Origin of the sequence: Halodesulfovibrio sp. (assembly GCF_015482765.1) — a bacterium.
Lineage (GTDB): Bacteria > Desulfobacterota > Desulfovibrionia > Desulfovibrionales > Desulfovibrionaceae > Halodesulfovibrio.
Genome location: NZ_JADMLB010000043.1, coordinates 57672 through 115342, shown reverse-complemented (window position 1 = coordinate 115342; position 57671 = coordinate 57672). Strand labels below are relative to the sequence as shown.

The 57671-nt window shown below is 45.9% G+C and carries 50 protein-coding genes and 1 tRNA gene (2 of these 51 cut by a window edge); 38 read left to right on the top strand and 13 right to left on the bottom strand.

The features are described from left to right. Together QZY95_RS06990 and QZY95_RS06985 are read left to right on the top strand one after the other, a co-directional pair. Positions 1 to 334, top strand: partial view of a pyridoxal phosphate-dependent aminotransferase gene (locus QZY95_RS06990; protein WP_290921170.1) — the end only. It extends 857 nt beyond the left edge of the window; 334 of the gene's 1191 nt are visible here — the last part of the coding sequence; its start codon lies beyond the left edge, outside the window; the stop codon is at positions 332 to 334. Between the two features lie 171 nt (positions 335 to 505). Next, positions 506 to 1576 carry a DUF6765 family protein gene (locus QZY95_RS06985; protein WP_290921167.1) on the top strand — a complete coding sequence of 357 codons (1071 nt, stop codon included), beginning with the start codon at positions 506 to 508 and terminating at the stop codon, positions 1574 to 1576. On the opposite strand, the gene QZY95_RS06980 is transcribed toward QZY95_RS06985, so the two are convergent. Beyond that, positions 1577 to 2848, bottom strand: coding sequence for a hypothetical protein (locus QZY95_RS06980; protein WP_290921165.1), 1272 nt, complete (start codon positions 2846 to 2848; stop codon positions 1577 to 1579). A 348-nt stretch (positions 2849 to 3196) separates the two neighbouring features. Here QZY95_RS06980 and ffh point away from each other — a divergent pair, with 348 nt between their 5' ends. From ffh to QZY95_RS06885, 19 genes are all read left to right on the top strand, one after another. Then, positions 3197 to 4759 (top strand): signal recognition particle protein, encoded by a 1563-nt coding sequence (gene ffh, locus QZY95_RS06975; RefSeq protein ID WP_290921162.1) that lies wholly within the window; start codon positions 3197 to 3199, stop codon positions 4757 to 4759. A 100-nt stretch (positions 4760 to 4859) separates the two neighbouring features. Continuing rightward, complete coding sequence (rpsP, locus tag QZY95_RS06970; protein ID WP_066852338.1) at positions 4860 to 5096, top strand: 30S ribosomal protein S16; 237 nt, start codon at positions 4860 to 4862, stop codon at positions 5094 to 5096. Positions 5097 to 5178: 82 nt separating this feature from the next. Continuing rightward, entirely contained in the window at positions 5179 to 5412 is a 234-nt protein-coding gene (locus QZY95_RS06965) for a KH domain-containing protein (protein ID WP_066852339.1), read from the top strand. Positions 5413 to 5428: 16 nt separating this feature from the next. Beyond that, on the top strand, positions 5429 to 5959 hold the full coding sequence (rimM, locus tag QZY95_RS06960; protein ID WP_290921153.1) for a ribosome maturation factor RimM: 531 nt from the start codon (positions 5429 to 5431) through the stop codon (positions 5957 to 5959). A 7-nt stretch (positions 5960 to 5966) separates the two neighbouring features. After that, a complete protein-coding gene (trmD, locus tag QZY95_RS06955; protein WP_290921150.1) occupies positions 5967 to 7244 on the top strand; it encodes a tRNA (guanosine(37)-N1)-methyltransferase TrmD in 1278 nt (425 codons plus the stop codon). Between the two features lie 58 nt (positions 7245 to 7302). Further along, positions 7303 to 7650 (top strand): 50S ribosomal protein L19, encoded by a 348-nt coding sequence (rplS, locus tag QZY95_RS06950; RefSeq protein WP_290921147.1) that lies wholly within the window; start codon positions 7303 to 7305, stop codon positions 7648 to 7650. Between the two features lie 128 nt (positions 7651 to 7778). Then, the gene (locus QZY95_RS06945; protein ID WP_290921144.1) at positions 7779 to 8432 is read left to right on the top strand and encodes a ribonuclease HII; all 654 of its coding nucleotides are present in this window, start codon (positions 7779 to 7781) and stop codon (positions 8430 to 8432) included. After that, positions 8426 to 8830: a YraN family protein gene (locus QZY95_RS06940; protein ID WP_290921141.1), complete on the top strand. Its 405-nt coding sequence runs from the start codon at positions 8426 to 8428 to the stop codon at positions 8828 to 8830. The genes QZY95_RS06945 and QZY95_RS06940 overlap by 7 nt, the downstream gene beginning before the upstream one ends. Next, a complete protein-coding gene (gene rsmI / locus QZY95_RS06935; RefSeq protein ID WP_290921136.1) occupies positions 8772 to 9602 on the top strand; it encodes a 16S rRNA (cytidine(1402)-2'-O)-methyltransferase in 831 nt (276 codons plus the stop codon). The genes QZY95_RS06940 and rsmI overlap by 59 nt, the downstream gene beginning before the upstream one ends. A gap of 30 nt (positions 9603 to 9632) precedes the next feature. Continuing rightward, positions 9633 to 10391, top strand: coding sequence for a PTS system mannose/fructose/sorbose family transporter subunit IID (locus tag QZY95_RS06930; protein WP_290921134.1), 759 nt, complete (start codon positions 9633 to 9635; stop codon positions 10389 to 10391). Positions 10392 to 10406: 15 nt separating this feature from the next. Further along, positions 10407 to 10700 carry an HPr family phosphocarrier protein gene (locus QZY95_RS06925; protein ID WP_290921131.1) on the top strand — a complete coding sequence of 98 codons (294 nt, stop codon included), beginning with the start codon at positions 10407 to 10409 and terminating at the stop codon, positions 10698 to 10700. Then, positions 10700 to 12487 (top strand): phosphoenolpyruvate--protein phosphotransferase, encoded by a 1788-nt coding sequence (gene ptsP, locus QZY95_RS06920; RefSeq protein ID WP_290921128.1) that lies wholly within the window; start codon positions 10700 to 10702, stop codon positions 12485 to 12487. The genes QZY95_RS06925 and ptsP overlap by 1 nt, the downstream gene beginning before the upstream one ends. Then, a complete protein-coding gene (gene smpB / locus QZY95_RS06915; RefSeq protein WP_290921125.1) occupies positions 12487 to 12960 on the top strand; it encodes an SsrA-binding protein SmpB in 474 nt (157 codons plus the stop codon). Before ptsP ends, smpB begins: the two co-directional genes overlap by 1 nt. Positions 12961 to 13219: 259 nt before the next feature. Then, complete coding sequence (locus QZY95_RS06910) at positions 13220 to 14599, top strand: FAD-linked oxidase C-terminal domain-containing protein (protein WP_290921122.1); 1380 nt, start codon at positions 13220 to 13222, stop codon at positions 14597 to 14599. A gap of 12 nt (positions 14600 to 14611) precedes the next feature. Continuing rightward, on the top strand, positions 14612 to 15946 hold the full coding sequence (locus QZY95_RS06905) for a (Fe-S)-binding protein (RefSeq protein ID WP_290921118.1): 1335 nt from the start codon (positions 14612 to 14614) through the stop codon (positions 15944 to 15946). 190 nt (positions 15947 to 16136) lie between these two features. Then, entirely contained in the window at positions 16137 to 18650 is a 2514-nt protein-coding gene (gene secA, locus QZY95_RS06900) for a preprotein translocase subunit SecA (RefSeq protein WP_290921115.1), read from the top strand. A gap of 236 nt (positions 18651 to 18886) precedes the next feature. Next, positions 18887 to 20065: a bifunctional glutamate N-acetyltransferase/amino-acid acetyltransferase ArgJ gene (gene argJ, locus QZY95_RS06895; protein ID WP_290921113.1), complete on the top strand. Its 1179-nt coding sequence runs from the start codon at positions 18887 to 18889 to the stop codon at positions 20063 to 20065. 141 nt (positions 20066 to 20206) lie between these two features. Further along, positions 20207 to 20300, top strand: a tRNA-Ser gene (locus QZY95_RS06890). A 246-nt stretch (positions 20301 to 20546) separates the two neighbouring features. After that, a complete protein-coding gene (locus tag QZY95_RS06885; RefSeq protein WP_290921110.1) occupies positions 20547 to 21935 on the top strand; it encodes an aspartate ammonia-lyase in 1389 nt (462 codons plus the stop codon). Positions 21936 to 22027: 92 nt separating this feature from the next. Here the strand turns inward: QZY95_RS06885 and QZY95_RS06880 are convergent, their stop codons facing one another. The 3 genes from QZY95_RS06880 to QZY95_RS06870 are packed head-to-tail and all read right to left on the bottom strand — an operon-like array spanning position 22028 to position 27016. After that, positions 22028 to 25228, bottom strand: a complete 3201-nt coding sequence (locus tag QZY95_RS06880; protein ID WP_290921106.1) for an efflux RND transporter permease subunit — start codon at positions 25226 to 25228, stop codon at positions 22028 to 22030. Further along, positions 25225 to 26283, bottom strand: coding sequence for an efflux RND transporter periplasmic adaptor subunit (locus tag QZY95_RS06875; protein WP_290921103.1), 1059 nt, complete (start codon positions 26281 to 26283; stop codon positions 25225 to 25227). The genes QZY95_RS06880 and QZY95_RS06875 overlap by 4 nt, the downstream gene beginning before the upstream one ends. Next, positions 26210 to 27016, bottom strand: coding sequence for a TetR/AcrR family transcriptional regulator (locus QZY95_RS06870; protein ID WP_290921100.1), 807 nt, complete (start codon positions 27014 to 27016; stop codon positions 26210 to 26212). Before QZY95_RS06870 ends, QZY95_RS06875 begins: the two co-directional genes overlap by 74 nt. Positions 27017 to 27501: 485 nt before the next feature. Here QZY95_RS06870 and QZY95_RS06865 point away from each other — a divergent pair, with 485 nt between their 5' ends. The 4 genes from QZY95_RS06865 to ade all read left to right on the top strand — a co-directional run bounded on the left by QZY95_RS06865 (position 27502) and on the right by ade (position 34482). Beyond that, positions 27502 to 29925: a Cache 3/Cache 2 fusion domain-containing protein gene (locus tag QZY95_RS06865; RefSeq protein WP_290921097.1), complete on the top strand. Its 2424-nt coding sequence runs from the start codon at positions 27502 to 27504 to the stop codon at positions 29923 to 29925. Between the two features lie 293 nt (positions 29926 to 30218). Further along, on the top strand, positions 30219 to 31070 hold the full coding sequence (locus QZY95_RS06860; protein ID WP_290921093.1) for a glycerophosphodiester phosphodiesterase family protein: 852 nt from the start codon (positions 30219 to 30221) through the stop codon (positions 31068 to 31070). A gap of 25 nt (positions 31071 to 31095) precedes the next feature. Further along, positions 31096 to 32433 carry a D-serine ammonia-lyase gene (locus QZY95_RS06855; RefSeq protein ID WP_290921090.1) on the top strand — a complete coding sequence of 446 codons (1338 nt, stop codon included), beginning with the start codon at positions 31096 to 31098 and terminating at the stop codon, positions 32431 to 32433. A 315-nt stretch (positions 32434 to 32748) separates the two neighbouring features. Next, a complete protein-coding gene (ade, locus tag QZY95_RS06850) occupies positions 32749 to 34482 on the top strand; it encodes an adenine deaminase (protein ID WP_290921087.1) in 1734 nt (577 codons plus the stop codon). A gap of 96 nt (positions 34483 to 34578) precedes the next feature. Here ade and larC read toward each other — a convergent pair whose 3' ends face one another. Then, positions 34579 to 35745: a nickel pincer cofactor biosynthesis protein LarC gene (larC, locus tag QZY95_RS06845; protein ID WP_290921084.1), complete on the bottom strand. Its 1167-nt coding sequence runs from the start codon at positions 35743 to 35745 to the stop codon at positions 34579 to 34581. 223 nt (positions 35746 to 35968) lie between these two features. Here larC and QZY95_RS06840 point away from each other — a divergent pair, with 223 nt between their 5' ends. Beyond that, positions 35969 to 36643 carry a CBS and ACT domain-containing protein gene (locus tag QZY95_RS06840; RefSeq protein ID WP_290921081.1) on the top strand — a complete coding sequence of 225 codons (675 nt, stop codon included), beginning with the start codon at positions 35969 to 35971 and terminating at the stop codon, positions 36641 to 36643. 554 nt (positions 36644 to 37197) lie between these two features. Beyond that, on the top strand, positions 37198 to 37515 hold the full coding sequence (locus QZY95_RS06835; protein ID WP_290921078.1) for a TusE/DsrC/DsvC family sulfur relay protein: 318 nt from the start codon (positions 37198 to 37200) through the stop codon (positions 37513 to 37515). Between the two features lie 185 nt (positions 37516 to 37700). Here QZY95_RS06835 and QZY95_RS06830 read toward each other — a convergent pair whose 3' ends face one another. The 8 genes from QZY95_RS06830 to QZY95_RS06795 form a co-directional block, all read right to left on the bottom strand. Next, complete coding sequence (locus QZY95_RS06830; RefSeq protein ID WP_290921075.1) at positions 37701 to 37976, bottom strand: hypothetical protein; 276 nt, start codon at positions 37974 to 37976, stop codon at positions 37701 to 37703. Between the two features lie 364 nt (positions 37977 to 38340). After that, on the bottom strand, positions 38341 to 39408 hold the full coding sequence (locus QZY95_RS06825) for a nucleoside hydrolase (protein ID WP_290921073.1): 1068 nt from the start codon (positions 39406 to 39408) through the stop codon (positions 38341 to 38343). After that, the gene (locus QZY95_RS06820) at positions 39392 to 40621 is read right to left on the bottom strand and encodes an ABC transporter substrate-binding protein (RefSeq protein WP_290921068.1); all 1230 of its coding nucleotides are present in this window, start codon (positions 40619 to 40621) and stop codon (positions 39392 to 39394) included. The genes QZY95_RS06825 and QZY95_RS06820 overlap by 17 nt, the downstream gene beginning before the upstream one ends. 239 nt (positions 40622 to 40860) lie before the next feature. Continuing rightward, entirely contained in the window at positions 40861 to 41658 is a 798-nt protein-coding gene (locus QZY95_RS06815) for a sulfite exporter TauE/SafE family protein (RefSeq protein ID WP_290921064.1), read from the bottom strand. A 40-nt stretch (positions 41659 to 41698) separates the two neighbouring features. Beyond that, the gene (locus QZY95_RS06810; protein ID WP_290921058.1) at positions 41699 to 42424 is read right to left on the bottom strand and encodes a FadR/GntR family transcriptional regulator; all 726 of its coding nucleotides are present in this window, start codon (positions 42422 to 42424) and stop codon (positions 41699 to 41701) included. Positions 42425 to 42614: 190 nt separating this feature from the next. Further along, positions 42615 to 42974 (bottom strand): metalloregulator ArsR/SmtB family transcription factor, encoded by a 360-nt coding sequence (locus QZY95_RS06805; RefSeq protein WP_290921052.1) that lies wholly within the window; start codon positions 42972 to 42974, stop codon positions 42615 to 42617. 105 nt (positions 42975 to 43079) lie between these two features. Further along, complete coding sequence (locus QZY95_RS06800) at positions 43080 to 45092, bottom strand: PAS domain S-box protein (RefSeq protein ID WP_290921049.1); 2013 nt, start codon at positions 45090 to 45092, stop codon at positions 43080 to 43082. A gap of 299 nt (positions 45093 to 45391) precedes the next feature. Beyond that, complete coding sequence (locus QZY95_RS06795; protein ID WP_290921044.1) at positions 45392 to 45700, bottom strand: hypothetical protein; 309 nt, start codon at positions 45698 to 45700, stop codon at positions 45392 to 45394. A 170-nt stretch (positions 45701 to 45870) separates the two neighbouring features. On the opposite strand from QZY95_RS06795, the gene QZY95_RS06790 reads away from it, so the two are divergent. The 11 genes from QZY95_RS06790 to QZY95_RS06740 form a co-directional block, all read left to right on the top strand. After that, positions 45871 to 46983, top strand: a complete 1113-nt coding sequence (locus QZY95_RS06790; RefSeq protein WP_290921040.1) for a radical SAM protein — start codon at positions 45871 to 45873, stop codon at positions 46981 to 46983. Between the two features lie 135 nt (positions 46984 to 47118). After that, positions 47119 to 48330 carry a glycosyltransferase gene (locus tag QZY95_RS06785; RefSeq protein ID WP_290921035.1) on the top strand — a complete coding sequence of 404 codons (1212 nt, stop codon included), beginning with the start codon at positions 47119 to 47121 and terminating at the stop codon, positions 48328 to 48330. Next, the gene (locus tag QZY95_RS06780; protein WP_290921032.1) at positions 48323 to 49687 is read left to right on the top strand and encodes a glycosyltransferase family 4 protein; all 1365 of its coding nucleotides are present in this window, start codon (positions 48323 to 48325) and stop codon (positions 49685 to 49687) included. The genes QZY95_RS06785 and QZY95_RS06780 overlap by 8 nt, the downstream gene beginning before the upstream one ends. Next, positions 49684 to 50793 carry a glycosyltransferase family 4 protein gene (locus tag QZY95_RS06775; RefSeq protein ID WP_290921025.1) on the top strand — a complete coding sequence of 370 codons (1110 nt, stop codon included), beginning with the start codon at positions 49684 to 49686 and terminating at the stop codon, positions 50791 to 50793. Before QZY95_RS06780 ends, QZY95_RS06775 begins: the two co-directional genes overlap by 4 nt. Positions 50794 to 50822: 29 nt before the next feature. Continuing rightward, complete coding sequence (locus QZY95_RS06770; RefSeq protein ID WP_290921022.1) at positions 50823 to 51440, top strand: histidine phosphatase family protein; 618 nt, start codon at positions 50823 to 50825, stop codon at positions 51438 to 51440. Next, on the top strand, positions 51440 to 52621 hold the full coding sequence (locus tag QZY95_RS06765) for a glycosyltransferase (RefSeq protein ID WP_290921020.1): 1182 nt from the start codon (positions 51440 to 51442) through the stop codon (positions 52619 to 52621). The genes QZY95_RS06770 and QZY95_RS06765 overlap by 1 nt, the downstream gene beginning before the upstream one ends. 71 nt (positions 52622 to 52692) lie before the next feature. Beyond that, positions 52693 to 53496, top strand: coding sequence for a polysaccharide deacetylase family protein (locus QZY95_RS06760; RefSeq protein ID WP_290921018.1), 804 nt, complete (start codon positions 52693 to 52695; stop codon positions 53494 to 53496). Positions 53497 to 53744: 248 nt separating this feature from the next. Continuing rightward, positions 53745 to 54437: an FtsX-like permease family protein gene (locus QZY95_RS06755; protein WP_290921016.1), complete on the top strand. Its 693-nt coding sequence runs from the start codon at positions 53745 to 53747 to the stop codon at positions 54435 to 54437. 8 nt (positions 54438 to 54445) lie between these two features. Then, positions 54446 to 55342: a class I SAM-dependent methyltransferase gene (locus tag QZY95_RS06750; RefSeq protein WP_290921012.1), complete on the top strand. Its 897-nt coding sequence runs from the start codon at positions 54446 to 54448 to the stop codon at positions 55340 to 55342. Beyond that, positions 55324 to 56064, top strand: coding sequence for an ABC transporter ATP-binding protein (locus QZY95_RS06745; protein ID WP_290921010.1), 741 nt, complete (start codon positions 55324 to 55326; stop codon positions 56062 to 56064). The genes QZY95_RS06750 and QZY95_RS06745 overlap by 19 nt, the downstream gene beginning before the upstream one ends. After that, positions 56064 to 57671: the 5' portion of an FtsX-like permease family protein gene (locus tag QZY95_RS06740; RefSeq protein WP_290921007.1), read on the top strand. 3366 nt of this gene lie beyond the right edge of the window; only the first 1608 of its 4974 coding nucleotides appear in the window; the start codon lies at positions 56064 to 56066; its stop codon lies off the right edge, out of view. The genes QZY95_RS06745 and QZY95_RS06740 overlap by 1 nt, the downstream gene beginning before the upstream one ends.

Here is a 57671-nt window from a genome sequence, read left to right as displayed (position 1 = left end):
TCCTCCGGTTGTTGGACAGCACATGCTCAAAGCTGCGCTTACTGCTCAAGTTGATCCTGCTATTTATGAAAGCCGCCGTGACGCCATGGCAAAAGTTCTTTCTGATGCCGGATATGATTTCCATCTGCCTAAAGGCGCCTTCTACTTCTTCCCGAAAGCACCGGGTGGAAACGATGTGGAATTCTGCAACCGACTCATGGAAGAAAAAATCCTCGCAGTCCCAGGCTCCGGCTTCGGTGGCCCGGGCTACTTCCGCTTAACCTTCTGTGTTGAAGAAGAAGTAATTAATCGATCAGCTGAAGGCTTTAAACGCGCAATTGACAGCGTAGCCTAACTCAATACTACAAATAAGGGTGTGAAACAAAAAGTTCACACCCTTATTTTTTGTCTAATTTTCAACAAAGAAGTCGTATTAAATAACTGAATTTGTAACGTAATAAACATATGGTCTTTTTTAAATTTTACAATTGATACAGCGTCATTAACGAACTCAGGGAGTATGTCCATGCAGATTGATATGCATTATTACGGAACATATACTTTGGCACGCGTAGCAGGACTAACGCCGGAAACGGCCGAACTGATTGCTACCGCCTCCCAATTTGTTGATGACAACACCTCGGGTATGACTATCCGATTCTCAGACGGCGGGCAGTTCACCACATTCCCTACGGGCCACCACAGCCATCAAAACGAAAATATATCTTCTCAAGCACAACGCTCTATCTGGATTCCTTTCCATTTCCTTCCTGCTGCATTTGGTGAAACATTCACTGAACGTCTTGTCTGCAAAAAAAACAGCACCGTCGCTGCTGAAATGACAGACCACCACCTTACCCTATCTCATAAAAACTTCGCACCGTTGCTGCTAGGTATTACCGCTCATGTGATTGCAGACACGTTTTCCCACTACAATTTTTCGGGTGTCAGCTCACGTAAAAACAGTGTAAAACCAGATTCTATTACAATTATGGAACCGCAAAACGAAGACTCCGCCCTTGCCGAAGAGCGAATGCGTTTTCTTGAGCGGTTTGAATATGTCCGCCCCAACATAAAAATGCAGGAAGATAATACAGCAGGAGTAGTAGGACACGGAGCCACGGCTGTTTACCCTGATCTCCCCTATCTTGCATGGTCTTACGCAACAGAAGAAGAGCCAAAGCAAGTCATTAGACGATATAATCCAGATGATTTTATGGAAGCAGCAGAAAGCCTTTACAGCCTTTTTGTTCAATTTGCAGAGCAACGCCCTGACCTTACAGAACGTTCCCCCATTCCTTTTGAGAACATTCAAGACTCTCTGGCTATAATTTTTGCGAGCCCAGGGAATAAACACCAGCGTTCCGGCTTCTGGCAATTCGCAATGGCGCAAGGAGGATTTTTAGAAGGAAGGCAGGAAGAAATACCACCGTATAAAGGACAGATGTGGAAAAACAGCTGCGAAGAACTTGCCAGCTGTCCTGAGTGTGGTTTGATTACAGAGATGGATATTTTTAAATTCCATCAAGCAGCTTCGGTGCATAGAACATATGTTTTACAAGAACTATTGCCAGCATATGATATCAGTGTGCTTTAATCACACATCACCCTTCACCTGCATTTGTTGTGTAATAAAATCCATATACTCGTTGTAAGTAAGCCCAACAAAGGCAACAGCACACTCTTCGCCTTTGCCGACCTCCACAGCAAACGTCAGAATTGATTCCCCATTCTCCCCTGCATACTCTTCCGGCGTATTATCACGCAGGCTGATCATTGTCTCATCTGTAAAAATTGATTCTATCCGTAGCGAATCCTCTCCCAAATCAAATCGTTCAATCAAAACAACGTCACCATCCTCAAGACGTGTTCCATCAATAGTTACAGTTCCCCTGTAGCTATCTACATTTACCTTTAAGGCATGGTCTGTTCCAAACTCATCTTCAAAAGTAGGCAGATGCTTGCCGCCGGGGTTTGTTAACCCTTGACCAGGCCCGCTATCTCCACCCGAAGAACCACTATCACCACTAGAAGGCGGAACAGGCTCATCTGAGCCATCGTCTCCCAAACTGTTCTGCCCACCACCTACATCGGAAAAATGCTCTTTAACTTTTCCTGTCAAAGGATCAACGACTACCGGTTCACCTAGCCGTATAGGCTCTCCATCATAAAAATGTATATAGTCCCCACCGTCATGCCCTAGGCGTTCCCCACCCAAAACGTCTCCCATAAAATCGCTACGTTCGCTATTTTCAGGGAGATGCATTTCATTGAGGTAACTGTCATACCTATTCTCAGCAACAAGACTTGACGAGTCAGAAAAGACATCTTCCGTCCTACTCACCTCATTAAAATTACTGTCTGATGACAGAACATAATGATTTTGTTGACCATAAAAAGGCTGCTCATCTGGCAAATGAACAGCCGCACGTTCTTCCAACAATGATAATACATCCAGACTAGCAACGCTGACTATACCTTCTTCCAGCCCGTCCAGTCGATCCAGACCATCAGCCAGATAGTGCATTGCCTCACTAAATGGCTGTTGTAAAAATTCTGAAAGCTCCCCGTCCTTCCACATGATCACTTGCCCAGCAAAGGCGATTCCGTCGGCTATTTCCGAAGGCAACAACAGCTCTGTCCCGCTCCAGTCAAACAACATTCCAAGTGTGGAATCATTTTCAGGGTGCTCGAAATAAGTATCCGACCTCCCCGTAAGGCTGTTTGTCTCAACGTTCTCTTCAGAATCCTGTGTTAACGACAGAAGAGCTTCCTCTCCACCGGAATTTTCTTCTGCCTGTTCCTCTCTACTTCCTATCCTGCTCAACAACACCTTACGAATGAATGAGGCAATTCGAAGTGTGTACATAAAAAAACATCAGTCCTTTCCTTCAAGAAAACAAATAACCATGCCTTTTAGCTATGTATTCTTGATCACTTTATTACGATATTATAAGATGTTGAATAGCTATACCCTCTCGCCGAATAAAATAAAAACAGCAAAAGAAGTTTTTCAATCCTGCGGATAACGTTAAAAAAAAGTCCTTCTGCGGACAAAAAGCCGGATTTGCCGTTAAATGCATACTTTCCTTTCATTATGAAATACAGTACACCTCGCTAGCCGGTTGGGGCTCTTGGGCATCTGCCATTCTAAACTTGACTTATTTCGTAATCTCACTTAACGAACCATCTCTTATGTCTATCTTGCGGAGTGCTGATGTTTGAGACCTTATCTGACAGATTAAACGGTGTATTTGAAAAGTTCAGTGGTCAAAAGACCTTGAACGAAGAAAACGTACAAGCTGGCCTGAGAGAAGTGCGCCTTGCACTGCTCGAAGCAGACGTTAACTTTAAAGTTGTTAAAGAATTTGTTGCTCGTGTGGGTGATAAATGTCTTGGTCAGGATGTACTGAAAGGTGTCGACCCTGCTCAGCAGGTAATCAAGATAGTACACGACGAGCTTGTTGAGCTTCTTGGTGGCGACACTACAGAGCTGAACATTTCTGGCTCTAAACCGGCAGTCATTATGATGGTCGGTTTGCAGGGTTCCGGTAAAACTACTTCTTCTGCAAAGCTTGCCAACTTATTACGCAAGCAGAATAAAAAGCCGTTCTTAGTACCGGCTGACGTTTACCGTCCTGCTGCTATTGACCAGTTACACACACTGGCTAAACAGCTCGGTATTCCTGCGTATCAGTCTACTCCGGACATGAATCCGGTTGATATCGCATCTGCTGCTCTTGCTGAGGCAAAAGAGCAGGAATACGATGTTGTTCTTATCGATACCGCTGGTCGTCTACACATTGACGAACAGTTAATGGAAGAACTTGCTACAATTAAGAGCAATGTTTCTCCACAGGAAATCTTGTTTGTTGCGGATGCAATGACCGGTCAGGATGCCGTGACCGTTGCTGAATCCTTCAACGATCAACTTGAAATTTCTGGTGTAGTACTCACCAAAATGGACGGTGACGCACGCGGTGGTGCAGCGCTTTCCATTAAATCCGTAACTGGCAAATCCGTTAAATTTGTCGGTATGGGTGAAAAACTTTCTGAGATGGAAATATTCCATCCAGACCGTATTGCAGGTCGTATCCTTGGAATGGGCGACGTGCTTACGCTCGTTGAAAAAGCTCAGGCTGAAGTAAGCGAAAAAGAAGCCGAAGAAATGGCTCTCAAGATGCAGAAGGCGGAATTCGATTTTGAAGACTTCCGTACTCAGATGCGCCGCATGAAAAAAATCGGTTCACTGGACAGCATCTTGAAAATGATTCCGGGCATGGGTGCGCTGAAGAACAAACTCGGTGACCTCAATGTGCCGGATAGCGAACTGAATCGTGTTGAGGCTATTATCAACTCAATGACGAATCAGGAGCGCCGCAATCCGCAGCTCATCAATCAGAGCCGTAAAGAGCGTATTGCTAAAGGTTGTGGTCTTAAACTCAAAGACGTTAACGACCTTATCAAAAGCTTTACGCAGATGCGTCAAATGATGAAACAAATGATGGGTGGCGGTAAGGGCAAAAAAGGCAAATTCCCTAAACTTCCCGGCATGGGCGGCTTAGGTGGCGGCGAAATGCCTGATATGAATGCCCTTGGCGGTATGGGCGGAATGCCTGGCGGTCTCCCTGGTATGGGTGGACTTCCCGGTATGGGCGGTTTCCCTGGAATGGGCATGGATGATTCCTCCGGCCCGTCTAAAAAGGAACTCCAGAAAAAGCGCGACGCCCGCAAAAAAGAAAAGAAAAAGAAAAAACAGGGTCGTAAGAAAAAGAAATAATTTCGCCCCTGAATAAAGAAATACGCTGACTCAACAATGTCAGTATTGCTTTCTTGAAAAAAAACCATATGATTACAAAATATAATGGGAGAACAACAATATGGCCGTTAAGTTGAGACTGACCCGTATGGGCAACAAGAAGCGTGCATTTTACCGCGTGGTGGCTGCTAACAACCTGAGCCGTCGCGACGGACGTCCTCTTGAATACCTCGGTTACTACAACCCTATGGTAGAACCAGCTGAAATCAAGCTCGACATGGAAAAGATCGAGAAATGGCTTGCAGAAGGCGCTGAGCCTACTCCAACCGTTCGTGGTCTTATCAAGAAAGCTAAGTAGCTTTTTCTGTTGACAGCTTTCTCTCAGCAGGTCATCGATAGTTGATATTGATATCATGCTGAACAACGAGTGGAGGTGAGTCGTGTTGAAAGATCTAGTTGAGTACATCGCTAAGTCACTGGTGGACAACCCTGACGAAGTTATCGTTACCGAAGTTGAAGGTGAACAGACATCTGTTCTGGAACTCAAGGTTGCAAAAGAAGACCTTGGCAAGGTAATCGGCAAACAGGGCCGCACTGCTCGCGCAATGCGAACCATCCTCGGCGCCGCCTCCACAAAAGCCAAGAAACGTTCTGTTCTGGAAATTCTTGAATAGAACGTCCTAAGGGCACATGACTGAAACTCATTTCATTGAAATTGGATTGATAGTCAAGCCACACGGATTGCGGGGGGAAGTCTGCGTAAATTACTTCGCAGACTCCCCTTTTCTCTTGAAAGGCTCAGTCTGGCTTCAAAAAGGCAAAAGTAAACCTGTTGAACACAAGGTTGTATCTTCCCGCCCTCACAAGGGGCAGGAATTACTTACGCTTGAAAGTTGCCGTGACCGAAACTGTGCAGAAGAATTACGCAATGTGAAGGTTTTGGTTCCCGATGCTGATTTGCCGGAACTCACTGAAGAAGAAGTGTACCTCCATCAGCTCGAAGGAATGAATGTTATGCTTGAAAACGGCACACTTGTGGGTCGTATTACAGCATTCCAGTTCAACCTCGGAGCAGAAGTCTGGGTTATTACAACCGAAGACAAAAAAGAAGTGCTCTTTCCTGCTACAGAAGAATTTGTCAGCGACATCGACATCGAAAATGCAACTGTTACCATAGCGCCGCCTCCCGGCTTACTGGAACTCTACCTAAGCGAGAAGTAGCGCAATTATGCAGTTTAACATTGTCAGTCTTTTCCCGGAGTTTTTTGACTCTGCACTAACCTGCGGGCTTATGAAAAAGGCATCAGACTCCGGTCTGGTCTCCTTCGATTTTCATAACCCGCGTACGTTTGCAACAGACAGACATCAGACTGTCGATGATCGTCCATACGGTGGCGGTCCCGGCATGGTCATGATGCTTGATCCTCTGGTGCAGACTCTGCGCAGTATCAAAAAACCGGGGCGCATCCTCATGATGGCGCCAAAAGGAAAACCTTTTACCCAGTCCATGGCTAAAGAGCTTTCCTCGGAAGAAAATCTTACAATAATTTGCGGTCGGTATGAGGGGTTTGATGCCCGTTTAGAGGAGCTTTTCGACATTGAGCCGGTTTCCATCGGAGACTATGTTCTTAATGGTGGCGAAACAGCTGCTCTATCTATTATTGAATCCACAGCCCGACTGGTTCCCGGTTACATGGGACACGAAGACTCCGGCGACGAGGAAAGCTTTTCCTCCGGCCTGCTCGAGTACCCCCACTACACTCGCCCTGTTGAGTATGAGGGATTAACCGTTCCCGAAGTCTTACGATCCGGTGACCACAAGCGCATTGCAGAGTGGCGCAAGGAGCAATCCTTAAAATTAACTTTGCATGAAAGACCCGACATTCTTCATAGTGCCCCACTCGACGCTAATGATATGGAAACATTGAAGAATGAAGACAGAGAACGCATCGGAAGAAATCTTTATTGCGCACTGGTGCACTATCCGGTTGTCAATAAAGAGAATAAATCTGTTGCTGTTTCTTTGACAAATCTCGACATTCACGATATAGCCCGCTGTTCATGCACCTATGGACTCGGTGGGTACTATATTTCAACGCCTATCGAGGACCAACAGCAAATGCTTGCAGATATTCTCAAGCATTGGGTTACAGGCGCGGGAACAACAGCTAACCCTGACAGAGGGGAAGCCCTGCAAATTATCAAGGGCGTCCGCTATGTCGAGGAAGCGATTGAGGATATTATAGAGCGTACCGGCCAACGCCCTCTACTGGTTGCGACGAGTGCCAGAGGGGCTGGTGACATACATTACGAACAAGTACGTGACGTAATGGTGGACCGACCGATACTGCTCCTGTTTGGTACAGCTCACGGTCTTGCGCCGCAGATTCTGGATATGTGTGACAGAACTCTGCGTCCAGTACGGTACTTGGATGGATATAATCACCTATCTGTAAGAACCGCAGCTGCTATCATCATTGACCGGATATTGGGTGATGCCTTATAGGGCTGACCCGTAACGTAATTTTTTAACGCAGACTCGTGCTGCGAAGAAAGGCTTTAACATGAATATTATTGAAAAAATCGAACGCGAACAGCTTCGCATGGATATCCCTGCTTTCAAAGCTGGTGACACAGTAAAAGTTCACATGCGTATTATCGAAGGCGAAAAAGAACGTATCCAGGTTTTCCAGGGTGCTGTAATTCGCGTAAGCAAAGGTACCACCAACGCAACTTTCACCGTTCGTAAAATTTCTGACGGTGTTGGCGTTGAACGTGTATTCCCTATGCATTCCCCTTCCATCGAGCGCGTTGAAGTAGTTCAGGAAGGCCGCGTACGTCGTAGCCGTCTTTACTACCTCCGTAACCTCAAAGGTAAAGCTGCTCGTATCAAGCCGAAAAACCGCTGGTAGTCTCAGGACTTCATCGATTTGGTTTTCAAAGGGAGTTGGCGATGCCAGCTCCCTTTTTTACGGTCAACTACCACTGTATTCTCTGTCCAACACATGCTACTCTGCTCCTGCAATAACAGGTCACCACTATGAAACAAAACACACTCACACTTTTTTCAGCCTCTCTTGATGAAGCAGACTGGCCTACCCCGTTTGCCGGAATCGATGAAGCCGGACGCGGCTGCCTTGCCGGTCCCGTTGTTGCCGGTGCCTGTATTCTTGATCCGTCAAATCCTATTGAAGGTCTTACCGACTCAAAAAAGTTGACTGAAAAACGCAGACAAGCTTTGTACCCGCAGATCAAAGAAAAAGCTCTTGCGTGGGGAATCGGAGTTGCATGGCCGAACGAGATTGACCGGATCAATATTTTGCAATCAACTTTTCATGCGATGCACAGGGCGGTAAAATGCCTTCAGGTTTCTCCTGTTCTTTTAGCTATTGACGGCAACGCCACTATCCCGAAAGAAATCGTTGGAACTATCGACCAACAATGTATCGTAAAAGGTGATTTGAAAATTCAGGCTATTTCCGCGGCATCTATTCTTGCAAAAACATTCAGGGACAACCTGATGGTCAAGCTGGACAAACGATACAGCGGATACGGCTTTGCAGGACACAAAGGGTACGGCACAAAAGAGCACATTGCTGCAATTGCTGCCAACGGCCCTTGCAAAATGCATCGCCTCACCTTTGCAAAGGTAAAGCCTGAACCAGCGAAGCAGGAACAAAATTCTTTATGGTAGCACCACACCTGACTACAGGCTCTGCCGGCGAAGATGCCGCCACAGCGCACCTTACCGCCCACGGGTATGAAGTACTGGTTCGCAATTGGCGTGCAAAACAGCTGGAACTCGATATTGTCTGTAAACAAGGTGACTGCATTGTCTTTGCAGAAGTGAAAACCCGTTCCTCTTCCGGCATGGGATCTGCTGTAACAGCGCTGACCGTGCCTAAAATGAAAAAGCTATGCAAAGCTGCACAGCTCTATATTTCTCAAAACAATCTTTGGGATACCCCCTGTCGGTTCGACCTGCTTGCAGTAACAAAAACCGGCACTGAGTATCAGGTGGAGCACATTCAAGATGCCTTCGAACTCTCCCAGCCTGTGGGTGGTGGCAACACCGCTTGGCAACCATGGTGATCTTTCTCCAAGAGCACGTGAAGTACTCGAAACAGTAGATACAGTACTTGCAGAAGATACCCGCCGTACTGGTTTGCTGTTGAAATCCACAGGTGTCACCGCTAAAAAACTGGTTAGCTTTCACGATCATAATGAAGAAGCGAAAGCGCCGGGCATTATTGCAGCAATGGAAGAAGGGCAAATTTTTGCCGTTGTTTCAGATGCCGGTATGCCGTTATTTTCTGATCCGGGCTATCGTCTGGTAAAACTGGCTCGTGAACACGGAATCAAAGTTTCCGTTGTGCCGGGACCAAGTGCACCACTCACCGCATTAGCAGCCAGCGGTATTGCTCCGCAGCCGTTTACGTTTGTAGGCTTCCCGCCGCGTAAAACAAGTGATCAGAAAAAACTTTTTGAAGAATTTTCAGCGCTGCGCTCAACGCTTGTCTTTTTCGAACGAAAAAACCGTTTAGCCGCAACGCTTAAAACAGCTTTTGAAGTTCTTGGTCCACGAGAACTCTGTGTTGCTCGAGAATTGACCAAGCTCCACGAGGAGTTTATCTTAGGTCGACTGGAAAAACACGATGAAATACCAGAAGATTTATTAGGCGAGATTACCGTTGTTATCGGCCCGCCGGAATCCAATGGTAAGACAAGCGAAGCAGAACTGCGTACGCTTATTGCTGAAGAGACAGAGCTTGGCGGCAAGCCGAAAGAGATTGCCCGCCGCGTAAAGGAAGAAGCTACTGGCTGGACAGTAAAAGCCATCTACCAGTTCATGCAGGATACTTAATCCAACCACGTTGTACGCTCAGGATTACTTATGCTTACTGCCCGCACACTCATTACCTGCTTTCTCCGAACCTATCTGGTAGGTACGGGTTTTAACACTCGCGGTCTGCAAAACACAGGCTTAGTGTTCATTATGGAACCGGGTCTGCGGGAGCTGTACAAAGATCCTGAAGCACTACGTGAAGCCAGAAGCCGTTATTTAGAGTTATACAACACCCATCCTTTCTGGACGCCTCTTTTAGTAGGCGTGTTCCTTTCCATTGAGTCTCATATTGCCCGTGGGAATCTGCCGGCAAAAATGCTCAGCTCAGTAAAAGAGACAACGACCTACACACTTTCTGCAATTGGTGACTCCTTTTTCGGGGGCAGCTTACTTTCCATGTGGGCACTTTCCACAGTCTGTATGCTGGTTGCAGGATTCGACAATGTAGCTCTTGCATGGACGCTGTTACTTTTCACAGCCTTGCAGATCTTCAAATTCTTCACCTTTGTATCCGGCGTCCGTAACGGACTAAAAATGATTGCAAGCCTTAAAAACTGGGATCTCATAAACTGGGGAGAGCGAATAAAAATCGCAAACTCCTTTATCCTCGTTTTAATGCTTTACCTTTTTTGGCCGGGGACTCACAGCATTCCAGAGTGGGGGCTTATTGCAGGCACCCTCCTAAGCGCAAGTTTTGTTGTGGGAAGACTTCATTTATCACGCGTACTACTGGTATATCTTTTACTCTTTCTCATGTTTTTTATATTACCGTGGATTAGCAAAGTTATTCCACTTTCCCCCATTTAGAGGAACTTACGACCAATGGAACCTACAGGTGAAAATAACAGCTTAGAAGTAGTTGTTTGCGTAGAAAATGAGTTAGGACTGCACGCTCGTCCGGCAGGTAAAGTAGCTCAACTTGCGCAATCATTTCAGGCTGACATAGCTCTTTGCTTGGCAGATCAAAGAGCAGACGCAAAATCCATTCTGGACATCCTTTCTCTTGCGGCACCGCAAGGCACTGAAATTTGTATTAAAGCTTCCGGCTCTGATGCCTGTGAAGCCCTTGAACAAATCAGTCAACTTTTTCATGACAAGTTCGAAGGGGATACATAGTGGCTCGTAAAATTCTACGCGGCATTCCTGTTTCGGCAGGAATCTCTATCGGCAAGGCTTACTTCGTTAACCGCCAGAAAGAACGCCGCATTCCGCGCGAAACCATCCCGCACCATCTGGTGGCAATTGAAACCCAGCGCCTTCGCAACGCAGTTGAAGAGGTTCGGCAGGGATTCATGGATGCTCGCGCACGTGTTCCAGAAGAACTTAAGGAACACGGAGCCATTATCGACTCTCACTTGATGATTTGTCAGGACCCGAAACTTATCGAGTCCGCAGCAAAAAACATTGCTGAACGTGCGATTACAGCAGAATGGGCTCTTGAACGCTCCATTAATGCTATTGCGAAAGCCTTCAGTGCCATTGATGATCCTTATATCCGTGAACGCATGCAGGACGTACGCGTTGTGGGTGACAAGATCATGCAGGCACTTATAGGCACACCAAAACCGGCAGAACTTCCTGCTGGTCGCCGTGTCCTCATGGCACATGACCTGACTCCGGCAGACGCGATTGAACTTGAGCTTAGCAGAATTATGTCCTTTGCTACGGCTGAGGGTGGCAAAACGTCTCATACAGGCATTTTAGCCCGCTCCTTACAGATTCCAGCCATCGTTGGCGTTGAAGATCTGGAAGACTCCATCCGCGATGGTGACCTTGTCATTATTGATGCGCTCAAAGGACTCATTTTCATCGATCCTAGCGAAGATGAACTTGTTCACTACGGCGACAGAAAATACCAGTTTGAAGACTACCAGAAAGCCATTGTTAAACAATGCCACCTTCCTGCTGAAACCGTTGACGGATACAGACTCGAAGTGTGTGCAAACATTGAATTGGCAGAAGAGCTGGTTCAGGTAAAAGATAATGGCGGCGAAGGCGTGGGTCTGTACCGTACTGAATACGCCTTCTTCAATAAAAAGAAGATGCCGGATGAGGAAAAGCTTTACGAAGAGTACTCCACTCTTGCTGAACAGCTTTCTCCTGGAAAGGTTATCCTCCGCACCCTTGATGTAGGGGCTGATAAGCTTCTTGATGAGCAGGCAATGCTGGAAGAAGCCAACCCTGCTCTCGGCCTGCGGGGAATTCGCTTCTGCTTACGATACCAAAATGTATTCCGTATGCAGCTACGCGCCATGCTCCGTGCTTCTGTGCATGGCAACGTATCCATCATGTTCCCGATGATATGCGGCTTAAAAGAGTTGCGTCAGGCACGTTTTGTACTTAACTCTGTAAAAAGCGAACTTGATGCTGAAGGTGTCGCCTACGATCCGGATATTCCGGTAGGTATTATGATTGAACTGCCAAGTGCTGTCATGATTGCAGACACCCTTGCCAGAGAAGTGGATTTCTTCTCCATCGGCACAAACGATCTTATACAATATTCACTGGGTATCGACAGGACAAACAAACACGTATCCTATCTGTACCAGCCACTGCACCCTGCAATTGTACGGTCAATCAAGTATGTTATCGATGCCGCGCACAAAGAAGGCATTGAAGCATCCGTATGCGGCGAAGTGGCATCAGACCCGTATTGCGTTCCTATTTTAATGGGCATGAGGGTTGACGGAATTTCTATTGCGCCGCAAGCTATTCCGGGAATTAAACGCATAATCCGCCAGATTGATATGGAGGAGTGTATTAACCTGCTCGGTGACGTTCTTACACACGCCACTGTATCCAGAATTAATACGAAAGTTCGCAAGCGTATCTTTAAACGCTTCCCTGAAGAACTGTCCTTCTTCGCATCACTCATTGAGCAGGATGATATAACGGAACCGTAATGAGCAAAAAGAAAAAAAAGAAAAGTGGCGGCAGCTCCATTGCCGTCAATAAAAAAGCACGCCGTTACTACGAAGTGCTTGATACACAAGAAGCGGGCATAGCCCTGCGCGGCACAGAGGTAAAATCTATGCGCGCGGGACAGGTAGCCTTCAAAGACAGCTACATCAGCTACAAAGATGGTGAGGCATGGCTTGTCGGCTTACACATCGCTCCGTATGAAAACGCAGGGTATTCTCAGCATGATCCGGACGGTGACCGCAGACTGTTGCTGCACCGCCGTGAAATCGAAATGTGGATGACCAAAGTAGAGCAAAAAGGGCTTACGGTTGTACCGCTGAAGCTCTACTTCAAAGGCTCCCGCATTAAACTCGAAATTGGTCTGTGCCGTGGTAAAAAACTGCATGACCAGCGTGAATCCATCAAGCAGCGCGATGCCGCTCGTGATCTTGCACGCCAAATGCTGGATCGTTAATCTTACTTTTTATTTATGCCGGAAATAACGCAACTATGCGTTCTTTCCGGCATATTCTGTTGTAAGATGCTGGAGTAATTTATTTACGGTGAATACACCTTCCCTTACCGGATACCTGTCTTATACTATCACTCCGAACACTGTTAACGCCAAAACAGCTTGTTCCAAAGGGGCTCCGGTTGCAGGGCAATTTTATGTGCGAGTAATGCGTGACTGATGAACGCCACGATTATTCATCAATCACACTCAGGATATACATATGTCACAACTTTCTCTTCCACAGCGTAGATTTTTACGCGACCTTTTCTCCGATGCAGACTGTCTGCTGACACCAGAAGAAATGGTTGTTTTTGAGGCAGATGCCAGCAGGCTGGAAGGCACACCGCTTGCTGTCGTTCGTCCAAGTACTGATGAACAAATTATCGAGCTTATGCGCTGGGCACACAAAGAGCGCATTCCCCTCTACCCGCGCGCTCGCGCAACCAATGTTGTCGGGCTTTGTGTTCCTCAAAAGCCGGGCATTGTTGTTTCCACACTGAAAATGGACTCCATTCTGGAAGTCGATTCCGACGACTTCATTGCCAGAGTTCAACCCGGAGTCATCACGGGTGACCTGCAAAAACGGGTTGAGCAAGAAAAACTTTTCTACCCGCCAGATCCTGCAAGCTTGGGAATATCCACCATAGGCGGCAATGTTGCTACCTGTGCGGGCGGTATGCGTGCGCTGAAATATGGTGTGACCAGAGAGTGGGTTCTTGGCTGCAAAGCTATTTTACCCGGCGGAAAAACCATTACCTGCGGCGGACGCAATCACAAAAACGTTGTCGGGTTAGATCTGTTGCGTCTTCTTACAGGCAGTGAAGGCACTCTTGCTTTCATGACAGAAATTACGCTCAAACTGATTCCGAAACCGGAATCAACAGCGTCTATTCTTGCAGGGTTTGCCAACCTTGAAGAAGCACTGCACGCCATCAAAATTATGTTCAAAGCAGGAATGCTTCCGGCAGCACTTGAATTCATGGGCCCTGAAGTACTCACAGCATTGAAAAATGCCGGAGCAGTTCCATGGCCGGATACTGTTACCGCCTCTTTACTCCTCAGATTTGATGGTTCTCATCAGGCTCTCAAAGCTGACCTTGAAAAGGCTGAAGCTATTTTTAAGGCGTGCAACGTACTGTGGTCGACCACAGGAATGGGCAAAGAAGAGGAAGAAGCGCTTTGGGATGTGCGCCGTTCTATCAATCCGGCTTCCTTCAAAGTTGCACCGAATAAATTCTCCGACGACGTAACAGTACCGCGCGGCAGACTGCTGGAAGCCGTGACCGGCATCCGCTCCATTGCAGAAAACCATTCCTTGCCTATTTTGACCTTCGGGCATGTAGGAGACGGCAACATTCATGTTAACATCATGCATGATGCTTCGGACGCAGATGAACTGGCACGCGCAAAGAAAGCAAAAAAAGAAATTTCTGACTTTGTTCTCTCACTTCAGGGAACCCTGTCAGGCGAACATGGTGTCGGACTGGTAAAAGCTCCGTATGTTCACTTACAGTTGAGCGAAACAGAACGATCACTTATGCGACAGATCAAACACATCTTTGATCCGCACAACATTATGAACCCGGGCAAGGCGTTTTAAGGGGACGAACTCATGACACAAGATAACGCACAAACTTCTACCCCTGAAACTGAAGCTCCTGCCAAAAAAGAACGCGAAGCAGCATGTATTCTTTGCGGAAAATGTGCTTCAGTATGTCCGGTCTTTCTGGCAACCCAGAAAGAAGAACTTACTCCGAAGGCAAAACAGCGCACTATTGCCTCACTCAAAGAGAACACACAAAAACTGAATGTTACCGACTGTAACAAGCTTGCAGAAATGTGCCTTTCTTGCGGAAAGTGCGCACAGACGTGCCCACAGGGACTGAACTTCCCCCGTCAGCTTGCTGCAATGCGCTCTGCACATTCCGGCTGGCGCCAATGGGTTTGGAATCGATGGGTAAACCAAGGTTCTGTTCTTTGGCCTATGCTTTCCACACTGAGCAAAGCAGCCCCCGACTCCAAAGGAAAAAACGAGGCTACCCGCTTTGTGCAGTCTCTTCAGGCCATGCACTCCCAAAAGGACTTTCCTACATACGTGCAGATTGCACACTATGACAAAGAAAACGCCAAGGGACAGCGTGTACTTCTCTTTTCCGGCTGTACAGCCAACCGTGTGCAAAAAAGCTGGAAGCATAAAAGCGAAACGATCCTTACCAATCTCGGATATGAGCTTCTTTCCGCAAAAGACTTTACATGCTGCGGTCTGACGCTTGATCACGCAGGTGTTCCTGATGCTGCCCACAAAAGCCGTATGCAAAACCTTCGCGCATGGCGTGCAGCAGAACGTCCCCTTCTCGTTACCTTTTGTGCAACTTGCTACCTTGGTCTGGCAGAGTACGCGCATGACGAGTCTCTCGACTGGGCTGAAGGAGAACAGGAAGCATGGACAAACGCATTGCGTCCACTTTCCACATTATGGGGCAACAGCCTTTTCACTGTAGATACTCCAGCCCACCTTTTCATCCGTTACCATCAGCCATGTCACTGGCACGGTAAGGATGCAGACTATGCATGGCTGAAAGAGGTGCTCTATGATGAAATCAGCGCACCGGATTCTGCATCTTGTTGCGGAATGGGTGGGATAGCCCAGCTTGGCAACCGTAAACTTACCCGAACTGTCGCTTCTCGCTGCTGGGAAAACTTATTGCAACAGCCGCCTAAAAAAGATGACAGCATTCCATGCTACAGCAAGCCTATGGGCAACTGTTTGTGTGATCTCTATGACGACGAAGATGAAGATTCACTGGAATTGTGTGATGAGGTAGTACCAGACTATCTCGTTATTACCGGTTGCAGCGGCTGTACACTTCAGCTTCGCGGTACAGCGCCCGTGCACAACGGCGAAAAAATAAAGGTAGGCCATTGGCTCGATATTATCGAGCCGTAATCGCTTTACCGTGCGTAAAAATGGCAAAAAACCGGCTGTGACCCTTGCCAATCCTCATTGCGTTATTAACTGATTTCCAGTACCACTTATTGGATTGTCTTGCGTCTCAGTGACAAGAATCACAGCCCGATTATTACAAATTTTCCCCTTCACGCTCATGTGAAGTTTTATACTGTTTTCAGGAGAAAGAATGATCAGCTTCGTTATCAAGAAAGTATTCGGCTCTCAGAATGACCGCTACTTAAAAAGCCTGCGCCCTCTGATCGCAAAGATCAACGAGCTTGAACCAACAATTCAGGCTTGGCAGGATGAGAACTTCCCAGCACGTATTGCCGAACTTAAAGAAGAAGTTGCCAACGGAAAAGAACTTAAAGAAATTCTTCCTGAAGTTTTTGCGCTCGTTCGTGAAGCCAGTGTGCGTGTTCTCGGCATGCGTCACTACGATGTACAGCTCATTGGTGGCTGTGCACTGCACGACGGTAAAATTGCAGAAATGAAAACCGGTGAAGGTAAAACTCTTGTAGCGACCCTTCCGGTTGTTTTGAACGCGCTTACCGGCAAGGGTGTTCACGTTATTACTGTTAACGACTACCTTGCTACACGTGACGCCGAATGGATGGGACAACTTTACGGCTTCCTCGGTCTTACCACTGGTATTATCGTCCACGGCTTAAGCGATGAAGAGCGTAAAACTGCATACGGTTCCGATATTACTTACGGTACAAACAACGAATTTGGTTTTGACTACCTGCGCGACAACATGAAGTTCTACAAAGAACAGCTTGTGCAGCGTCCACACCACTTTGCTATTGTCGATGAAGTTGACTCCATCCTCATTGACGAAGCCCGTACTCCACTTATCATCTCCGGTGCCTCTGAAGATTCCACCGCAATGTACGGTCAGATTGATACCATCATTCCGTATCTCAAAGAAGAAACACACTACACCATGGACGAAAAAGCCCGCTCTGTATCCCTTACAGACGAAGGTGTTGCACGTGTTGAAGAACTCTTAAAGGTCGACAACCTGTATGACCCTAGCAACATCACTTTGCAGCACCACGTATTGCAGGCGCTGAAAGCACACAAAATCTTCAAACGCGATGTAGACTACATTGTAAAAGAAGGTCAGGTTGTTATTGTTGACGAATTTACCGGTCGTCTCATGCCGGGCAGACGTTTCTCCGACGGCCTGCATCAGGCTTTGGAAGCGAAAGAAGGCGTAAAAGTTGAAGCAGAAAACCAGACTCTGGCTTCCATCACCTTCCAGAACTACTTCCGCATGTATGAAAAACTTGGCGGCATGACCGGTACAGCTGACACCGAAGCGGTTGAATTCCAGCAGATCTACGATCTGGCTGTTTGCAGTATCCCAACAAACCGTCCGATGCAGCGTAAAGACTTTCCGGATGCAATTTACCGCACTACCCGTGAGAAATTCAATGCAATTGCTGACTCTATTTCCGAGCTGCACAATGCAGGGCAGCCGGTTCTTGTCGGTACGATTTCCATTGAGAACTCTGAACTGATTTCTCAGCTTCTTAAAAAACGCCGCATCCCGCACAATGTTTTGAACGCGAAACACCATGAGCAGGAAGCACAAATTATTGCTGAAGCCGGTCAAAAAGGTCACGTAACCATTGCTACCAACATGGCTGGCCGTGGTACTGACATCGTGCTCGGTGAAGGTGTAAAAGAGGCTGGCGGTCTGCATATTCTGGGTACAGAACGACACGAATCCCGTCGTATCGATAACCAGCTGCGCGGTCGTTCCGGTCGTCAGGGTGACCCGGGTTCTTCCCGCTTCTACCTGTCTTTGGAAGATGACCTTATGCGTCTGTTTGCTTCTGAACGTATGTCAAACATGATGCAGAAGCTCGGCATGGAAGAAGGCGAGCCTATTGAAAACAGCATGGTTTCCAAAGCAATTGAAAATGCTCAGAAACGTGTTGAAGGCCGTAACTTTGAAATTCGTAAAACTCTCCTCGACTACGACAACGTTATGAACCAGCAGCGTGAGGTTATCTACACCCTGCGCCGCGAAATCATGATGAACGAAAGTCAGGAAGAGCTTATTCAGGAATTCCTCGACGACCTCATGGATGCTCTCTACGAACAGTGGAACGCAACCAAACCTGAAGACCGTAAGGAACTTGCCGAATCCCTGCCAGTCCAGCTTGATGAAATCTTCAACCTGTCTGCTTCCATCAGCCTTGATTCTGTTCCTTCAGAAGAGGAAGCACACAAGGCTGTTCAGGATCGTCTGGCAGTACTTAAAAGCGATGCTAACGAAGTATATGAAGATGTACTCCGCTACTTCCTTCTTGAAGAACTTGACCGTTGCTGGAAAGAGCACCTTCTCAATATGGACCACCTGCGTGAAGGTATCGGCCTGCGCGGTTACGGTCAGCGTGATCCGAAACAGGAATACAAACGTGAAGGCTTCGAACTCTTTCAGGATATGCTGTTCCGCATTCGCGAAAACGTGTTCAAAGCTCTTACCCGTCTGCGCATCCAGCGTCCGGAAGAAGAAGAGCAGGAAGTACTTCGTGATGAATTCCGTCATAAAGAAGAAACTGACGTTACCTACTCCGGCGGCGACGATTCACACACTCCGACAAAGCGTGCCGAGCCAAAAATCGGCCGTAACGCTCCTTGCCCATGCGGCAGTGGTAAAAAATACAAAAAGTGCTGTGGCGCATAGCCCTGCACACGTTGAGAATGTTTTGCTCTACGCAGCATAAACAAAAACAACGTCCTTATGCATTTCTAGCGGGTGGAGTTACAAACTCCACCCGTTTTTTATTAGCTATCCTTTTTACGCTCTCTCTCCCTGTCAGACCAATAAAAGTTGGCATTGACTTTCCGAGCAGTCTCGCAAATTATGTCGTGTTGATTAATGAATTTACCGTATAACCAGTAACAAAGACGAGAAATGCTGTGGATACTCCTAAAGGATACAAATACGCTGCCATTGAAGGGAATTTGAAGTATTCTGGCAGACTCGACCTCGCACTCATCGTAAGTGAAACACCTTGCGTAGCTGCAGGTACATTTACCACTAATAAATTTCAGGCTGCTCCTGTTGTCGTCGCAAAGGAACTTGTAGAAACATCTACAAATGTTCAGGGCGTTATGATCAATGCAGGCAGCGCCAACGCGTGCACCGGTGAAGAAGGTCTGGCTAACTGCAAACGAACACTCGAGTTGGTTTCATCCCGCCTCGGGCTTTCTGCTGACTCTATTCTTCCTGCATCTACCGGTGTTATCGGCTTACAATTTGATATGGAAAAATGGGAAGCGGCTGCGCCGATTCTTGCTGATGCTGTGGGCACCCACACAGGCGATGACTTTGCGCAAGCCATTATGACTACAGACACCTTCCCTAAAAAAGCCAGCCGCTCCATTTCTGTCGATGGAAAAACTGTTACCATTGCAGGTATGGCAAAAGGTGCAGGTATGATTTGCCCGAATATGGCAACCATGCTCGGCACTGTCATTACAGATGCGCACGTTGATGCAGCTGTATGGAAACGTATTGTTAAAATCGCCGTAGACGGGTCTTTCAACTGCGTCTCTGTAGATGGTGACACCTCTACCAACGACTGTGTTCTGGCATTAGCAAACGGTGCCAGCGGCGCAACAATCAATGAAGCAACCGAAGCCGAGTTCCAGCAAGCTGTTACAGCTATTATGCGCGAATTGTCATACCAGCTGGTTCAAGACGGCGAAGGCGCGACTAAAGTCATGCAGATCATGGTTTCCGGCGCTAAAAACGATGAACAAGCCGATCAGGTTGCACGTACAGTCGGGCATTCTCCATTAGTGAAAACTGCCATCTACGGTAAAGATGCAAACTGGGGTCGAATCGTTGCTGCCATCGGTCGAAGCGGTGCAGATTTTGAAGCAAATGATGTTCAGCTCACCATGTGCGGAATTGAATTATTCAAAAACGGTCAGCCTACAGATGCAGATTTCGACACCCTGCTCAAGCCGTATTTAGAGAAACGTGATATTCTCATCGACATTGTTTTAGGAAACGGCGAAGGTAAGGCTGAATTTTTCGCATCCGACCTGACTCATGAGTATATTAATATCAACGCGGATTATCGCAGTTAGCAATGCTTTCCGCTGAAGAGCGCAGAAAACGCCGCATAATTTGAAATTATTTTTCAAATTGCGCTTGACAGTTACCCCCCGTTTTCTGTAAACACTCTTTCGTCGCAACGGAGGAATCACTTCGTTAAGACCAGAATCGACGGTGAGGTGTCCGAGCTGGCCGAAGGAGCTCCCCTGCTAAGGGAGTATACGCCTTGAAAGCGTATCGAGAGTTCGAATCTCTCCCTCATCGCCACTGTCAATATGGGTTGTATCGTAAGATACAACCCTTTTTTTATGCCTATATGCCTGCCAGCCCAGCCTCCCCTTTGCCTTAAAACTCCTCCCAGATAACACTCGCGATTAAAAACATTTCATGTTTAACTACACCTAACGTCAGTGTTTTATATCCATTCGACAGTCACAACTTGCATTCCTCAACCAGCAATGTGGTGTTATCGAATGCGTATTTCATCAACAGCCATTACGTTGCGGAGTCCCCATGAACGAGCAATACCGCATTGAACATGACTCACTTGGCGAATTTCAAGTTCCTGTCGACGCCTACTACGGAGTTCACACAGCCCGTGCCGTCCAGAACTTCACCATCACCGGTATCCCCTTGCACCACTTCCCTGAACTGGTTGTTTCTCTGGCACGTGTGAAAAAAGCATGTGCACTTACAAACTTTGAAAGCAAGCTTCTCACGGCCATTCAGGCAAATGCCATCATAGAGGCATGTGACGACATCATAGAGGGCGACCATCATGATCAGTTCGTTGTTGATATGATGCAGGGCGGAGCAGGCACATCAACCAACATGAATGCCAACGAGGTTATTGCAAACCTTGCATTGGAAAAAATGGGGTACAGCAAAGGCGAATACCAATATTTGCACCCTAACGATCATGTTAACTGCTCCCAATCCACAAATGATGTCTACCCGACAAGCGCGCGCATAGCGGTTCTCAGCAAATGCAAAGAGCTTACCGATCAGCAACTCGAACTGAGTGCTGCATTTAAAGAACGTGCAGAAGCGTTCAACACCATTCTCAAAGTCGGCCGAACACAGTTGCAAGATGCCGTACCTATCACTCTGGGGTCTGAATTTGCTGCTTACGCTGTCACTATCGAAGAAGATGTGGAACGTGTTGACCAGCTCTCACAGCTCCTCAAAGAAATTAACCTCGGCGGCACAGCCATCGGGACATGCATCAACACGCCTCCGCACTTTTCATACAAGGCAGTCAGGCACCTTAGTGATCTTGTAGGATATGAGCTTATTCCGGCTGCAAACCTTATTGAAGCCTCCTCAGATATGGGAGCCTTTGTTACGTTTTCCGGCACACTTCGTAGAATAAGCGTTAAACTCTCGAAAATCTGTAATGACCTGCGTCTTCTCAGCAGCGGCCCTTGTGCTGGGTTCGGTGAAATTTCACTTCCTCCTGTGCAGGCCGGATCTTCCATTATGCCGGGAAAAGTAAACCCTGTTATTCCGGAAGTGGTTAACCAAGTCGCCTATCAGGTAATCGGGCACGATGTTACTGTCACCATGGCAGCAGAGGCTGGACAGCTACAGCTCAATGTTATGGAGCCGGTTATTATCTTAAATGTACTTCAATCTGTACACATGCTTGTCAACGCTATGCATGCTCTTGCAACCAAATGTGTAAACGGCATCACTGCCAATGAAGACCGTTGCCACGAACTGCTTCACCAAAGCTCTGTTATGGCTACAGCCCTTGTTCCGATCATTGGATATGAAAAAGCAGCAGACATTGCCAAACTATCCCTTAAAGAACGTATTCCTGTTGTTGATGCAGCTGTAAAACTTGGCATTATGACAGAAGAAGAAGTCCATGAGGCCTTCAACACCTGCCACCTTGCATAACGATACTGCGCAACAAACTTATTTTGAAAACAAAAAGCCCCTGACAGGATGTCTGTCAGGGGCTTCATTATATCAGGATAACGGGTAGCGGCTTATGCTGCGTCTCCAGGGGCAGAACCTGCACCTTTACGCTTTTCGCTTTCCGTAATGGATTCTTGAATTACTGCTTCAACGTCATCCTGTACATTCTTTTTGGTCATACGTTCCCAGCGTGCTTTAGCACCATCTTTCAGAGAACAAAGCACAGGAACAACAAGCAAGGTTAACATTGTTGCTACAAACAAACCGAAGATTACGGCTACAGCCATAGGGCTCCACCACTCTGTGGAGTCAGACTTCGTGATAAACGTAAACGTGAAGAAGTCAAAACTTACACCTACTGCCATAGGCAACAATCCTAAAATTGTTGTAATCGCAGTAAGCAATACCGGACGGAAACGAGTCAAACCGGCTTTGATCAATGCTTCACGTGTTTTCATTCCTCTTGCCCGCAACTGTTCGAAGTAATCAATAAGAACAATTGCGTTGTTAACAACAACACCTGCAAGTGAAATTACCCCAACCCCTGTCATAACCACGCCGAAAGGCATTCCGCATATGAGCAGGCCACCAAACACGCCGATAAGGGACAGCAACACAGATGTAAGAATAATAAACGGTGTTGCCATAGAGTTAAACTGAGCCACAAGCACGAGGAAGATAAGGAAGATTGTTGCCACAAACGCTTCTGTCAGGAAAGCTTGTGCCTTACGCTGTTCTTCCTGCTCACCGGTAAAGGTATAGGAATATCCTCGCGGCCAGCTCATTTGCTTCAGGCGAATATCCAGATCCCGAATAACATCGTTAGCAAGTCTTCCTTCTACGTTTGAAGAAACTGTAACAACACGCTTCTGGTCTTTATGGTTAATAGCACCAAGACCGGATGCAAGTTTTACAGACGCTACAGAAGTCAGCGGAATAGCTTCACCATCAGGGCCTGAGACTGTAATACGGCGCAACGACTTAATAGATTTACGCTCTCCTTCCGGAAGTTTAGTCAGAATATCGTATTCATCTTTCCCTTCACGGAACACGCCGACTTTTACGCCGTTAATTGCAGCTTTAATTGTGTAAGCAATCGTATATGTATCAAGTCCCAGCAGCGCAGCACGTTCTTTATCAACACGAATCTGTACTTCCGGCTTACCGGAAACAAAGTCGTCCTTAACATCAACAGGCCCCGGGATATCGCGCATAATTGCACGAATCTGCTCAACAATACTTCCGAGTTCGCGCATATCCTTGCCATAAATCTCAAGGTTTACCGGAGAGCCGGTCGGAGGGCCGCCCTTCTCTTCCTCAGCACGAACTTCAGCACCGGTAATCATCGCGGTCAAACGCTCACGCACTTCATTAATAATGCTTGAGGAGCTCACTTCACGCTCGGCAATCGGCTTAAAATCAAGCGTTACAGCACCAAGATGGGTACCAGTACCGCCACCGCCAAACGAACCGCCAGAGCCGGAACCGGTGTTGGCAATAACAAACCGGACATCTTTATATTCTTCGCCGACACGCTCAACAACACGCATAAAGCGGTCAGTAGCGTCAAGGTTTGTACCTACCGGCGCCTTAATATTCACATTGGCACGCTTTGGTTCTGCAGAAGGGAAAAATTCAACCCCTTTGCCGAACATTCCAAACGCTACAATCGAAGTAAAAAACAGAACAACGGACACGAGCAAAACAATGAAGCGATGATCCAGCGCCCACTCGAGCATTCCAAGATAGATACGGCGTCCGCCTGTTATCTTTTCTGTTCCGTTATCTGCAAATTTCGGAGGTGTCGCAGTTTGGTATCGTGCTGAAAAAACAGGGTTGATAACAAGCGCAACAAAGAGGGAGCCAAACAGTGCAAGGATTACTGTACGAGGCAGGTAGGACATAAATTCGCCCATAATGCCCGGCCAGAAAATCATCGGGAAAAACGCACCTACAGTGGTCAATGTAGATGTAATTACCGGCCATGCAACCTCGTTTGTTCCATCCATTGCAGCTTGAAAACGCCCTTTGCCTTCCTGCATATGTCTGTAAATATTTTCAACAATAACAATGCCGTTATCTACAAGCATACCGAGCGCAAGAATCAGAGAAAACAGCACAACCATGTTGAGTGTGATCCCCAGCATACGCAACAGCACAAAGGTAATAAGCATAGAAAGCGGAATTGCGATGGAAACAAAGAACGCAGAACGTCCACCGATAAAGAAGAATACAACCCCCAGCACCAGCACAAGGCCGGTAAGAATGTTGTTCTCCAAATCAGATACCATCATCCGAACATCTTCCGCCCTGTCGCCTACAACATCCAGCTTCAGGGTTGGTGGAAGAAATTTCTTTGCTTCCTCTAGAGCAACGGTAACACCTTTATTCACTTCAACGATGTTCTCGCCACTTCGCTTAATGATCTGAAGTGTAACAGCATTCTGTCCGTTCATGCGGCTTCGGGTAACCGGATCTTTGTAATGGTCACGAATTGCTGCAATATCACGCAGGTAAACAGGTTTACCGTCTCGAACAAAAGCTACAATATTATTAATTTCTGAAGGAGACTGGAAGTCCTCCGGAACACGAACCTGATAACGGGCATCTCCAATATTCATGGAGCCACCCGGCATGTTCACGTTCCCCTTTTCAACAGAGTTTACCAATGCGCTGAAAGGAACGTTGTACGCTCCAATACGATCAAGATCGAACTCAACATGAATTTCACGCTCAAGTCCGCCGATGAGTCGCGCGTCCAGTACTCCCGGAACAGATTCCAATTTGTCTTCTAAGTCTTCAGCAAAGACTTTAAGACGCTTAAGGCTGAAATCTCCAGACAGTACAACCTGCATTGTCGGTAAATCAGAAAAGTTTGCTTCAGAAACAAGCGGGTCATCTTCCAGATCGCCCGGTAAATCACCTTTTGCCTGATCTACCTTATCGCGTACTTTCTGAAGAGCATCATCAATGTCTACACTGGGTAAAAACTTAATTGCAATTGCAGAGGAGCCATCGTTTGATGTTGATTTCATTTCCTCAACATCAGAAAGCCCTTTCAACTTTCGCTCAAGGGGAATCGTAATCAGCTTTTCCATATCTTCCGGTGCAACACCCTCATATGTAGTGTTCACAAAAATATATGGAATAGTGATATCCGGTTCCGCCTCACGCGGCAGGGAGAAATAACTGCTCAATCCGGCAAGAATAATCAGCCAGAGCAGTACGAAAACAACGGACTGCCTTTTCAACGCTACTTGGTTCAGTATCATCGAACATCCACCTTCACGCCGTCTTCAATTTCCCGCTGACCTGCTACAATGAGGTTTTCGCCCACATTCAGACCGGCAAGAATCTGTACTCTGTCTCCGTCAATAACACCGAGAGTAACTGTTCGTGCTTCTGCAACACCATCTTTTTCAACAAAGGCTATGCGCTCGCCGCCCTTATCAATAACTGAGAACAGCGGAACAGAAACAATATCGTTAAGAGATCGACGTACAAAACTCGCACGAGCAATCATGCCCGGGCGAATACGACCGTCTGTGTTTTTCACAATGATGCGTACAGGGAAAGTACGTGTGGCAGGATCAGCCTTCCACGCAACAAAATCCACAACGCCGCTCCATTTTTCATTTGGATAAGCGTCAAATTTCACCGGTGCTGTCTGTCCCGTTGAGAGAAAACGTACATCCATTTCGGGAACGTTGAAGGTAATTTTAATTCGATCAACATTTACGACAGTAGCAATAGGGGTGCCCTTAGATACGTATTCCCCCGGATCTACGTGAACAACGTTCACCATTCCGGCAACAGGAGAAACAACAATGCCGTGCTCGTATTTAACTTCCGCTTCACGCAAGTTTGTTTCTGCAACGGTGTATTCTGTTTCCGCCTGCTCAAGCTCTTCGCGGGAAAGTACATTCCCTTCGTACAACTTTTTACGGCGGTTTAACTGATGCTTTTTCAAACGTAAGTTTGCTTCAGCACGATCTTTCGCGGCTTTTAATGCCTTCAAGTCAATTCGAACAATCTGACCATTCGCTTTTACAGAATCACCTTCTGTTACGCCGACCCACTCAATGAGTCCTTCCTGCTCTGCAGCCAATGCAACATCATACATTGCCTCGGTTTCCCCCGGCAGCATGATAGTATCTGTAATTGCAGCAGGCTCCAGTTTTTCTACTTTTACATTAACAACATATTCTTTGGTTTCAGGTAGATGTTGTGCGGTTTCACTTGCATCACCGTTGCTACACGCCGTCAGGCTTACGAGCATGCTTGCAGCAATCAGCATCGCACAAATTTGGAAAATCAATTTCTGCATCCATCAACTCCGAATAATTCTTAATGCCTCCAATCGAGAAGGCAGTAATATGTTGTGCAATACCGAAGACTTGTTCATCGGTGAAGTACTTTTGATTTCGTACCATTAACAAGTCATCAATATGCAGTGCGTAAAAGAACAGCTGCGAAAAATAGCCGCTGGCAAGTGAGTCTAGCTGTTTAGGTTCCCATGCGTTATCTGTCATGTCGTCTATAATCTGAATGGCAAATTCACGAAGCTCCTGCCAATCCTTTTCTGAGACATGTAAGAACTCTTCAAACTCATTTATGAAAGCATCAAGGAGCAATCTATTAAGGCTCCAATACTCTTCTCCATGACCAAGAAGCATCCCGCTCACGCTAGCCAAGGTAAAACCAAACAATCTTTCTTCGGGTTCGGCAGAAATATCAACTCCACCATGCAACGGGTATATGTCCCGAACCTCGTCAAGAAACTCTTCTAAAACAGCAGCTAACAGCCTGTTCTTATTTCCAAAATGATAGTTCACAGCAGAGACATTCGCATTCGCAGCGTGGCAAATTTCGCGTACGGTTGCTCCATGCCCTTTCTGAGCAAATACTGTACGGGCAGTATTAAAAATATGACTTCGGGTGTCAGACGCACATTGCGATTCTTCGCGCCCCTTATTCCATGCATCTACTGCTTTATCCCGAGATTCATAATAGCTTTTGGCAATTTCTTTAAATCTTGCTGGAAGTATCTTCTTATCCATTCACACCTCACCTCTGGCAAATTCAAACAACGTTTGAAACTTTATTTCAAACACTGTTTGAATCGTCAAGAGGTTTCTCTTCCGGAACATGGTTTCAGGCTCAACGCATTGTCATTCTTACGTATGGTTTTACATTAGATTTTCACGCCCTTCTTGTTCCAGCACTTCTTTTTCCATTTTAATTAAATATATTCAACAGTTTAAGGCTAAGAACATCTCGCATACAAAAAGCACTGCAGCTAAAGTTGCAGCGTAAAAATCCGATAATAACTATAGGTTGTTAAAAGATTTTTGCCCAACGAATCACATGCTGCTGGCAACAGTACGCGCTCAAAAATCTGTACTTTCCTCTGATCTTCATCCCTATACAAGATCACGAAAACAACTTGCCGACACATTTCTTGTATACTTCGTACGCATTACAAAATGCATTGCTAATGCGTGACAGAATAGTGTCTACAAACCACAACATCGGGGGCTAGAAAATGGAACTCAACTTTAACCGCAAATTAATAGGCTCCATGCTGCTTGTTATTATGCTTTTGTTAGGTGTACTCAGCTGGAACAACTATTCAGTGTCACACAATGCATTGGTAAAACTCGGTAACCAGTTCATCAGCACCATGGTTGTCGGGCTGAAAGACAGTGTTGAAATGCAGCATGAGATTACTCTTGAAAAACTTAAAACAGACATCAATGTATTTGATGATGAAATTGAGAAAAAGGGTGGTCTGAGCATCGACAAGTTACATACTGTAACCACAACGATTGTTAATCAAATCAGCAAAAAAGCTGAAACAGTAACTATCCCGACCTTAAAACTGGGAAGCGGATTTTCCGCGACAATACTGAACCAAAGCAATGCCCTTGTTGATGAAGTTCAAAGCCTCGTCGGCGGTACTGCAACCATTTTTCAAGTTCTTCCCGGAAAATTGCTTCGAGTCTCTACAAACGTAAAAAAGCTTGATGGAAGTCGTGCTGTCGGCACCTACATTCCATCAAGCAGTGCTGTATATAAAACTGTTATGAGTGGGGAAACGTTCAGAGGCAGAGCCTTTGTAGTTAATGCTTGGTATGTGACTACATATAAGCCGCTGAAAGACTCCAACGGCAACATTATTGCTGTTGTTTATTGTGGCAGACCGATGATGACACCTCCCCTGCTGGAAATGATTAAAAAGATTACATATGACGGACATGGTTATCCGTTTATCGTTCGCTCTGACGGCAGTTTTGTCTATCATCCCGAAGCGACCCTTATGAGCAACGGAAATCTGAATGACACTGAGTCCGGAAAAAAGATTTTACAAAATAAAAACCAGTTCTCTCATTACACTTTTGAAGGTGAAGAGCGCATCACCTTTTCACAAATGATTCCATCACGAGACTGGCTCGTCTGTTTTGCTATTCCAGTGAAATATTTAAGCCTTGGTGCAGATGAAACATTACAGAAACTGAGCATTTTCAGCATCGTAGGCGGATCAATACTATCCAGCCTCGTTTTGATATTCCTACTGCGTAAGCTCCTTCGTCCATTGGAAGATCTTGGCGAAGCAACAAAGAGAATTGCAGAAGGCGATCTGAATGCTCGTACTGATTACCATCTAAATGATGCCATCGGTAGTACTGTTTCCTCAGTTAATACAATGGTTATGGAGCTTAAGCATAAACTAGGATTCTCTGAAGGTGTTCTTAAGGGCATACCAACACCGTGTACTATCATAGGGCCGGATTTTAATGTTGTCTGGGCAAACCAACAAGTTTGCGATTTGATAGGCAAAACTGGTGCTCCTGAAAGCTATCTCGGTATTAAATCAGGCGCTTTTGTTTATAATGACGAAAACTTTGAAACTCTTTCAGATAAAGCGATTCGCACTGAACAGGCCATCACTCAGGATATTGAATACGCTCACCCATCAGGAAACACGCTTTACATCACAGTAAATACAACTCCGTTCTACGATATGGACGGTATACTACTCGGCTCTGTCTCCTTCTGGCACGACATGACTGAAATCAAAGAAAATGAGACTGTGATTATTCAGCAAAATGAACGTATTGCGGATACTGCTGCGCAAGCACACTCAATTGCTGATCAAGTATCTTCCGCTGCTGAGGAACTTTCAGCACAGGTAGAACAGTGTAGAGCCGGTGCATCTTCTCAGGCCGAACGCGTCGGAGAGTCTGCAATTGCTATTGAAGAAATGAACTCAACAACGTTGGAAGTTGCAAGAAATGCTTCTGATGCTGCTGAAAATGCTGAGACAGCCCGAACTACCGCAGAAAAGGGAGCGACAGTCGTTACAGACGTTATAACTTCAACCGAAGAAGTTCACTCCCATACCCAGCTCATGCAAACCACGTTAAAAGAGCTGGGCGCTCAAGCTGACGGAGTAGGAAACATCATCAGTGTTATTAACGACATTGCGGATCAGACAAACCTGCTGGCATTAAACGCCGCGATTGAAGCAGCCAGAGCAGGTGAAGCCGGTAGAGGATTTGCTGTAGTTGCGGATGAAGTTCGTAAGCTTGCAGAAAAAACCATGGATGCAACTAAAGAAGTTGAATCTGTTGTACAAGGCATCCAGAACAGCACCTCCAGTACTCTGACGCATATGCATGATGTCGCTCAGCTTGTTGAAGAAACAAGCTCGCAGACGCAGCATGCAGGAAACGCATTGGGACAAATTGTTGATACTGTAATGGAAACATCTGACAGAGTACGCTCTATTGCGACAGCTGCGGAACAACAATCAGCAGCGTCAGAAGAAATTGCAGGCGTTGCAGGCGAAGTAAACCGTCTCGCTGACGAATCAGCACAGGCTCTTACTGAATCGGCTCACGCTGTAGTAGAGCTTTCCAGGCTGGCTCAAAACCTAAAAACACTTATCGACGATCTTCAACGATAAAACAACAGAGCGCCTGCACATCACTGTGCGGGCGCTCTTCTTTTCACCTAACGAGGACAGTCGACGGCAAAACGCCGTACCATCTATTTTCCCATCCCAAAGCTACCTCCTCGAAAAAACGTTTTTTCTCCCCAATTTTATACAATCACACCATCCCCCTTAGTACTTCACTCTCTGTTCTTTGGGTGATATGGCGTTCCTATCGATGCTGTTCCATGCAAGTACATATTGCTGCCATACCTCCTTGCCATCGATGCTTTCCACTAATTCGGCAGCCAGTACAGGAGAACACTGTGTTTACTGATAAAGCTGATGAACGCATTACCCATGCACACCGTGGGGCACGAGCGTATGCTCCTGAGAACACCATGCCCGCTTTTCAAAAAGCTTTGGAACTCAGAGCAGAAGCAATAGAGCTTGATGTAAACCTGACAAAGGATGGCTACGCTGTCATTTTCCATGACTATGTACTCACCCGCACCACTAATATTGCAGAGCTGCCGCACCTGCAAAAACATGGCGAAAAAACAGGCATCCACCATCTCACACTGGAAGAAGTACGTATGCTTGACGCCGGCAAATGGTATGCGGAAAACGATCCCCACAGACAAATCGCTGCGGGAACAGTTTCTGCTGAAACCGCTGCTGCGTTTGAGGGCACTTTTGTTCCGACACTTGATGAACTGCTCTTTTTCATAAAAGCTTCCGGCGTGTTACTCAATCTGGAAATAAAAGATCAAACAAAGATAGGTGACAACAGCCACACCATTGTGCACACGATTCTTGAACAGATAAAAGTACACGAGATTCAAGATCAAATTATGATATCTTCGTTCAACCATGACTATCTAAAGACAATCCATGCCGAAATGCCTGAAATGCCTCTGGGAGTCCTGACTGAAGAAAGAATTGAGAACGCTGTAGACTACTGCAAACAGCTTCATGCCGCAGCGTACCACCCATGCCGCACCTTCACTACTGCTGACGACATCAAAGCACTGCGTGAAGCCGGACTTATGGTCAATATTTGGACAATAAACTGCGAACACGAACTTTATGCGTTTGCCAACTGGGGAACCAGCGGACTTATTTCAGATTTTCCTGACAAAGCACGTGCAGCAATACTGGAAGTGACCGCACAGTAATTCAGCATAACAACAGGAGTTCTCCATGCAGCAGACCTCAATCAAATCTATTGAAGAATGGAAAACAGACTCGTTCATCCAAGAAGCAACCGCACTGAAAGAGCTATTTTGGTTCAACCCAAATATCTTACCAGTACAAGAGGCAATGCCTAAGATATCCCTTTCTACAGACGATATTAATGACGCTGCTGAACGGTTAGAACGATTCCGTCCCTACATCGCGCACGCCTTTCCAGAAACACAAAAGGCTGGCGGCTTGATTGAATCCCCTCTTCGCCGCATTCCGCATATGCAGAAAGCTGTCGGAGAATACACGGAAACACCTCTGTCTGGTGAACTCCTGCTAAAATGTGACAGCCACCTTCCGATTTCCGGCTCCATCAAAGCACGCGGAGGAATCTACGAAGTCTTGACCCATGCTGAAAAACTGGCATGTGCCGCTGGTCTGCTACAGTATACAGACGACTACTCCATGCTTGCCTCAGAAGACCTTGCCCATTTTTTCAGCAAACACACTATTGCTGTAGGTTCTACAGGCAACCTTGGACTCTCCATCGGCATTATGGGGGCAAAGCTCGGCTTCTCAGTAAATGTCCACATGTCTGCTGACGCCAGACAATGGAAGAAAGATATGCTTCGTTCCAAAGGTGTGACTGTCTTTGAATATGATGCAGACTACTCTCTTGCTGTGGCTGAAGGACGCAAACAAGCGGCACTCGATCCGTATTGCCATTTCATTGATGATGAAAACTCCACTACCCTGTTTTTAGGCTATGCAGTTGCCGCAAAACGTCTTCAAGCACAACTTTCTGATATGAAGATCACCGTCTCCGAACAAAGCCCGCTTTTTGTTTACCTGCCTTGCGGCGTGGGCGGTGGCCCGGGAGGAGTGGCATTTGGACTTAAGCAAATTTTCGGTGACCATGTTCACTGCTTTTTTGCTGAACCGACACATTCTCCGGCCATGCTTCTTGGGCTATACACTGGCTTACATGACGCGATTTCTGTTCAGGATCTTGGTATAGATAACCGTACGGTGGCAGACGGGCTTGCAGTGGGTCGCCCTTCCGGCTTTGTGGGAAAAACTCTGCAACATCTGATCGACGGCGCATTTACCGTCAGCGATGATACGATGTTTGAACTTCTTGCTCTCCTCGCAGACACAGAAGATATATGGATGGAACCGTCTGCACTGGCTGGTATGAAAGGAATTGCTATCATTCAGAACAACAACGAGTTGCTCAAACAACGAAACATAGAAAATGCTACACATATAGCATGGGGCACTGGCGGCAGCATGGTTCCTCATGAAGAAATGCAAGCCTACTACAAGAGTGGAAAGGCACTGATGAACATCAGCTAGCTACAAATTTATAAAATACATATTGCATGTATCATCAACACGTTGGAGAGCATCTTCTTTTCGCCGGCTCTTATCCTTTCATCCAGCCGTGTTACATGATATCTGCACCGTACTCAGATTGATGACAGACCTGCACTTTGCTACATTTACATATGCAATTCAGGCACTGACATAGAATAACACCCTATTGTCTCTGACTTTTTAACGCCATTGCAGTACATAATAACATTGTACTGCTAACAAGGTGGGTCATTGTCAGCAGTCTTCTCTCAGTTGCAATTTTTTTACGCTGTACATCATATATAAGGACAGATCATGACTGAACGTGAAGCTCTCGCCCGTCGTATCGACATGGCAGCAGGCCGTATTCCTGTAGACACACTCATTACTAACTGTAACGTGGTTGATGTTTTTGCTCAGACCACCTTCGAAAGCTCTGTTGCCATTGGCGATGGAAAGATCGTCGGTTTCGGAGAGTACGAAGCAGCCAACATTATCGATGCTGAAGGCGGCTACCTTATGCCGGGACTCATCGATGGCCACGTTCACATTGAATCTTCCGTAGTGTCTCCGGCTCAATTTGCGAAATGCGTTCTTCCATACGGAACCACAACAATTGTTGCTGACCCGCATGAAATTGCAAACGTCTGCGGTCTGGAAGGCATCCGCTACATGTTGGACGCTTCAAAAGATTTACCGTTGAATGTACGCATTATGCTCCCGTCTTGTGTGCCTGCTACCCCGTTTGAAAACTCCGGTGCTGTTCTGGAAGCAAAAGAACTTTCCGAGCTTATTGATCACGAAGGCGTACACGGCCTTGCAGAAGTCATGAACTTTCCGGCAGTCGTAAACAGCGATCCTGCCATGCTTGATAAAATCCACATGGCATCATCCCGCGGACGCGTAGCAGACGGACACACCCCTGGTTTATCCGGTCGCGACCTTATTGCCTATGCAGCTTCCGGTATTAAAACAGACCACGAATGTTCTACAATTGAAGAAATGCACGAACGTATCCGCCTTGGCATGTACGTGCTCATTCGTGAAGGTTCCGCAACTAAAGACCTTCGTGCTCTTGCTAAGGGGCTTACTGATGCAAACTACCGTCGTTGTGTATTCTGTACTGATGACCGTGAACCAGCAGATATTCTTGCAAACGGCCACATCAACAAAAACCTCAAAATTGCTGTTGAAGAAGGTATCAACCCGCTTCGAGCAATTACTATCGGCACTCTTAATGCCGCAGAATGCTTCGGCTTAACCGGCAAAGGTGCTATTGCTCCGGGATATGACGCTGACATTATGATTGTTCGCGACCTGAAAGATTTTGAAGTAAGCCACGTGTTCACAAACGGTGACCATATTGCTGAAAACGGCAACCTGCTTGTTGAACCAAAAGAGCTTGTTCGTGATTCTGTACGCGACACCGTAAATCTTTCTGAAATTTCCCGTGATGCGCTGAAATTACAGCTTTCCAGCAATAAAGTTCGCACTATGCGTGTTATTCCTGACACAGTGCTGACTGAAGCAGTTATCAAGGAAGTTGTGCTGGATGAAGACGGCTGCTTCAACCCTAAAGAAAACGAAGGGCTCGCTAAAATTGCTGTTGTAGAGCGTCACAACGCGACCGGAAACATTGGTCTTGGTATTTTTGAAAACTACCACATCAAAAATGGTGCAATTGCTACCACTATTGCTCATGACTCACACAACATCGTTGTCGCCGGTGATAATGATGAAGACATGCTGGTAGCTATTAATGATCTCAAAGAAATCGGCGGCGGTATTACCCTCGTTCGTGACGGCAAGGTTCTTGGACACCTTCCGTTGCCGATTGCCGGCCTTATGTCTGACCAGCCAGCACAGGACGTTGCTGAAAAAATGGAAGAGCTGTTGAATCTTGCCAAAGAATTTAACATCAACCCTAAATTACAGCCGTTCATGACGCTCAGCTTCATGAGCCTTCCAGTTATTCCTGCTCTCAAACTCACAGATGGCGGTCTCTTTGACGTTACCACCTTCTCCTTCGTACCGGTTGAAGTTGAATAAGCCGTCCTTGAGCCCACTGCACGTTATATAAAATACAAAAAGGCTGCCCTTATCAAGGGCAGCCTTTTATTATACCAAGCTTAAAAACGTTATTTCTTACGCCTTACTGTTTCCGTACAGCATATAGCGAAGCTCAGGCAGCGTGCGCCCTGTTTTTTTTGAAAACTTTACAAGCTCTTCATATTCCGGCTTTGAAATGGTCAGCCCGTCAATGGAGTAGCTTTTAGCGTCCATTTCTCCAAAAGGCGTTTCTGCACGCTCTTCTTTACGTGGCAACAGAACACGCTCTGTCTTTTGTCTTCGTATCCCCAGCGTATGAGTATGGGCAAAAAAGAGCTGTTCCATTACTGCCAGATCATCCGGTTTACACAACACTTTCAAGCTGCCGGCAGGACGATTCTTTTTCATAACTCCTGCTGCAAAAAATACATCAAGTGCACCTGCATCCATAAAAATATCAAAGCAGCGGCCTAATTCTTCACCGGTCAAATGATCAATATGACTTTCCAGAACATATATCTCGTCCGTTGTTGCCTGCGAAGGATGCTTTTCAGCCTCTTCGACTTCAAGCAAACTGGCTCGCAAGCCGCCACCGGACTCCCGATGCCCGTAGCCGCTTCCTGTTTGCAGCAACAGCCCTTCTGCACCGGAGGTAAAATTATCCACGAGCTGATCTATCAACAAAGCACCAGTAGGCGTAATCAGCTCCTGTTTGCACTCCGTTGCAAACACAGGTTTACCTTTCAGCAACTCCAGAACGGCTGGAGCCGGAAGCGGCAATGTGCCGTGTTCGCATTCAACCGTACCGGAAAACCACGGTAACTTTGAGGCGGTAATCGTTGTAACACCAAGCTGTTCCACAGCCCAGAAAGCACCGACAACATCAACAAGTGTGTCAATAGCCCCCACTTCGTGAAAATGCACTTCCTGCACAGCTTTGCCATGCACAGCAGCCTCAGTCTCAGCAAGGCGAGTAAAAGCGTTTATCGCTTGCTGCCGAACTGTTGCGGAGACTGCCAGTTTTTCAAGAATAGATACAATTTCCGGCAAGTGACGCAAAGGCTGCCCATCCGGCCATTCAATAGAAACTTTTGTTCCGACAATTGATTGTCTTACTGTACTGACCGGAGCAATTGATACGTAAATCCCTGCTTCAATAAAAATTCGCTGTAACCGCGACAGATCTACTCCCAGTTCATGCATAGCAGCCAAAAACATATCGCCGCCAAGCCCGAATCGACAATCCAGATACAACGCTTTCATTCTCTAATTCCTTCCATCGCACAGAGATTAAGAATATCATTCAATGTAAGACACGATATAAAACACTATTCTTATCTAATCACTAGTAAGCCAACAACGGTACAATGTACAGTCACTTCGATAGAGCAATTTTCGCTTGTTCACCTATAAAATAAATGCTTATATATACAACAAGTATACTATCAATGATCAAACGTATGAGTGTATTTCAGGAGGAAAAATCATGCTGATTCGCGACTGGATGGCAAAAGATGTAATTACTGTCTCGCCCGATACTTCTATGATGAAGGCCTCCAAGGCTTTAAAAGCACACGATATCAGCCGTGTTCCTGTAGTGGATCACAGCGGTCGTGTCGTAGGGATTGTCTCTGACAGAGACATTAAAGAAGCCTCCCCTTCCAAAGCTACAACGCTTGATGTGCACGAGCTTTACTACCTGCTCTCTGAAATCAAGGTAAAAGACATCATGACGGTTGACCCGCTTGTTACAAGCCCGACCAACACAGTTGAAAATGCTGCGATGATGATGATCGAAAAAGACTTCGGCGGTCTGCCTGTGGTTGATGACGATGGTAAACTGGTGGGCATTATTACCGTTAGCGATATTTTCAATGTTCTTATTTCGATTACTGGTGTCCGTCAGGGCGGCGTGCAGTTCGGTATCCGTCTTCCAAACGAAGCCGGAACATTGCGCCCTATCCTTAACGTAATGCGTGCACATAAAGCCCGTATTGTTTCTATTCTCTCCTCAATGGAAGAAGAGGAAGGAAAAGGCACACGTGACGTAAACATCCGCATCATGCCGATGGAAAGAACAAAAGAAAATCAGATCATCGAAGAACTGAAAAGCCAGTTTGATGTTATTTTCTGGGCACGTGACAACGTTCACCCTCAATAACATAATCTTCAACCCCGTACTTCAGTCAGCGGCTCTTTTGAGCCGCTTTCTTTTTTCCCGCGCACAATGCGAGTAATCACTTGCGAGCCTTTGAGTGGCAACATTCTTACTCAATTATGTATCTACTTTGCAACATTGCAGTTGCAGCAATGCAACCGGTTTTATAATTCACACCCGACAAAGTCTGGATTAGCACTTCTATGGGTTTTCATTTTTTCCGATGTCAAACCTAACCTATTATTATTCGTAACAATATCTGCAAGTGCGGAAGCTTGTGTTTTTTGGAACACTGTGGCATCTTAGCGCCGTTGATAGCACTTGTTTTTCGATTTTTCTTGCTTCGTTAAACAACAAGAAAAATCGAATTTTATTGGCTTGCCCATTGACAAAATGACTATCACGGCTTTAACAAGTCAGTGTTTGCTTTATAGAGCAAATCTGGATGGAGACAAGCAGTGGATCACTGCTTTACATCAGGTTGTCAGCTGTTGCTGCAACCCGGCATATGTCTGAGCTAAATATAACGCTTATAGACCATGTCCAAGGAGGACAAAATGGCTGAAATTACTTATGAAGGTAAAACTTTCGAAGTTGATGAAGACGGCTTCCTGCTTAAGTTCGAAGAATGGTGCCCTGAGTGGGTTGACTACGTAAAAGAATCTGAAGGTATCACTGAGATCTCTGAAGATCACCAGAAAATCCTCGACTTCCTTCAGGATTACTACAAAAAGAACGGTATCGCTCCTATGGTGCGTATCCTTTCTAAAAACACCGGCTTCAAACTGAAGCAGGTATACGAACTCTTCCCTTCCGGCCCAGGTAAGGGAGCATGTAAGATGGCTGGTCTTCCTAAGCCTACCGGCTGCGTATAGTCAGCTGATCTTACAGTTTGAGCATGTAAAGCGGGAGATTCGTCTCCCGCTTTTCTTTTGTCTGAAAAACATTACTCACAAGCCTTCTGTGTTTTACCCCATAAAAACACACGTCCCCTCCATGCTTTCGCATAAAGGGGACACATGCCACAACTAAATCGCCTAACGTTTGATATGAAAGTAGCTTAATGCTCGGTAGTCATATCTGCGTTATCAAGCAAATCAATCCATTTCCTCTCTTCTTGCAACAACTCGCTTTCCAGAGCTAATTGCACAGATTCCTGGGTTTCACGCATAGTTCCAAAAAGGTTCTCTACGTGTCCCACTATATTACGCATTATCTCGGGAGAGACGACGAAATCGCCGCAGTCATTTTTCTTAACGGAACGCAGCGTTCCGGAAAACTCTGAAAACTCTTTCCCAAGTTTTAAAATCATATTATCCATGGTATTTTTCAACACGATGACCCTCCAGTGTATAAATTCTATTCTCTGAGTCAGTCTTACTCTTCCAATCCACCGAAAAAGTTCGACTTTCAAGATGCCGCCTAAAACATCCGCAGAGAATCCTTGCTAACACTTAGATTTACAGGACTTTTTGTCCTAAAATTCTTTTTTCTTCTTGCTTGAAGAGCACACTAGACCGGTGGGTGTTTTGCAACAAGTATATTTTTTTCCACAGCCTATGCAAAGTTAAGAACAAATCCAAGTATACCGGTGATACACAGAGTTTTTTTATCGTAAAATTACGCTCAACAATAAAAACACTCATCATGCTAATTAAGCTAACAATAGCAAGTAACATCTTTAAAAACCAATTATTTCTTTAAACATTAGATTCTAATGCTGCAGCTCTGCATAAAAAATTACACAGAGTTTGCTCAGCCCGCGCAGTGTCTAGGTTGACAGCTACCTTGACTTTCAACTTGGTTGCAGAACCAGTACTTTTCAACAGCAAACCACACTTCTGTGGAAAAAGTTCGTAACCCTCAAGAAAGCTTGGTATGTCTGCATCCATCGATCTGTATGTACACACTGACTCATCCAAAAGAGCAAGAATTGTGAGCGGGTCATGCATATGCGCTCCAACCAGATTGCGTTGCTCGATACTCCACGCAAGCCACGGGTCAATACTGCGAACTAAATACTCGCCCAAATCACCCTTTGCAGCGCTACGAATAGCGCGCATGTGCTCGTTACGTAAATAAAAGTGGCTTGTTACGTTCGCAGTAATGAATCTGACGGGAATGCCAGCTTGAAGGACTTCAGCAGTGGCCTGTCTGTCATACCAGGTATTAAACCTAAGAGTATTTTCCCAGACTTCCGGTGAAATATCTCCTGTGTCCCATACAAAGGGTAATTCCCCCTCCTGAGGCTCAAACGAACCACCCATGTGCACAATTTCTTTAATCAAAGGAGCGATGTCAGGTGCTTTGCGCAGTGCTTCTGCAATATTCGTAAAACTTCCCAGCGCTACAATCACAAGTTCATGTGGATTTATCCGAACAGAATCAATAAGAACGTCCGCTCCGGACTGAAGCATGGAAACATCCACTTGAGGAATTTCCGGGGCGTTACACCAATATGCCGTCCCCTTACCGCAAGCCTTTGCTTCTAAAAAGCGATGGTGCGCTTCTCTGTCACCAGAAAGGGGCTTTTCAGCCCCTTTTCCGACAGGAATATCTGTTCTGCCAAACTGTTCCAATAAATGCTTGGTATTACGCGCAGCTTCAAACGCTCTACAATTACACGCTGAAGCCACAATCGCTTTTACATCCACACGTTCTGAAACAAGAGCGACAATAAGCGCAATGCCATCATCAAGATCACGTACAGGCATTCCAAATGCATTGTCTGTATCAATAACAAGAGAAATGCTATTTTTTAAGCACATGCTCTTCCCACCCTTTTTCCAATGCTTCCAACCACTCCGCAGGAATCTCAGGCACTGCAACAGCATTAAGCTCTGCAGGAGAAAGGGTTGCCTCACCTAGGTCAACAGCGTCGAATTGTGCCACAGCATCAGCAGGCAGTTTCTGCATATCAAGAACGGGAAAATCTCCCCACACTTCCGGCGAAAACTTAGAAAGCTGGGCTTCAGGTGAAAGCAAGTAGTTCATAACAACAAGCGCACCGGATTTATTGGGTGCATTCTTAGGAATCGCTGTAAAATGGGTGTTGTAAATAGAACCTTCTTTCATAACCAAAGTACGAACAGTCTCAGGATATGTTCCATCAAGAATACGGTTTTGCGCATGGGTTGGATGATATGCCATCATCATATCAATTTCACCGCGAGAAAACAGTGTTGCCTGAAATGCCGGATCCTTCGGGTACGCGCGTCCTTCCTGCCAAAGGTACGGAGCTATTTCATTCAAATACGCCCAAAGCTTCGGTGCATTTGAGTCAAACAACGCTTGGTCAAATTTTTTCTGGTACTGGCGATGTCCACCTGTAACAGCATAGAACACCTGCCGGATAAATGCTGAGCCAGTGAAGTCCGGTGGTGAAGGGTACGTAAAACGTCCCGGATTTGCCTTCACCCACTCTTTCAACTCAACAAAAGAAGTAGGTGGATGCGGAGTCCGCGAGCTATCAAATTCAAATACAAACTGAGCGCGACCATATGGAGCTTCATACCCTTCTACAGGGTAGCCAAAGTCAGTCGCAGCTTCATCCGGATTCACATACTGCGCATAATTAGGCAAAAGCTGTGTCACAGGCCCTTCAAGCAAATCTGCTTTACGGGCATTTTTAAAATTCTCACCATTAATCCATAGCAGATCAATGCTGCCCCGAGCTTTGCCCGCGCTCTTTTCTGCCAACATCTTATTCATGAAAACAGGCGCACTCATAGGCACACGTTCAATTGTAATCCCGTACTTATCCTTCACAGCCGATGCAACGACGGAATCTATCCAGTCATTTACGTTATTCATACCGCCATACATATAAAAACGTACGGTAGTATTTTTTGCGCTGGCGACATGCTCATTCCAGCTCATCTCGTTAACAGTTTTAGTTGCCTCTTCTGTTGCGCACCCAACAGCAAACACCACAAAAAAACAACTCATCAGCAGCAATAATAAACGGCTTACCTGTTTCACACACACCTCGTAGATTTACCTAATAAACGACCTAAAAATCCTCTCAAAAAAGCATTCTATCCATTGCGGATAGATACTCCTCAACCTTCCTTACTCTTTTGAGATTCAATTTCAGTACTATGTAGATTATCGTAAAATAACAACCACCAACTTGTCCTCCCCTTAGCACTACACAACAAAAAAGGCACTCTATCTAACATGAATAGAGTGCCTTTATAGCTTAAGTTGCTTGTTATCAGTTAAAACAAGCTAATCAACATTTTCGTTGCGACAACAAGAAGTAACACAGCAAAAATTCTGGAAAGTTTAGCAACAGGCAGAGAATGCGCCAGCTTTGCACCAAGCGGAGCTGTAAACCAGCTTGCACTGATAATACCCAACAGAGCAGGAAGGTATACGTACCCGAAGGAGTAAGCCGGTGTTACTGGATCAGAAAAACCTGTAGCAATATAGCCGATAGTGGATGCTACGGCGATAGGAAAGCCAATGGCAGAAGCAGTGCCGATTGCAACATGCATAGGCACGTTACAGAAGGAAAGAAACGGCACAGACATAGTACCGCCGCCGATGCCTACGATACTGGAAACCATACCGATAACACCACCGGCACCGGTAATGCCCACAGTCCCCGGCAATTCGCGACTGGCTTTCGGTTTAATACCGAGCAACATCTGCGACCCGACATAGTACAGGAAGCAGACAAAAATCCCTTTCAGCAAACCGGATGACATTCTTGAGGCAAGCTCGGCTCCCAGTAAGCCGCCGACAATAATCCCCGGAGTAATCAGTCGAAAAACATCCCATCGAACTGCGCCGCGTTTGCTGTGCGCCCTGAAACTTGCGACAGAAGTAAAGATAATAGAAGCAAGAGAGGTACCTAACGCCAAGTGCATCATCACTTCAGGCGGAATTCCCTGCAAAGTAAAACTAAACACAAGCAGCGGAACAATAACCAATCCGCCGCCAATACCAAGTAGCCCTGCCAGCACACCTGCAAATGCCCCAACAGCGAGATACAAAAGCACCACTGAAATCATACAAGTTCTCCATTCTCATTACTCGACAGACGGGGAAAACTTATCCTTCCCCTTCCAATTCGGAAAGCGCCAGCGATTCAACATACGCTATGTGCTCATACATTTCCTTGCGTGCCGTCTCAGGGTCTCTATTTTCAAGCGCCCGCAAGATACGTTCGTGCGTCTCAATAGCCCAATGCCTGCGATGACTGTTCTCCAAGGTAAATTCCAAACTTTGCGCCACAATATCGTGAATACGCGTCACCATTTCCAGCATTACGCTGTTTCTGGTTCCGGCTGCAATTAACTTATGAAATTCGCAGTCAGCTTCAGAGCCGTTACGCCCCTGACTGATTTCATCAATCTGTTCATCCAGAACCCGCCGCAACTCACGTAATTCTTCTTCAGTAATATAGCGCGCTGCTATAGCAGCAATTTGCGGTTCAATAACCTTACGTAATTCGAGAACTTCAACATAGCGGCATTTGTTTCTATCCAGTGCCGCCGCAACAGGCTTCCTTCCTTGAGCTTCTTCTATTTTTCGAACATAGGTTCCATCACCCTGACGTGAAAAAACAAGCCCCTGCTCTTCAAGCTTTCGCAACGCTTCACGCACTCCGTGCCGTGAAACAGAAAAAATGGCAGCAAGCTTTCGCTCAGAAGGCAACCGTTTCCCCGGAGGGAATTCCCCTCGGGTAATAAGATCGCGTAACTCATCAGCAATGTTCTCATGAACACGACGCGGCTTCGTCCCCTGACGATTGGTGTCTTTTCCAGATGATGTCATACCCACTCCTTATATGTGCAGCACAGTATACCATGAGGAGCTGCATTGCTGCCATACAATTGGTCAGACCAATATCAACTTGATAGCAAGCTCAAAATCGTCTGTAAACTAAAAAAGCCAAACTCCTGAACGCTACCGCGTTGGAATTTGGCTTATTATTGTGCTCTCGCACTCTTGATAAGCAACGACGTTACCCTTCAAGAATATGTTCTAATGCTGTGGAAAGCAGTATTGTCACATGATCATCTGCCAGAGAGTAGTACACATTTTTTCCTACTTTTCTGTAGCGAACCAACTTGGCTGCACGCAACAAACGAAGCTGGTGCGACACTGCCGGCTGGCTCATGCCGATAATAGTAACAAGGTCGCAAACGCATAACTCGTGATGTGACAACGCATTCAAAATTCGCATGCGTGTCCCGTCACCCAAAATTTTAAACAGTTCAGAAAGATTGCTCAGCTGCTCAGCAGGCAGCATAGCATCCTGCACCTTCTTTACAGCTTCTTCATGAACACATGTTATCTGACAAACAGGTGTAATTTCAGGCACCCGCTCCTCCTGCAATGTTAGTATACTCGCCAGTAGTTCTGGTTATCCGCAACAATACTGTAGTACACTGATAAAGTCTATTTTAGCAGGAGCATAAAAAAGGTGCTATTCTGCTTCGATGCAAAGAGGCACCGCAGCACGAACCAGTGTTCCCTGCCCCGTATACGATAGAATATCAAGAGTACCGTTTGCAAGCTCTATGCGTTCGCGCATACTTCCGAGCCCCACACCGTCCCTTGAGCAAGTCTCAACTGCAAATCCGTCTCCGTCATCCTGAACATACAGAACACAACTTTCCCCTTCCTGCTTGATGTGCAACGAAACATTGCCTCCCTCGCTATGTTTTGCAGCATTTGAAATTGCTTCCTGTGCAACTCGAAAAAGGACTGTCTTCTGTAACTCGCTGAAAAACTGTTCCGAAAGTTCAAACGTACCTGTAAAGGAAAATGTAGGGTGCATAATAGATGCCTCATTCAACAACCAGCGTAATGCAGAAATTAAGCCGAGATCGTCCAAAATTGTCGGGCGTAATGCCATAATAATATGACGTAATTCAACAATTGCCCCCTGCAGCAACTCGATCATTTTTTCAAGCTTTTCAGAGGAAACCTGCCCGCCCCGATCCATGCGAGCCACTTCACTCTCAAGCAAGTATTTTATGCCTGAAATCGTCTGTGCTGTACTGTCATGCAATTCACGACCTATACGCTTTCGTTCATCTTCCTGAGCAGAAAGAACTCTTTTAGATAAAAGCTTCATTTGCTCGGATGTACGCTTTTCAAACGTCACATCTTCCGCGTAAATCGCTACTGCGCTGATATCCAGACTTTCCGTAAACACAGGGTAAAATGAAACAGTCCAGCAACGGTTCACATCTGTCTCTATATGTTCTGCCATTCCCATGACCAGCACAGCATCAAAAGCCCCTCTCCATGCACTGGCCACCTTGTCGTTCAACATGGAAAAAAGATTCACACTTCGGGAAGGCTGTCCTATACATTTAAACTCTTCCCCAGCAGCATGATTCATTGTGATTATAAGCCCTTCCGGATCGACTAATAACGCACAGTCGCTTGTTGCATTCATGAGCGCCTTCAGGTTGTTCTGATGCTCATGCGCTTTACGCTCAGCTTCAATCCTTTCGCTAATATCTGCAACAACTGTGTAAATAAGCTTACGCCCTTTATTCTTTGCCAAAACAAAATGAACTTCGACGTATCGCATGGTTTCATCATGCAAGCGATGCAGTGCTGTAAAAGAAACATGGCCGGAACGCTTTACTTCCTCAACTCGATCCTGCACTGCAGACAACGACATTCCAGTCACAACCTGCAATTTCTGTCCTGCCATTAAATCCAGTTCATAGCCGTAAAAATCTGCTGCTCCAATATTTGCTTCTACAATCTCAAACGAGTTCGCATCCCAAAAAAAACGAACACCATATTCATTTAAAAAAAGGTTTCTGAACTGCTCTTCGCTCTCTTTCAAAGCCTGTTGCTGCTGTTGGCTCCGCTCTATTTGCTCTTCCAGTGTATTATTCAACTTTGCGAGAATCGTTGTGCGTTCTTTTACACGCTCTTCAAGTTCATCACGGGTTTGCTTCAAGCTTATCTGTGCTGTTTTCTGATGTGTAATATCCGTAGCAACAAACAAAAAGACAGGGGCTGTATTGCCAGCCTTGATAATTTTTGTTTGCGTTTCGAACCACTCATACGTGCCATGTTCACTAAGCTTGCAACACTCACTGCTAAATTCGCCTTTAGTCTCTTTAACAGTACAGACACTTTTACCAACACAGCGCCATAGGTTCCCCTTTTTGTCCATAAGGCACTGCGAGGAATTTTCTTTCATTGAGCCAAAATAGGAAGAAAATTTTTTGTTCCAGTACAGCGGAAAAAGATCTTCGGAAAACAACGCAACAGCCATAGGGCCAGAACCTAAAACAGTAAGTAAAAGGTCATACGATAACGCTCCTGATGCGGCCTGCTCACTTTCGCACCAAATACACGCATCGGCGTCACAAATATGCTTTGCCGCAAATGCTTCAAAATCGTTATGCCCCAATTGCAAATTAGAACTGTTTTTTCCCTGTTTGTTTTTTTCCGACAGACCCGACATGCAATTCTCCAATATGTAAAGTAGACTATTCGGCTACTCATACTCATACGGAAAATAGGGTTAAATGCAACACGTTGCGACACTTTCTAAAACGTTTCCCCACAAGTCTACGTCCCAAAGCACTCCCGCACCATCGACTCTCTTCACTCAACATGTCGATAACATTCTATTATCAGTACTTATAATAACAAAAACACCCTACAGAGAGTACTCTCTGCAGGGTGTTATGGTCAGTACTTTTGCCTACCGATTATCCATAAGGACAATCACTGTCAGCAACAGGTCAAACATACGCTTTACTATGCGCCAGCACCTTCCATAAGAGCTGTCGCTAATGAAGCAATACGTTCTGGATCATCACTGGAGAGCAGCTCCTGTAATGACTCGAATGGCAACATAGTGCTGTCATAATCAACGGTAAGCGTTTGGGTAAAAATATTCAAATTAGTTTTCTTTATGGCAGAGCTACCACCTTTGGCGGCATTTTGTAATTCCGGTAACTTAGGATGATTACGGATGGCTAAGTTCACCTTAACTTTCAGTCTGCCCGGAGTATGTTGCTTTACTGTAAGGTATTCTTTTAATTCTGCTAAAACACGTAAATCCATTATATAATGTCTCCCGAGACACTCTCATACCAAATGCAGTCTGATTTATTACAAATGATATTTTTTTCTATAAAAAATGCAGTGGTTCAGTACCACTTCACCACATTATTTGCAAACAATAGCAAGGGCGTTCAACTATGTTAAATTACAACAAATCAATGATATGGAATATGACCCGCAATTGTAATTTTCAATGTTCATACTGTTACTTCCCCCATCAAAATACGAAAATTGAAAACCCGATCTCTACATCCACTTTATTGAACTTCCTTTCTACAAATAATGACAAATGGTTAGTAGGAATGACTGGTGGTGAGCCATTCATCTATCCAAATTTTGTTTCATTATGTGAAGCTATTACCCAAAAACATTACATAGGTGTGGACACAAACTTAAGTCTTTCAAAGCAAATTAAAGAATTTGCAAAAAGGATTTCTCCTTCTCGCGTTAATGACATTTATGCCTCTTTGCATATTGAAGAGCGAGAAAAACGTAATGCAGTCACTCAGTTTATTGAGAATTATCATACTCTTGCTAATGCCGGCTTCACTATCAAAGTAAACTACGTGCTCCATCCTCTGATGGAAGATAGATACCAGAATGACATAGATTTCTTTAAAAAGAACGGTGTACCAATTACACCAAGACCCTTCAAAGGCATGTTTGAAGGGAAAAAGTATCCACAGAATTACTCAGAAGAAAGTAAACATATTTTTGCGTTGCACCCCGAAGCAGGAATAAAAATGGTTTTCAACTTCCGCGGGGTAGATTGTGACGGCGGACATTCATTTATTCGTATGGAGCCAGACGGAACGATTTTCCGCTGCCCAGGAGATCGTACCGTACTTGGAAACATTCACGATTCAGTCTCTCTTTATGAAAGCGCAACTCCTTGCAATGTAAACAGATGTCCTTGTCAGGGCGTACACTACGTAAAGCTCAACCCAGCTGAGAACTGGTTTATTGAAGGAATGCGCTCTTTCATTACCGGCGCAGAAAAAAGCGCAGCCAACGCATTTCGTCAAACATTACTTTACGACAGTGAACACTCCAGCGCGTTAAACAACATTGGTGTCTTTGCTTTTAGTAATAATGACATCCCCCACGCCAAACGTCTTTTTAAGCACGCTGCCAGAATTCATCCGAACATTGCACTCTACCGGAAGAACCTTGCACTTACTGAGTCCGCTGACCCTGAGACCCAACAGCTAGGCGCATCCCCTCAACTTAGTGAAATAGTCCGTCCCAGTGCCTTTCTCGCAGAAAAAATTGATACAGAATAATGCCGGTCATCTTTATCCGAATAAAACAACTCACTGTATTACAAAAACAATAATACTATTTTTTCCCGTAATGATTCACAGACTTAAATACTTGCAACGTACTGTGAACGTCTTACCAAGGTGCAGAAATTACTCATGAGTTCTACATACAATATTCTCATGTATTCACATGATACTTACGGGCTGGGGCATATTCGCCGAACGATGGCAATTGCACGTAATCTAAGCGATCCTGATGTTAACATCCTCATTCTCACTGGATCTCCAATAGCCGGACGTTTTCCTATTCCTCTGGGAGTAGACTTTGTACGTATCCCCGGCATGATTAAACAAAGCAATACAGTGTATGTTCCCCATTCCATTAAGGTAAACCCTCAAAAAGCTCTTGAAATACGGCAAGAAATAATCACTGCCACTGCAAAGTCTTTTGATCCCGACCTATTTATCGTGGATAAAGTTCCTGTAGGATTAAAAGGTGAAGTGCTTCCTGTACTGCAATGGTTCAAGACATCCAGACCTGAAACCAAAGTAGTTCTCGGGCTGCGGGACATCCTAGATGATTCAGCCTCAACCCGTGCTGAATGGAATGACAAAAACTACTTCAATGTATTGGATTCGCTCTATTCAGAGATCTGGATTTATGGACAAGAAAATTTCTACAACCCGATTGTAGAATACGGTCTACCACCTTCCATCAGTAATAAGTGCGTTTTCACAGGGTATATCCCCCGCCAGACACCAGAACGCAAGATAACACTAAAGCAACTTCTCAATGGGAATGGAAACGGAAACGGTGACACAGACACGTGCAAGCTAATCGTTGTTACTGCTGGTGGCGGAGGCGATGGCTACCACATGCTGGATACGTATCTGTCGATGGTCGAAGAAAATCCTAACCTGCCATTTAAAACATATATGGTGTCAGGCCCGTTTGTGCCGCAGGATCTGCAAGACAGCCTTGCCCGCAGAGCTAAGAAAGCGGGGGTTATTTTTGCCACCTTCCATAAACGATTGGAAAAAATTATGGCTGCAGCAGACCTCGTTGTCAGTATGGGCGGTTACAATACAATCTGCGAAATTCTTTCACTAAAAAAACCTTCGTTGATCATTCCACGAGAAAGTCCACGACTTGAACAGCTCATCCGTGCACGGGTTCTTCAGTCTGCCCACCTTGCAGATTACATAAAATGGGACTGCCTGACGACGGATTCACTACGGGACAAAGTAATCTCCATGCTGGAAGACTCCTCCCAGTATAAACAGAGTATCAATGCATTCTCCATGACAGGTCTTGATGTTATTCGCTCCCGCCTCTCTGTTTTCAAAGGAGACTCTATCCATGCATAGTACACCAACTCTGGGCATGATTTTGAAAGGATACCCTAGAATCTCTGAGACATTTATTTCAAACGAAATAAAGCTATTGGAAGAACAAGGGTTTACCATTCATATTTTTTCTATGCGTAAACCCCGCGAAACCTTTTCTCATAAGTCGGTAAAGGCTATCCACGCCAAGGTTACATATCTTCCGGAATATCTTTCTTTAGGCTTTCCACGATTGCTGTGGAACACACTTCTTTGTGCGTTGTTCCACACCCCAACATTTTGGAAGACTTTCAAATTCTTCCTCTCACGTTTTCGCGGTACAGCCAAAGTACACACTTGGATAAAACATTTTATGCAGGCATGTGTTGTTGCAAATGCGATTCCTGAATATAACATTACACATTTGCACAGTCATTTTGCACACACACCAACATCCGTAGCCATGTATGCTGCACAACTTGCCAATATACCGTTCAGCTTCACAGCTCACGCTAAGGATATCTACACACAAAAACCGGAAAGACTCGCGCAAAAAATGCAACGGGCATTGTTTGTGGTAACCTGCACCAAATACAACCAACTCGCTCTTGAAACCATTGCCAGAACCTTCCCTGCTCCCAAAGCGACACCTCCCTATGCGCTAGCTCCGGTCAAAGACGGTTCTCCGGTACGAACGCCACAGCCAGGTTACTGCCCTATCCATACAGTGTACCACGGAATAGACCTTTCCCTTTTTTCAACACAGCAAAAAAGCCTGACCACAGAACCTCCTTATTCAATACTCACTGTTGCACGTCTTGTTGAAAAGAAAGGTCTCACTACAATATTTGAAAGCCTGCGCCTGCTTCTGTTGAAAAACATTCCTTTTACTTACACGCTCATTGGCGAAGGGCCTCTCCTCGATACACTCGAGAGTCTTGCGTACCAGTACGGCTTACGAGATTTTGTGACATTCACAGGCACGCTCCCTCATGAAGAAGTGCTCAGCCACTACCGAAAAGCAGATATGTTTTTATTAGGATGTACCACCGCTCATGATGGCGACCGAGACGGTATCCCTAACGTCCTCGCCGAGGCAATGGCTATGGGGGTTCCAGTTGTTGCCACTAAGGTTTCAGGTATTCCGGAACTCGTTGAGCACAAAAAATCCGGCATACTTGTGCAGTGCAATAAAGCAGAAGAGCTTGCAGATGCCACAATTGAAATTTTAACAAACGAAGCCTTACGCCAAACCATTATATCTGAAGCTGAACGCAAGGTGCATAAGGTCTTTAACAACAGACTCCTCATTACAAAACTTGGTGAAATTTACGAAGAAAACGGTGTTGCCAGAGAAGAAGCAGATACGATGTCGGAAATGGAGTGGTCGTCTTCATGAAGCTTGCGTTCTGTACCCCGTTCAAACCGCTGACACATCCCAGAATCTCAGGAGATGTGACCATTGCGGATGATCTTGCAACGTTTTTCCGTACACGCGGGCATGATGTATGGCTCGTTCCCCATGTGACTACCCGTTATATATGGAAGAGACCGCAAGACTGGGCACAGACATTCGCCACCATGCAACTTGTTCGAGAAACACTGCACAGCCATGAAAAACCGGATATCTGGTTTACCTATCACTCGTATTATAAGGCGCCGGATATTCTTGGTTCATTGGCAGTAAGGGCAGAGATACCCTACACTATTTTTGCCCCATCACATGCACTTAAACGGAAAAGAGTCTGGAAAACAAAACCGGGGTACTACTTAAATAAGCGAGCCCTGCAACATGCAGATCATTTATTTACAAACAAGCAACGAGATCTCGAAGGACTGGAACAACTTGTTCCATCCAGCCATATTTCGTTTGTTCCTCCGGGAATAAAAACTGACGATTTTTTGCGTGACGAACAAGCACGGCATAAAAAAAGAACAGCATGGAATGCTTCAGACAAAACTATTGTGCTCACAGTCGCAATGTTGCGTGAAGGGACGAAATCAGAAGGTGTCGAGTACGTCATAAAAGCATGCGAAAAGCTCGCCGTGCTGGATGACTCTATTTTCCTCGTCATTGCCGGAGACGGTACTATGCGTTCCAGCTTGGAGGAAAAAGCACAGCAGGCTCTTCCGGATAAACATTTATTTCTGGGAGCAGTTCCATCCACCGAACTGCCGGAGGTGTACTCCGCTAGCGACATTTTTGCTTTCCCCGGAATCAATGAAGGGCTGGGCATGGTCTATCTTGAAGCACAAAGCTGCGGACTGCCTGTCGTTGCATGGGATCATGATGGTGCCCCCCAAGTTGTAGCGGACGGAACAACTGGATTTATTACCCCTTCATTCGACATAGAAGCCTTTATTGCAGGTATTCAAAAACTTGCCGCCTCACCTGAACTACGCGCAACCATGGGAATCGCGGCAAGAGCTTATGTCACACAAGAGCATGACATCTATAAAAATTACAAACTGCTAGAAGAAAAATTACATTCTCTCATTTATTGATAAGCTGACGAGGCCACTCAGAGGGTACTATGCAACAAACACATATAGGACTGCTGCGCCATGCTCCCACAGGCTGGAATGCAGAAAAGCGGATACAAGGACAATTTGATATTCCGCTTCAAGAGGAAAGTTTTACCGTAATTAACTCATGGATTTCTTCCATAAAGAAACATCCATGGAACCGGATACTGACAAGCGATCTATCGCGGGCACATCTTACCGCACTTGCCTTAAACACATATTTGCATCTTCCCATAGAAATCGATTCGCGCTTACGTGAACAGGATTGGGGGGCATGGACAGGCAATTCTATACGCCAGTTACGTGAACAGTCCCCTGACGAAGTCACCAGACAAGAAGCCGCCGGATGGAACTTTACCCCGCCAAATGGTGAAAGCCGAACAGCAGTGTTGGAAAGAACCATGAAAGCGCTGCATGAAGCAATCTTTCGATGGCAAGGCGGTCATATCCTTGTGGTAACCCATCAGGGAAATATCACCACGATCGCCAACCACCTTATGCGAAAAAAGTATCTTCCAGAAGAAGGAAAAACTATCCGTAAGCATGCCCTGCATCACCTGATTGCGGAAACCCCGACACCAGATGAAATCCACTACTCCGTACTCGAACTTAATGAGGTATTGTAATGCGTGTTGTTCATTACTGTCAGCATGTGCTCGGCATGGGGCACTTCTTCCGCAGTCTCGAAATTGACCATGCACTCGCCGGACACGAGGTCACACTCATCACAGGTGGTACTCCTGTATCTGTTTCATATCCAAAACATGTTCAAGTCATTGAGCTTCCTTCTCTATCAATGGATGAAGATTTCGGCACATTTATCCGCACTGATGAGCAGGGGAAAAAACATCCCCTTACAGAGCAGGAACTTGAAGGTATCAAGGCACAACGCGCAACAATATTAACGGAAACATTACTTGCTCTTCAACCTGACATCTTTCTTGTAGAGCTCTTTCCGTTCGGTCGAAAACAGTTCAGTTTTGAACTCATGCCGGTACTTGAACTTGTGAAGGATAATGCCTTTCCCACAATGCAAACGATATGCAGCGTACGGGATATTCTTGTAGAAAAGGCTAATCAGCTCAAATTTGAAGAGCGGGTTCTTTCAATCTTGAATACATACTTTGATGCTATTCTTGTGCACACCGACCCTTCGGTCATTACACTCGGTGCAACTTTTCCACGCATCAACGAAATATCTATTCCTATTTACAACACAGGATATATTTCTCCCAAACCCCGAATCACCAATTCGCAAACAGTCCGGAACTCATTATCTATAGCTGATGGCACTCCTTTTATCCTTGGCAGTATCGGCAGCGGATCTGTCCATCCAGAACTTATGGAACATCTGGCCTCTGCTTCAATCCTGCTTCAAGAAACAACACCGCACTCTTTGCTCATTTCAACCGGCCCTTTTATGCAGCAACGATTTCAACAAAAAATTAGAAAACTCTGTGAACCGTATCCGCACATTACTGTCACCGACTTCATACCCAACTTCATAGATTACTTAAATGCTGCCGACCTCTCATTCAGCATGGCCGGCTACAACACCACAATGAACTTGCTGGCAGTAAACACGTTCGGACTCGTCTATCCTTTTGATCAAAACAGAGAACAACGAATGCGCTCTACAAGTCTGGAGCAGCTGGGTGCGCTTAAGGTTATAGAACAGAACGATATTACGCCGGACGCATTACAGCATATTCTTTCCCGCCATTTGAATCAGACACCTTCCCCAAACAACACCGTAGATTTAAACGGTGCAGTACAATCTGTTAAAATAATGGAGAAATTACTCTGACATTGTAAGCACAAAGATATGACAACTTCCGATTACAATGATTCGGCAGGTACAACAAAGGCAGGTACTCAATGGCAAAACAACGACCATATATTTCAGCCCTGTGGCACGCCGTCCCTTCCAACATCCATGCAAGACTCGAACAAAGCATTCAGCGCGGGATAGAAGATTTTCACACATCCCCTCAGCAAGCCAGTGCTGTTCCAAAAATCTTCTTTCGAGCCGACGACATTGCCATCCCTTCTTCACAATGCACGGCTATGCTGAAAATATTTGCTGAACACAATACTCCGCTTGCATTAGCTGCCGTTCCGGCATGGAGTACTCCTTCCCGCATAGAAAAACTTCTTTCTGTTGCCCCGAATTCTAATGACCTGTGGTGTTGGCATCAACATGGATGGTCTCATATCAGCCATACGCTTCAAGGAAAAAAATGTGAATTTGGGAGCAACCGTCCCACTGAAGAATGTGTTGAAGAGCTACAACAAGGCACTGCTACATTAACCTCACTGCTGGGCGATACCTTGCAGCCTGTCTTCACTCCCCCTTGGAATAGAATGGGAGAAGACAGCATAACAGCCGTAAAAGAATTAGGATTTAAAGCAATATCTCGTTCTGAATCCGCACCAAAACAAAACATACTGCCGGATATACCTGTTAATGTTGATTTGCATACGCGTTCAGAGCTGACGGCTGAGAGCGGATGGAATGCATTATTAGAAGAACTGCGCGCAGGCATAGCTTCCGGCAGGTGCGGCGTGATGCTCCACCATGAAAGAATGAATCCGGCAGCTGAACTATTTTTGCAACGACTACTGATAATCTTGCAAAGCTACCCCGTTCAACCTGTTCCCTTATATCCCTATATGCTATGATGACGATTACTCATGATTTTACTCATAGATAGAGAATCATGAGTCGCATGTCTCAACAAAGGTATTCCTTCCGCTTAAACACCTTCGATGAAGAGCGTTGACGGTTACCATCAAAGACATGCCCAGCAGGCAGTAGAAAACACTTTTTCTCATAACGCATGCAGAAAAGGATTTGTCATCAATCCATCACGTGTTTGTCCAAAACATGACAGGCACCAGTGCAACGCCGCAACCGCAGGGACAAAACTATGCCGGAACAAACATCACGCACTGGCTTTTTTACCCATGATGAACGTCATCGAATCGGCTTTCCTTGGAGTAAATCGTTTGATTTTGCAGTCCAAAATCTGCGTAATCGTTTCACCCGCTCGCTTATCACAATGAGCAGCCTTATCCTTGCGGTTGCCTTTCTTGCGTTTATTCTGGTCAATTTAAATATTGCCACAGGGCTTGTTCAGTTCGGCGGAACTGAATTCGCTTCCATCCTTTCAGAAATGGGATTTGATGTAGATACCGCTCTGGGCACAGTTACAACAGGCCCCAAGGAACGCTGGATAGTGCTTCTTTCCCTGCTTGTCTGCACTGTAGGCATTATCAACGCCCAACTCATGTCCGTTACAGAACGATTTCGTATCATCGGCATCTTCAAATGCCTCGGGGCGCTTGATTCCATAATTTTACGACTTTTTCTCATTGAAGCCGCAATCATCGGCGTTATCGGAGCCGCAATAGGTGCAGCTGCTGGTATTGCTTTTGCCTTTATTAACGGGCTGTTCAACTTTGGTGTTGCTGCGCTTATCCTTGTTTCGCTTTTTGATGTTTTCATTTCGTTTCTTCTCGCAACTGCCACAGGCTTTGCTCTAAGTATCATCGGCGTGTTGTATCCGGCTATTCTTGCCGCCCGTATGGAACCTGTAAAAGCACTCAATGCTCAGCACTAGGAAATCTCATGTCACGCACGCTCACACAGTCTAAACGTAACCGAATGCTTACAGCACTAGGGTATCTGCTACGCAAACCGCAGAAAGCACTAAAAGCTATCTACCGAGACAGATATGATGCGCTTTGGTGGCAACAATACGTGACCGAACACTACGAAATGAAACAAGGTCTACCGCAAGTAAATCTGTTGGATCTACTTCCTGATTTTGAAGAAACCATCACCCCCTACGCAATGCTGGAGGCCGCCGCAACCCCAATGGATATAGCCTTATTGAAAGGGCTTGCACGCTCCTATGAGCCTTGCGATTACTTGGAAGTGGGGCGCTGGCGCGGAGAATCCATTACGAATGTCGCTCCTCATACCGGCACATGTTACTCCCTGAGCCTTTCGCCGGATCAACAGATAGAAGCAGGCTTCAGCAATTCTATGATTAAACAGGACGGCTTCTTCATAGACCCGGAACAATATCCCAACATAACATGCATAAACTGCGACACGTTGGCATTTGACTTTTCAACGCTCAATCAAAAATTTGATCTCATATTTATCGATGGCGACCACCACGCCGCAGCAGTAACCAGTGATACCCGCAACCTGTTTCCGTTACTGAAAGATGAGCACTCCATGATCGTCTGGCACGACTATGCAAACTCACCGGAAAAGGTTCGCTGGGCCATCCTCGCCGGAATATTAGACGGTTTACCGCAGGAAGAGCACAAGCATCTGTATCACGTATCCAATACACTTTGCGCCCTCTATACGCGTAAACCTTTGTCAGCTGCGTATCAGGAGTTTGCCATGACTCCGGATAAATTCTTTGAAGTAACCATCCGCGCCCGCACGTTGGAGACTCCGGCAACGGGACACAGTCAGGGAGAGGCTCGATGGAAGAAAAACAGATAATTGTCCGAGTTGAAGGCGTTAAGAAAACCTTTAAGATGGGGAAACAGCACGTCCATGCTCTTCGCGGCGTTAATCTTGAAATATACACTGGCGAATACCTCTCCATTATGGGTTCATCCGGCAGTGGGAAAACCACACTGTTCAATATGATCGGCGGACTGGATAAACCTACAGAAGGAAAAGTGTTCATTGATGAGGTGGATATCTCGCAACTGGATGCGTATGAACTGGCGTGGCTGCGTAACCGTAAAATCGGCTACATTTTCCAGACATTCAACATTATCCCGACGTTGACGGCCCTTGAAAATGTTACACTTCCTATGACCTTTGCCGGCATGCACCATGAAGCTGCTACCGAAAAGGGATTGGAACTTCTCGACTTAGTAGGATTGGGAACCCGCCACCAGCACAAACCGTTAGAGCTTTCCGGCGGGCAGCAGCAGCGCGTTGCAATCGCCCGTGCTCTGGCAAACGATCCCGCAATCATTTTAGCAGACGAACCAACAGGGAACCTTGACCAACGAACCGGCGAGGAGGCCATTGAGTTATTACGCACCTTATGTCGAGAACGAGGCGTAACCATTATCACTGCTACTCATGACTACAAAATGCTTAACGTTTCCGACAGGGTAGTCTGGGTAAAAGACGGACGAGTTGAAAAAGTAGAAAAACGTGACGAATTGAGCATTTCTCTTGGAACTATCGGAGAGAAGGAGCGCTAATGAACTCCATCTTTGCCACAGTACTAAAAAAACATGGCTCATTGCTTTTTGCTTTGCTGGTCATCTTTTCTTGCCTGTTGCTTGCTACAACACTTCCTTCTTTTGCAAACCAAATTCAAGATACTGCTAATAAGTTCGGCAAAACCACTCATGCCCTCTCACTACTTCATGACCGTTACACTGGATCACAGGGGGCACGAGAAGCTGCGCGGTTTATCTACGAACATTTCAAAGCAGATTTTTCTGGAAATCCAAGTGTCCAAACCGGCATTCAATCTTATCTTCTACCTGTAACGCATTTTAAAATAGGTACGTTACGCAAAACAGATGTAACCCCTGACCAGCCTGTTGTTCTCCCGCCTTTGCGGTTGAATGCAGTTACGCCGCCCACCACGCCTGTAGAGGGCATCACCGGTCATATTATCTATGTAAAAACTGGTGACTTGGCAGAATTTAATGGCAAAGATGTGCAAGATGCCATTGTCATCATGAATCTTGATTCTGGAAAAAACTGGATCAATGCTGCCCAGCTCGGTGCTTCTGCACTGATCTACGTTGATGACGGGCATAATACTCCACCGACAAAAGCATTATTCAACGATAAATTTGAACTGACTCCTGTTAACTTCCCCCGCTTCTGGATATCACATGAAAAAGCTGTAGAACTTTTTGGTAACCTTGATGCCCTCTATGGACGCACGTTAGCAGAAAATGAGGCTATCACGGTTACAGTATCAGCAAACGTGCAATGGATTCAGGCAGAAGGCGAAAACATTTGGGCTTTCATTCCTGGAACCGGTGAAGATGCTGACAGCAAATTTATGCTTGTTGAAGCTTTTTATGATACTGGAGCGTTTGTACCTGAACACGCTCCAGGTGCCGATGAATCAACATCTGTTGCTACCTTGCTTTCCATTGCAGAACGCCTTGGTAACAATCCTCCGAAAAATTCTGTTTTACTACTGGCAACATCCGGACATTCTCAAAGTAATGCAGGCATGCGTTCTTTTGCTTCTGTTCTCACCCAGCCAGCCGGAACAGTAAAAAAACAGCTGGCTATTTTGGCAAGAAAAGCAGCTGACACGCGGGATACAATCGCGATTCTCCGCAATCCAGACCTGCTCTCCACTCCGCAATCACTTGCTGTTTATTCTCCCCGAGAATGTGAGCTGTTGCGTTTAGCACTTGATTCTGTATCAAAAACACAGGTTGATCTTTTTACCCGAGAAGTTACCCGTCTGCGCCTTGCTGCCACTGGAACAACAGAGGACAACACACGCATTAAAGAACTGGCAGCAAAACGTCTTGAATACAGAAACCTTGTTTGGCTCAGCTCAAAACAACAGGCACAAAAAGAAATTCCACCCAACGAACTGCAACTGCTTCGAAGCCTTGTGTCATTAGCACTTGCAGAACAACAGGAACGCTTTGCGGACTTAGTTCTTCGTTTGCGCAGTGCCGAAAGTAAACAGGACCTCAAAGAAGCCATTGGCGACCGAACTCTCCAAGCGGGATTCGGACTCTACTTATCCACTCACAGCACGGGAGTAGGCGGTTTTACACGTGGCTACCTTTATGAGCTAAAACCTACGATTAACCGCACATCA

Coding starts and splice junctions, on each gene's coding strand:
- QZY95_RS06985 (WP_290921167.1), top strand. CDS start 506: ATGCAGATTGATATGCATTATTACGGAACATATACTTTGGCACGCGTA.
- QZY95_RS06980 (WP_290921165.1), bottom strand. CDS start 2,848: ATGTACACACTTCGAATTGCCTCATTCATTCGTAAGGTGTTGTTGAGC.
- ffh (WP_290921162.1), top strand. CDS start 3,197: ATGTTTGAGACCTTATCTGACAGATTAAACGGTGTATTTGAAAAGTTC.
- rpsP (WP_066852338.1), top strand. CDS start 4,860: ATGGCCGTTAAGTTGAGACTGACCCGTATGGGCAACAAGAAGCGTGCA.
- rimM (WP_290921153.1), top strand. CDS start 5,429: ATGACTGAAACTCATTTCATTGAAATTGGATTGATAGTCAAGCCACAC.
- trmD (WP_290921150.1), top strand. CDS start 5,967: ATGCAGTTTAACATTGTCAGTCTTTTCCCGGAGTTTTTTGACTCTGCA.
- rplS (WP_290921147.1), top strand. CDS start 7,303: ATGAATATTATTGAAAAAATCGAACGCGAACAGCTTCGCATGGATATC.
- QZY95_RS06945 (WP_290921144.1), top strand. CDS start 7,779: ATGAAACAAAACACACTCACACTTTTTTCAGCCTCTCTTGATGAAGCA.
- QZY95_RS06940 (WP_290921141.1), top strand. CDS start 8,426: ATGGTAGCACCACACCTGACTACAGGCTCTGCCGGCGAAGATGCCGCC.
- rsmI (WP_290921136.1), top strand. CDS start 8,772: ATGCCTTCGAACTCTCCCAGCCTGTGGGTGGTGGCAACACCGCTTGGC.
- QZY95_RS06930 (WP_290921134.1), top strand. CDS start 9,633: ATGCTTACTGCCCGCACACTCATTACCTGCTTTCTCCGAACCTATCTG.
- QZY95_RS06925 (WP_290921131.1), top strand. CDS start 10,407: ATGGAACCTACAGGTGAAAATAACAGCTTAGAAGTAGTTGTTTGCGTA.
- smpB (WP_290921125.1), top strand. CDS start 12,487: ATGAGCAAAAAGAAAAAAAAGAAAAGTGGCGGCAGCTCCATTGCCGTC.
- QZY95_RS06910 (WP_290921122.1), top strand. CDS start 13,220: ATGTCACAACTTTCTCTTCCACAGCGTAGATTTTTACGCGACCTTTTC.
- QZY95_RS06905 (WP_290921118.1), top strand. CDS start 14,612: ATGACACAAGATAACGCACAAACTTCTACCCCTGAAACTGAAGCTCCT.
- secA (WP_290921115.1), top strand. CDS start 16,137: ATGATCAGCTTCGTTATCAAGAAAGTATTCGGCTCTCAGAATGACCGC.
- QZY95_RS06885 (WP_290921110.1), top strand. CDS start 20,547: ATGAACGAGCAATACCGCATTGAACATGACTCACTTGGCGAATTTCAA.
- QZY95_RS06880 (WP_290921106.1), bottom strand. CDS start 25,228: ATGATACTGAACCAAGTAGCGTTGAAAAGGCAGTCCGTTGTTTTCGTA.
- QZY95_RS06875 (WP_290921103.1), bottom strand. CDS start 26,283: ATGCAGAAATTGATTTTCCAAATTTGTGCGATGCTGATTGCTGCAAGC.
- QZY95_RS06870 (WP_290921100.1), bottom strand. CDS start 27,016: ATGGATAAGAAGATACTTCCAGCAAGATTTAAAGAAATTGCCAAAAGC.
- QZY95_RS06865 (WP_290921097.1), top strand. CDS start 27,502: ATGGAACTCAACTTTAACCGCAAATTAATAGGCTCCATGCTGCTTGTT.
- QZY95_RS06855 (WP_290921090.1), top strand. CDS start 31,096: ATGCAGCAGACCTCAATCAAATCTATTGAAGAATGGAAAACAGACTCG.
- ade (WP_290921087.1), top strand. CDS start 32,749: ATGACTGAACGTGAAGCTCTCGCCCGTCGTATCGACATGGCAGCAGGC.
- larC (WP_290921084.1), bottom strand. CDS start 35,745: ATGAAAGCGTTGTATCTGGATTGTCGATTCGGGCTTGGCGGCGATATG.
- QZY95_RS06840 (WP_290921081.1), top strand. CDS start 35,969: ATGCTGATTCGCGACTGGATGGCAAAAGATGTAATTACTGTCTCGCCC.
- QZY95_RS06835 (WP_290921078.1), top strand. CDS start 37,198: ATGGCTGAAATTACTTATGAAGGTAAAACTTTCGAAGTTGATGAAGAC.
- QZY95_RS06825 (WP_290921073.1), bottom strand. CDS start 39,408: ATGTGCTTAAAAAATAGCATTTCTCTTGTTATTGATACAGACAATGCA.
- QZY95_RS06815 (WP_290921064.1), bottom strand. CDS start 41,658: ATGATTTCAGTGGTGCTTTTGTATCTCGCTGTTGGGGCATTTGCAGGT.
- QZY95_RS06810 (WP_290921058.1), bottom strand. CDS start 42,424: ATGACATCATCTGGAAAAGACACCAATCGTCAGGGGACGAAGCCGCGT.
- QZY95_RS06800 (WP_290921049.1), bottom strand. CDS start 45,092: ATGTCGGGTCTGTCGGAAAAAAACAAACAGGGAAAAAACAGTTCTAAT.
- QZY95_RS06795 (WP_290921044.1), bottom strand. CDS start 45,700: ATGGATTTACGTGTTTTAGCAGAATTAAAAGAATACCTTACAGTAAAG.
- QZY95_RS06790 (WP_290921040.1), top strand. CDS start 45,871: ATGACCCGCAATTGTAATTTTCAATGTTCATACTGTTACTTCCCCCAT.
- QZY95_RS06785 (WP_290921035.1), top strand. CDS start 47,119: ATGAGTTCTACATACAATATTCTCATGTATTCACATGATACTTACGGG.
- QZY95_RS06780 (WP_290921032.1), top strand. CDS start 48,323: ATGCATAGTACACCAACTCTGGGCATGATTTTGAAAGGATACCCTAGA.
- QZY95_RS06775 (WP_290921025.1), top strand. CDS start 49,684: ATGAAGCTTGCGTTCTGTACCCCGTTCAAACCGCTGACACATCCCAGA.
- QZY95_RS06770 (WP_290921022.1), top strand. CDS start 50,823: ATGCAACAAACACATATAGGACTGCTGCGCCATGCTCCCACAGGCTGG.
- QZY95_RS06765 (WP_290921020.1), top strand. CDS start 51,440: ATGCGTGTTGTTCATTACTGTCAGCATGTGCTCGGCATGGGGCACTTC.
- QZY95_RS06760 (WP_290921018.1), top strand. CDS start 52,693: ATGGCAAAACAACGACCATATATTTCAGCCCTGTGGCACGCCGTCCCT.
- QZY95_RS06755 (WP_290921016.1), top strand. CDS start 53,745: ATGCCGGAACAAACATCACGCACTGGCTTTTTTACCCATGATGAACGT.
- QZY95_RS06750 (WP_290921012.1), top strand. CDS start 54,446: ATGTCACGCACGCTCACACAGTCTAAACGTAACCGAATGCTTACAGCA.
- QZY95_RS06745 (WP_290921010.1), top strand. CDS start 55,324: ATGGAAGAAAAACAGATAATTGTCCGAGTTGAAGGCGTTAAGAAAACC.